This is a genomic window from Massilia sp. CFBP9026 (assembly GCF_034045165.1).
GTDB lineage: Bacteria > Pseudomonadota > Gammaproteobacteria > Burkholderiales > Burkholderiaceae_D > Telluria > Telluria arenae.
This window is the reverse complement of sequence record NZ_JAXCWH010000004.1, coordinates 287,049-341,049: the sequence shown is the minus strand read 5'-3', so window position 1 is coordinate 341,049 and position 54,001 is coordinate 287,049. Positions and strand designations below refer to the sequence as shown.

General features: G+C 64.7%; 57 protein-coding genes (2 of these 57 only partly in view). 37 read left to right on the top strand and 20 right to left on the bottom strand.

The features are described from left to right. Positions 1 to 504 carry the 5' portion of a 4-hydroxybenzoate octaprenyltransferase gene (gene ubiA, locus SOM28_RS12660; protein WP_320468329.1) on the bottom strand. 351 nt of this gene lie to the left of the window's left edge, so the window shows 504 of its 855 coding nt (coding positions 1-504); the start codon lies at positions 502 to 504; its stop codon lies beyond the left edge, outside the window. 310 nt (positions 505 to 814) lie between these two features. On the opposite strand from ubiA, the gene SOM28_RS12655 reads away from it, so the two are divergent. The 5 genes from SOM28_RS12655 to SOM28_RS12630 all read left to right on the top strand — a co-directional run bounded on the left by SOM28_RS12655 (position 815) and on the right by SOM28_RS12630 (position 7,482). Then, positions 815 to 2,317 carry a PhoX family protein gene (locus SOM28_RS12655; protein WP_320468328.1) on the top strand — a complete coding sequence of 501 codons (1,503 nt, stop codon included), beginning with the start codon at positions 815 to 817 and terminating at the stop codon, positions 2,315 to 2,317. 29 nt (positions 2,318 to 2,346) lie between these two features. Continuing rightward, positions 2,347 to 2,919: a PEP-CTERM sorting domain-containing protein gene (locus tag SOM28_RS12650; RefSeq protein WP_123069194.1), complete on the top strand. Its 573-nt coding sequence runs from the start codon at positions 2,347 to 2,349 to the stop codon at positions 2,917 to 2,919. A gap of 74 nt (positions 2,920 to 2,993) precedes the next feature. Then, entirely contained in the window at positions 2,994 to 3,605 is a 612-nt protein-coding gene (locus tag SOM28_RS12640) for a TetR/AcrR family transcriptional regulator (RefSeq protein ID WP_346433470.1), read from the top strand. A gap of 14 nt (positions 3,606 to 3,619) precedes the next feature. Beyond that, positions 3,620 to 5,665: a prolyl oligopeptidase family serine peptidase gene (locus SOM28_RS12635; protein WP_320468327.1), complete on the top strand. Its 2,046-nt coding sequence runs from the start codon at positions 3,620 to 3,622 to the stop codon at positions 5,663 to 5,665. Between the two features lie 146 nt (positions 5,666 to 5,811). Continuing rightward, complete coding sequence (locus tag SOM28_RS12630; protein WP_320468326.1) at positions 5,812 to 7,482, top strand: mechanosensitive ion channel family protein; 1,671 nt, start codon at positions 5,812 to 5,814, stop codon at positions 7,480 to 7,482. On the opposite strand, the gene SOM28_RS12625 is transcribed toward SOM28_RS12630, so the two are convergent. Further along, positions 7,460 to 8,407 carry a hydrogen peroxide-inducible genes activator gene (locus tag SOM28_RS12625; RefSeq protein WP_123069190.1) on the bottom strand — a complete coding sequence of 316 codons (948 nt, stop codon included), beginning with the start codon at positions 8,405 to 8,407 and terminating at the stop codon, positions 7,460 to 7,462. The genes SOM28_RS12630 and SOM28_RS12625 overlap by 23 nt on opposite strands. A 152-nt stretch (positions 8,408 to 8,559) precedes the next feature. On the opposite strand from SOM28_RS12625, the gene SOM28_RS12620 reads away from it, so the two are divergent. The 3 genes from SOM28_RS12620 to SOM28_RS12610 are packed head-to-tail and all read left to right on the top strand — an operon-like array spanning position 8,560 to position 11,423. Continuing rightward, a complete protein-coding gene (locus SOM28_RS12620) occupies positions 8,560 to 9,744 on the top strand; it encodes a PilT/PilU family type 4a pilus ATPase (protein WP_320468325.1) in 1,185 nt (394 codons plus the stop codon). A 21-nt stretch (positions 9,745 to 9,765) separates the two neighbouring features. Next, a complete protein-coding gene (locus SOM28_RS12615; RefSeq protein WP_147933663.1) occupies positions 9,766 to 10,239 on the top strand; it encodes an adenylyltransferase/cytidyltransferase family protein in 474 nt (157 codons plus the stop codon). A 5-nt stretch (positions 10,240 to 10,244) separates the two neighbouring features. After that, positions 10,245 to 11,423 (top strand): aminotransferase class V-fold PLP-dependent enzyme, encoded by a 1,179-nt coding sequence (locus SOM28_RS12610; protein WP_320468324.1) that lies wholly within the window; start codon positions 10,245 to 10,247, stop codon positions 11,421 to 11,423. Between the two features lie 12 nt (positions 11,424 to 11,435). Here SOM28_RS12610 and SOM28_RS12605 read toward each other — a convergent pair whose 3' ends face one another. Next, entirely contained in the window at positions 11,436 to 11,801 is a 366-nt protein-coding gene (locus tag SOM28_RS12605) for a hypothetical protein (RefSeq protein ID WP_320468323.1), read from the bottom strand. Between the two features lie 196 nt (positions 11,802 to 11,997). Next, positions 11,998 to 13,533: a hypothetical protein gene (locus SOM28_RS12600; protein ID WP_320468322.1), complete on the bottom strand. Its 1,536-nt coding sequence runs from the start codon at positions 13,531 to 13,533 to the stop codon at positions 11,998 to 12,000. Positions 13,534 to 13,640: 107 nt separating this feature from the next. Here SOM28_RS12600 and SOM28_RS12595 point away from each other — a divergent pair, with 107 nt between their 5' ends. From SOM28_RS12595 to SOM28_RS12585, 3 genes are all read left to right on the top strand, one after another. Beyond that, positions 13,641 to 14,822, top strand: coding sequence for an SGNH/GDSL hydrolase family protein (locus SOM28_RS12595; protein WP_320468321.1), 1,182 nt, complete (start codon positions 13,641 to 13,643; stop codon positions 14,820 to 14,822). A 69-nt stretch (positions 14,823 to 14,891) separates the two neighbouring features. Continuing rightward, a complete protein-coding gene (locus tag SOM28_RS12590) occupies positions 14,892 to 15,389 on the top strand; it encodes a cupin domain-containing protein (protein ID WP_123069210.1) in 498 nt (165 codons plus the stop codon). Positions 15,390 to 15,402: 13 nt separating this feature from the next. Continuing rightward, entirely contained in the window at positions 15,403 to 15,960 is a 558-nt protein-coding gene (locus SOM28_RS12585; protein ID WP_320468320.1) for a dihydrofolate reductase family protein, read from the top strand. A gap of 3 nt (positions 15,961 to 15,963) precedes the next feature. On the opposite strand, the gene trmL is transcribed toward SOM28_RS12585, so the two are convergent. Further along, positions 15,964 to 16,434 (bottom strand): tRNA (uridine(34)/cytosine(34)/5-carboxymethylaminomethyluridine(34)-2'-O)-methyltransferase TrmL, encoded by a 471-nt coding sequence (gene trmL, locus SOM28_RS12580; RefSeq protein WP_123069183.1) that lies wholly within the window; start codon positions 16,432 to 16,434, stop codon positions 15,964 to 15,966. A 31-nt stretch (positions 16,435 to 16,465) separates the two neighbouring features. Further along, positions 16,466 to 17,185 (bottom strand): ComF family protein, encoded by a 720-nt coding sequence (locus SOM28_RS12575; protein ID WP_320468319.1) that lies wholly within the window; start codon positions 17,183 to 17,185, stop codon positions 16,466 to 16,468. Positions 17,186 to 17,245: 60 nt separating this feature from the next. On the opposite strand from SOM28_RS12575, the gene SOM28_RS12570 reads away from it, so the two are divergent. The 6 genes from SOM28_RS12570 to SOM28_RS12545 all read left to right on the top strand — a co-directional run bounded on the left by SOM28_RS12570 (position 17,246) and on the right by SOM28_RS12545 (position 23,183). Beyond that, the gene (locus tag SOM28_RS12570; RefSeq protein WP_320468318.1) at positions 17,246 to 18,163 is read left to right on the top strand and encodes a methyltransferase domain-containing protein; all 918 of its coding nucleotides are present in this window, start codon (positions 17,246 to 17,248) and stop codon (positions 18,161 to 18,163) included. Positions 18,164 to 18,513: 350 nt separating this feature from the next. After that, positions 18,514 to 19,710: a cytochrome c oxidase subunit II gene (gene coxB, locus SOM28_RS12565; RefSeq protein WP_123069181.1), complete on the top strand. Its 1,197-nt coding sequence runs from the start codon at positions 18,514 to 18,516 to the stop codon at positions 19,708 to 19,710. Between the two features lie 15 nt (positions 19,711 to 19,725). Continuing rightward, a complete protein-coding gene (gene ctaD / locus SOM28_RS12560) occupies positions 19,726 to 21,339 on the top strand; it encodes a cytochrome c oxidase subunit I (RefSeq protein WP_147933671.1) in 1,614 nt (537 codons plus the stop codon). Between the two features lie 112 nt (positions 21,340 to 21,451). Further along, positions 21,452 to 22,027: a cytochrome c oxidase assembly protein gene (locus SOM28_RS12555; protein ID WP_320468317.1), complete on the top strand. Its 576-nt coding sequence runs from the start codon at positions 21,452 to 21,454 to the stop codon at positions 22,025 to 22,027. Further along, complete coding sequence (locus SOM28_RS12550) at positions 22,020 to 22,229, top strand: DUF2970 domain-containing protein (protein WP_320468316.1); 210 nt, start codon at positions 22,020 to 22,022, stop codon at positions 22,227 to 22,229. Before SOM28_RS12555 ends, SOM28_RS12550 begins: the two co-directional genes overlap by 8 nt. 81 nt (positions 22,230 to 22,310) lie before the next feature. After that, complete coding sequence (locus SOM28_RS12545; RefSeq protein WP_147933674.1) at positions 22,311 to 23,183, top strand: cytochrome c oxidase subunit 3; 873 nt, start codon at positions 22,311 to 22,313, stop codon at positions 23,181 to 23,183. 3 nt (positions 23,184 to 23,186) lie between these two features. On the opposite strand, the gene SOM28_RS12540 is transcribed toward SOM28_RS12545, so the two are convergent. Then, complete coding sequence (locus SOM28_RS12540) at positions 23,187 to 23,387, bottom strand: twin transmembrane helix small protein (protein ID WP_123069972.1); 201 nt, start codon at positions 23,385 to 23,387, stop codon at positions 23,187 to 23,189. Positions 23,388 to 23,420: 33 nt separating this feature from the next. Here SOM28_RS12540 and SOM28_RS12535 point away from each other — a divergent pair, with 33 nt between their 5' ends. The 8 genes from SOM28_RS12535 (at position 23,421) to SOM28_RS12500 (ending at position 30,443) form a co-directional block, all read left to right on the top strand. Next, the gene (locus SOM28_RS12535; protein WP_320468315.1) at positions 23,421 to 24,152 is read left to right on the top strand and encodes an SURF1 family protein; all 732 of its coding nucleotides are present in this window, start codon (positions 23,421 to 23,423) and stop codon (positions 24,150 to 24,152) included. A gap of 46 nt (positions 24,153 to 24,198) precedes the next feature. Continuing rightward, positions 24,199 to 24,756: an SCO family protein gene (locus SOM28_RS12530; RefSeq protein ID WP_123069970.1), complete on the top strand. Its 558-nt coding sequence runs from the start codon at positions 24,199 to 24,201 to the stop codon at positions 24,754 to 24,756. A 42-nt stretch (positions 24,757 to 24,798) separates the two neighbouring features. After that, on the top strand, positions 24,799 to 25,959 hold the full coding sequence (locus SOM28_RS12525) for a COX15/CtaA family protein (protein ID WP_320468314.1): 1,161 nt from the start codon (positions 24,799 to 24,801) through the stop codon (positions 25,957 to 25,959). Then, entirely contained in the window at positions 25,956 to 26,849 is an 894-nt protein-coding gene (gene cyoE / locus SOM28_RS12520) for a heme o synthase (protein WP_320468313.1), read from the top strand. Before SOM28_RS12525 ends, cyoE begins: the two co-directional genes overlap by 4 nt. A gap of 16 nt (positions 26,850 to 26,865) precedes the next feature. Continuing rightward, a complete protein-coding gene (locus tag SOM28_RS12515) occupies positions 26,866 to 27,456 on the top strand; it encodes an SCO family protein (RefSeq protein ID WP_320468312.1) in 591 nt (196 codons plus the stop codon). Positions 27,457 to 27,485: 29 nt separating this feature from the next. Next, positions 27,486 to 28,571, top strand: coding sequence for an AI-2E family transporter (locus SOM28_RS12510; RefSeq protein ID WP_320468311.1), 1,086 nt, complete (start codon positions 27,486 to 27,488; stop codon positions 28,569 to 28,571). A 121-nt stretch (positions 28,572 to 28,692) separates the two neighbouring features. Next, positions 28,693 to 29,124, top strand: coding sequence for a hypothetical protein (locus tag SOM28_RS12505; RefSeq protein WP_320468310.1), 432 nt, complete (start codon positions 28,693 to 28,695; stop codon positions 29,122 to 29,124). Continuing rightward, positions 29,106 to 30,443: an ImmA/IrrE family metallo-endopeptidase gene (locus tag SOM28_RS12500; protein WP_320468309.1), complete on the top strand. Its 1,338-nt coding sequence runs from the start codon at positions 29,106 to 29,108 to the stop codon at positions 30,441 to 30,443. Before SOM28_RS12505 ends, SOM28_RS12500 begins: the two co-directional genes overlap by 19 nt. Positions 30,444 to 30,512: 69 nt before the next feature. Here the strand turns inward: SOM28_RS12500 and SOM28_RS12495 are convergent, their stop codons facing one another. The 5 genes from SOM28_RS12495 to nhaR all read right to left on the bottom strand — a co-directional run bounded on the left by SOM28_RS12495 (position 30,513) and on the right by nhaR (position 35,686). After that, complete coding sequence (locus SOM28_RS12495) at positions 30,513 to 30,872, bottom strand: hypothetical protein (RefSeq protein ID WP_320468308.1); 360 nt, start codon at positions 30,870 to 30,872, stop codon at positions 30,513 to 30,515. 26 nt (positions 30,873 to 30,898) lie between these two features. After that, the gene (locus SOM28_RS12490) at positions 30,899 to 32,455 is read right to left on the bottom strand and encodes a hybrid sensor histidine kinase/response regulator (protein ID WP_320468307.1); all 1,557 of its coding nucleotides are present in this window, start codon (positions 32,453 to 32,455) and stop codon (positions 30,899 to 30,901) included. A 6-nt stretch (positions 32,456 to 32,461) separates the two neighbouring features. Further along, positions 32,462 to 33,265 (bottom strand): alpha/beta fold hydrolase, encoded by an 804-nt coding sequence (locus tag SOM28_RS12485; RefSeq protein WP_320468306.1) that lies wholly within the window; start codon positions 33,263 to 33,265, stop codon positions 32,462 to 32,464. A gap of 101 nt (positions 33,266 to 33,366) precedes the next feature. Beyond that, positions 33,367 to 34,719: a hemolysin family protein gene (locus tag SOM28_RS12480; protein ID WP_320468305.1), complete on the bottom strand. Its 1,353-nt coding sequence runs from the start codon at positions 34,717 to 34,719 to the stop codon at positions 33,367 to 33,369. Positions 34,720 to 34,777: 58 nt separating this feature from the next. Beyond that, positions 34,778 to 35,686: a transcriptional activator NhaR gene (nhaR, locus tag SOM28_RS12475; RefSeq protein ID WP_320468304.1), complete on the bottom strand. Its 909-nt coding sequence runs from the start codon at positions 35,684 to 35,686 to the stop codon at positions 34,778 to 34,780. A 116-nt stretch (positions 35,687 to 35,802) separates the two neighbouring features. On the opposite strand from nhaR, the gene SOM28_RS12470 reads away from it, so the two are divergent. From SOM28_RS12470 to SOM28_RS12455, 4 genes are all read left to right on the top strand, one after another. Further along, positions 35,803 to 36,852, top strand: coding sequence for a DUF475 domain-containing protein (locus tag SOM28_RS12470; RefSeq protein ID WP_320468303.1), 1,050 nt, complete (start codon positions 35,803 to 35,805; stop codon positions 36,850 to 36,852). A gap of 104 nt (positions 36,853 to 36,956) precedes the next feature. Continuing rightward, a complete protein-coding gene (locus SOM28_RS12465) occupies positions 36,957 to 37,532 on the top strand; it encodes a TerD family protein (protein WP_147933687.1) in 576 nt (191 codons plus the stop codon). 48 nt (positions 37,533 to 37,580) lie between these two features. Then, a complete protein-coding gene (locus SOM28_RS12460; RefSeq protein ID WP_123069958.1) occupies positions 37,581 to 38,276 on the top strand; it encodes a TIGR00266 family protein in 696 nt (231 codons plus the stop codon). 12 nt (positions 38,277 to 38,288) lie between these two features. Continuing rightward, complete coding sequence (locus SOM28_RS12455) at positions 38,289 to 38,873, top strand: TerD family protein (protein WP_147933689.1); 585 nt, start codon at positions 38,289 to 38,291, stop codon at positions 38,871 to 38,873. Between the two features lie 67 nt (positions 38,874 to 38,940). On the opposite strand, the gene SOM28_RS12450 is transcribed toward SOM28_RS12455, so the two are convergent. The 3 genes from SOM28_RS12450 to SOM28_RS12440 are packed head-to-tail and all read right to left on the bottom strand — an operon-like array spanning position 38,941 to position 41,400. Beyond that, positions 38,941 to 39,222 carry a hypothetical protein gene (locus SOM28_RS12450; protein WP_320468302.1) on the bottom strand — a complete coding sequence of 94 codons (282 nt, stop codon included), beginning with the start codon at positions 39,220 to 39,222 and terminating at the stop codon, positions 38,941 to 38,943. 16 nt (positions 39,223 to 39,238) lie between these two features. Next, on the bottom strand, positions 39,239 to 40,240 hold the full coding sequence (locus tag SOM28_RS12445) for a TonB-dependent receptor domain-containing protein (protein ID WP_320468301.1): 1,002 nt from the start codon (positions 40,238 to 40,240) through the stop codon (positions 39,239 to 39,241). After that, on the bottom strand, positions 40,237 to 41,400 hold the full coding sequence (locus SOM28_RS12440) for a TonB-dependent receptor plug domain-containing protein (RefSeq protein WP_320468300.1): 1,164 nt from the start codon (positions 41,398 to 41,400) through the stop codon (positions 40,237 to 40,239). Before SOM28_RS12440 ends, SOM28_RS12445 begins: the two co-directional genes overlap by 4 nt. Positions 41,401 to 41,550: 150 nt before the next feature. On the opposite strand from SOM28_RS12440, the gene SOM28_RS12435 reads away from it, so the two are divergent. The 4 genes from SOM28_RS12435 to SOM28_RS12420 all read left to right on the top strand — a co-directional run bounded on the left by SOM28_RS12435 (position 41,551) and on the right by SOM28_RS12420 (position 45,943). Then, positions 41,551 to 41,958: a GntR family transcriptional regulator gene (locus tag SOM28_RS12435; protein ID WP_147933692.1), complete on the top strand. Its 408-nt coding sequence runs from the start codon at positions 41,551 to 41,553 to the stop codon at positions 41,956 to 41,958. Continuing rightward, positions 41,955 to 42,704 carry an ABC transporter ATP-binding protein gene (locus tag SOM28_RS12430; protein WP_320468299.1) on the top strand — a complete coding sequence of 250 codons (750 nt, stop codon included), beginning with the start codon at positions 41,955 to 41,957 and terminating at the stop codon, positions 42,702 to 42,704. Before SOM28_RS12435 ends, SOM28_RS12430 begins: the two co-directional genes overlap by 4 nt. Next, positions 42,701 to 44,110 (top strand): hypothetical protein, encoded by a 1,410-nt coding sequence (locus SOM28_RS12425; protein WP_320468298.1) that lies wholly within the window; start codon positions 42,701 to 42,703, stop codon positions 44,108 to 44,110. Before SOM28_RS12430 ends, SOM28_RS12425 begins: the two co-directional genes overlap by 4 nt. Positions 44,111 to 44,320: 210 nt before the next feature. Continuing rightward, the gene (locus tag SOM28_RS12420) at positions 44,321 to 45,943 is read left to right on the top strand and encodes a methyl-accepting chemotaxis protein (RefSeq protein WP_320468297.1); all 1,623 of its coding nucleotides are present in this window, start codon (positions 44,321 to 44,323) and stop codon (positions 45,941 to 45,943) included. Positions 45,944 to 46,139: 196 nt separating this feature from the next. Here SOM28_RS12420 and SOM28_RS12415 read toward each other — a convergent pair whose 3' ends face one another. Together SOM28_RS12415 and SOM28_RS12410 are read right to left on the bottom strand one after the other, a co-directional pair. Further along, entirely contained in the window at positions 46,140 to 47,027 is an 888-nt protein-coding gene (locus tag SOM28_RS12415; RefSeq protein ID WP_320468296.1) for a bile acid:sodium symporter family protein, read from the bottom strand. Between the two features lie 23 nt (positions 47,028 to 47,050). Further along, on the bottom strand, positions 47,051 to 47,236 hold the full coding sequence (locus tag SOM28_RS12410; RefSeq protein ID WP_320468295.1) for a hypothetical protein: 186 nt from the start codon (positions 47,234 to 47,236) through the stop codon (positions 47,051 to 47,053). Between SOM28_RS12410 and SOM28_RS12405 the strand changes: the two genes are divergently transcribed. After that, the gene (locus SOM28_RS12405; protein ID WP_320468294.1) at positions 47,235 to 49,739 is read left to right on the top strand and encodes a PAS domain-containing protein; all 2,505 of its coding nucleotides are present in this window, start codon (positions 47,235 to 47,237) and stop codon (positions 49,737 to 49,739) included. The genes SOM28_RS12410 and SOM28_RS12405 overlap by 2 nt on opposite strands. Here SOM28_RS12405 and SOM28_RS12400 read toward each other — a convergent pair. After that, positions 49,736 to 50,326: a TetR/AcrR family transcriptional regulator gene (locus tag SOM28_RS12400; protein WP_320468293.1), complete on the bottom strand. Its 591-nt coding sequence runs from the start codon at positions 50,324 to 50,326 to the stop codon at positions 49,736 to 49,738. The two genes, SOM28_RS12405 and SOM28_RS12400, sit on opposite strands and share 4 nt — an antisense overlap. A gap of 124 nt (positions 50,327 to 50,450) precedes the next feature. Between SOM28_RS12400 and SOM28_RS12395 the strand changes: the two genes are divergently transcribed. Together SOM28_RS12395 and SOM28_RS12390 are read left to right on the top strand one after the other, a co-directional pair. Next, positions 50,451 to 51,212, top strand: a complete 762-nt coding sequence (locus SOM28_RS12395; RefSeq protein WP_123070120.1) for an SDR family NAD(P)-dependent oxidoreductase — start codon at positions 50,451 to 50,453, stop codon at positions 51,210 to 51,212. Between the two features lie 18 nt (positions 51,213 to 51,230). After that, the gene (locus SOM28_RS12390) at positions 51,231 to 52,199 is read left to right on the top strand and encodes an SDR family NAD(P)-dependent oxidoreductase (protein WP_320468292.1); all 969 of its coding nucleotides are present in this window, start codon (positions 51,231 to 51,233) and stop codon (positions 52,197 to 52,199) included. Positions 52,200 to 52,275: 76 nt separating this feature from the next. Here the strand turns inward: SOM28_RS12390 and SOM28_RS12385 are convergent, their stop codons facing one another. Beyond that, on the bottom strand, positions 52,276 to 52,632 hold the full coding sequence (locus SOM28_RS12385) for a winged helix-turn-helix transcriptional regulator (protein WP_123070118.1): 357 nt from the start codon (positions 52,630 to 52,632) through the stop codon (positions 52,276 to 52,278). Between the two features lie 108 nt (positions 52,633 to 52,740). Between SOM28_RS12385 and SOM28_RS12380 the strand changes: the two genes are divergently transcribed. After that, the gene (locus tag SOM28_RS12380; RefSeq protein WP_320468291.1) at positions 52,741 to 53,838 is read left to right on the top strand and encodes an alkene reductase; all 1,098 of its coding nucleotides are present in this window, start codon (positions 52,741 to 52,743) and stop codon (positions 53,836 to 53,838) included. Here the strand turns inward: SOM28_RS12380 and ggt are convergent. Next, a protein-coding gene (gene ggt / locus SOM28_RS12375) for a gamma-glutamyltransferase (protein WP_320468290.1) crosses the window boundary here: on the bottom strand, positions 53,835 to 54,001 show its final stretch. Its footprint extends 1,606 nt past the window's final position; the window shows 167 of its 1,773 coding nt (coding positions 1,607-1,773); its start codon lies off the right edge, out of view; it ends in the stop codon at positions 53,835 to 53,837. The genes SOM28_RS12380 and ggt overlap by 4 nt on opposite strands.

Below are 54,001 nucleotides of genomic sequence, written 5' to 3'. Positions count from 1 at the left end.
CACCAGCAGCCACCAGGCCACGACCGGCACCTGGTCCTGCACCGCGGCGAAGGCCATCGGGATGCCGAAGCCGAAGGCGATGCCGAGATAGGCCTGGGGAATCGCGAAGAAGCGCTTGAAATAGGGATAGGTGCCGGCCACGATCACCGCCACCACTGACAACTGCTTGGTCAGCGCGTTGAGCGGCAGGATCAGCAGGAACGACACGATGGCGAGCACCGCCGCCACCATCACCGCTTCCTTGCCGCTGATCTTGCCGCTGGTGAGCGGACGGTCGACGGTGCGCTTGACGTGGCGGTCGAAGTCGCGGTCGGCGTAGTCGTTGATGGCGCAGCCGGCGGAACGCATCAGCGCCGTGCCGATGACGAAGATCGCCAGCACCTGCAGGTCGGGCACGCCGCCGGACGCCATCCACAGCGCCCACAGGGTAGGCCACAGCAAAAGAAGAATGCCGATCGGCTTGTCGGCCCGGACCAGGCGGAAATAGAGCGCCAGCTTGTTCATGGTGAATCGCGTCTTGTCAGAGAAGCACTGTTGAGCAGGAAGCAGCGATTCTAGCCCCTTTGGCGGCATGGCGGCTATGTCGCCTTGTGCATACGGGCGCTATCGGTTTTGCATGACACGACCGCGTCTTTACTGCATGGCGAATGCATCATTGTTGTCATTTTATCGTCATGGATTTGACATTTTTGTTTGTTTTAATGCATCAGTCCTACCGGGGGTGGTAGGGACAGGACGGGCCTGATGCACGGGCGCCGCCAACGACACCAGACGCCGGACCACCGGCTCGATTCCTATTCTTTGGAGCATCTCGATGAACGAACACGATATGTCGCCTTCGCGGCGCAACCTGCTCAAGGGCATGGCCGGCGCATCCGCGCTGCCTTTCGTCGGTGCCTTTGCCGCGCTGCACGCCCGCGAAGCGCTGGCGGCCAATGGCGCTACCGCCCTGGTCGACAGCCCCTACGGTCCGATCGCCCCGGTCAACGACCTGGCCACCGGCCTGCCGCTGCTGCAACTGCCGCCGGGCTTCAGCTACAAGAGCTATGGCTGGCGCGGCGACACGATGAGCGACGGCCGTCCCTGCCCGGGCGGCCACGACGGCATGGGCGTGATCGTCACGCGCAAGGTCGGTCGCAGTACGGAACAAGTGTTGGTGCGCAATCATGAAATCAGCGGCAGTGCCGCTGTCAATTTCATCAATGCCTATGGCCTGTACGACACCGGCAATGTGAGCGGTAGCTCGAGCAACCGTTCCTGCGGCGGCACGACCAACCTGGTGTTCCGCGACGGCGACTGGGTCAGCATGACCCCGAGCCTGGGCGGCACCCAGCAGAACTGCGCCGGCGGCATCACCCCCTGGGGCACCTGGCTGACCTGCGAAGAGATCGGTTCGGACACGGTCAGCGCCGGCGGCAAGAAGCACGGCTATGTGTTCGAGGTGACGGCCGATCCGCAGCAGGTCAGCGGCCAGGCTATCGTCAATATGGGCCGCTTCGCGCACGAAGCCGCCGCCGTCGACCCGAACAACAGCAACGTCTACCTGACCGAGGATTCCTCCGGCAAGTCGGGCTTCTACCGCTACATCCCCGACGTCAAGACCGGTGCGCCCGGTTCGCTGGCGATGGGCGGCGTGCTCGAGATGGCCAAGGTCAGGGGCCGCAACAACGTCAACCTGGCGGTGGCTTCGGTCGACGACACCTATGAGCTGGAGTGGGTGCCGATCGCCAATCCGGACGCCAACCGCGGCAGCGGCGTCGGCCTCAACGGCGAGACCATCAACAGCGCCGCCGGCCCCTTCGTGCAGGGCTGGATGAAAGGTGCGCTGCGCATGAACCGCGGCGAAGGCATCTGGTATGCCCAGGGCAAGATGTACGTGATGGACACCTCGGGCGGCCACGTCAACCGCGGCGCGATCTGGGAACTCGACCTGGCGCGCCAGACCCTGAAATGCATCTATTCGAGCCCGAGCCAGCTGGTGGGCAATATGGGCGACAACCTGACGGTCAGCCCGCGCAACGCGATCCTGATCTGCGAAGACTCGTCGAGCGCCATCACCGACCACTTCGGCTACGGCCAGCGCCTGATGGGCCTGACGGGCGCCGGCGACGCCTACATCTTCGCCAAGAACAACATCAACCTGACGGCCGCCCAGTTGCAGGGCGCCGGCAAGCTGCCTTCGCTCGCCGGAGATCAGCGCGGCAATGAATTCGCCGGCGCCTGCTTCGACCCGACCGGCCGCTACCTGTTCGTGAACATCCAGACCCCGGGCGTGACCTTCGCGATCTCGGGCCCGTGGGCCAAGGGCCCGCTGTAATCGTCATTTCTTATAAAAGGAAAACGAACATGAGCATGAACAAATTCGTCGCCGCCACCGCCGTCGCCCTGAGCGCGCTGGCCTTTTCGCACTCCGCCAGCGCCGTCGTCCTGACCAGCAGCAGCGGCGCCAATATCGTGACCGACTACAGCGAAGCCGGTGTCGTGTCCTTCGACCTCGACCTGGTCGACTTCAGCACCACCACACTCAACTTCGTGCTGGAAGAGGCCGACCTGGCCGGCCCGCTCAGCTTCAGCGCCATCATCCGCAACCTGGTGGGCCTGTCGATGCACCAGTTCAACTTCGGCCTGCAGGGCATCGGCTATGCGGCCGCAGGCAGCGTGTCTTCGTTCTCGGGCGCCCAGGCCAGCTATTCGAGCAACTACGCCGTCATCAAGTTCGCCAACGGCGAGACGGCCGATACGCTGTTCGGCAATCCGACCATGCTCGACGGCCGCAGCGACTGGCTGCTCGATACCACCGGCCTGTCGGCGGGCGACACCTTCTCGATCGTGGCGCAGGTGCCGGAACCGTCGACCGTGGCCATGGTGCTGCCGCTGATGGCGGGCCTGCTGCTGGCGCGCCGCCGCAAGCGCGATTGAGTTCTTAGGCAAGGCGTTTGACATGCCTGTCACTTGGTGACATAGTAAACGTCACTAAGTGACAGGCGTGGAGCATGATGGGAGTGCAGGACGAAGCAAGAATGGCGGTATCGCGCCACGCGGCAAGGCTGTTCGTGGAACGCGGCGTGGCCGCGACCAGCGGCGACGACATCGCCGCCGCGGCCGGCTTGTCGAAGCGCACGGTCTGGCGCTACTTCCGCAACAAGGAAAGCTGCGTCGAGCCACTGTTCGATGCGACCTCGCTGCGCTTCATCGCCATGCTGCGCAACTGGCCGCGCGACGCATCGATCGAGTCCTGGCTGCAGGCCTGTCTCGGGAGTGAGCGTGCCCCCGCCGACCTGGCCGACGACGTGCTGGCCGTGCGCCTGCTGGCCATGCTGCCGGACGAGCCGGACCTGCGCGCGTCCTGGCTGATGGCGACCCAGCGCGCCGAAGACGCGCTTGCCATGATCGTCGCCGACCGCCTGGAACGCTCACCCAGGGAGCTCGAGGTGCGGCTGTGCGCCGCGACCGTCATGGCCGCCATCCGCGTGGTCGACGAAACCATCAGCATCGCCGCCGTGAGGCACCGGCAAACCTTCACCAACCAGGACGTGATCGACCGCCTGGCGCACGCCATCCGCGTGGCCAGCACCCTGCCGATCTGCGATCCCGTCCTTGCCTGATAAGGAGATCCGTCATGCACCCAACCGCCTATCCCATCACCCGCCGCACCGACGCCGTCGACATCCTGCACGGACAGCGGATCGATGATCCTTACCGCTGGCTGGAAGGCGATGCGCGCAGCGACGCCGAGGTCGCGGCCTGGATCGCTGCGCAGAACGTCGTGACGAACGCCTGCCTGGCCGAGCTGCCGGGCCGCGCGGTCTTTCGCGCGCGGCTCGAAGCGCTGCAGAATCACGAGAAATTCACGATCCCGCGGGAGCAGGGCGGGCGCTATTTCTATACCCGCAATCCTGGCCTCGAGAACCAGGCGACCCTGTTGGTTCGCGACAGCGTCGATGGCCCGGACCGCGTGCTGATCGACCCCAATACATGGTCGGACCACGGCACCCGAGCCCTGGCCGAATGGGCGCCGTCGAAAGACGGCGCGCTGCTCGCCTACGCCGTGCAGGAAGACGGCGCCGACTGGCGCACCATCAAGGTGATCGAGGTCGCCACCGGAAAAATCCTCGACGACGCCCTGGCTTGGGCCCGCTTCACCACCATCGCCTGGGCGTCCGATGGCGCCGGCTTTTTCTACACCCGCTATCCCGAAGCGACGGCGGGCGACGCTGCGCTTGCCAACCACGCGGTCTATTTCCATGCGCTGAACACGCCGCAGTCGAGCGACCGGCTCCTGTATGCGACGCCCGAGCGGCCCGAGCTGCTGCACTTCGTCGAGGTGACCGACAGCGGACGCTATGCGGTGATCACATCCACGCCCGGCACCCAGACCAATAACCTCGTCGTCATCGACCTGCACGACGAACGCTGGCAGCCGCGCACCGTGGTCAAAGGCTTCGACGCCGAATGGTCGCCAGTGGGCGACGCCGGCAGCACCTTGTACCTGCTGACCAGCGGGCGCGCCGAACGGCGCCGGATCGCGACCCTCGACCTGGCCGACCCCGGCGCCGCGCCGCGGGACCTGATTGCCGAGGACAGCGCCGTGCTGGGCGATGCGCGCCTGGTTGGCGGCCGCCTGATCGGCACCTACCTGGTCGACGTGAAAACCCAGCTGCGGCGCTTCACGCTCGACGGCCGGCCGGATGGCGTCGTGGCGCTGCCCGGCATCGGCAGCGCGGGCGGCTTCCAGGGCCATCAGGCCGACAACGAAGCCTTCTTCGTGTTCACCAGTTTTAACGCGCCGACGACGATCTACCGCTATGACGTGGCCGCGAACACGGCCAGCGTGTGGGCGGCGCCAACGGTCGACGCCGACCTGGACAACATCGTGGTCGAGCAGCGTTTTTATGCGGCGCGCGACGGCGCCCGTGTGCCGCTGTTCCTCGTCCGGCGCAGCGACATCGCAGGGCCGGCGCCGACCCTGCTGCACGGTTACGGCGGCTTCGGCATCAGCATGATCTCGTACTACGAGCCAAACCTGCTGGCCTGGATCGAGCACGGAGGCATCGTGGCGATCGCCAATATCCGCGGCGGCGGAGAGTACGGCAAGGCCTGGCACGAGGCGGCCCGCCTTGACAGAAAGCAGACCAGCTACGACGACTTCATCGCCGCCGCCGAGTACCTGCACGCGCAAGGCATCGTGACGCGGGACGGCCTGGCCGTGCATGGCGAATCCGGCGGCGGCCTGCTGGTAGGCGCGGTCGTCAACCAGAGACCAGAGCTGTTCGCGGCGGCCTTGCCCGGTGTCGGCGTGATGGACATGCTGCGCTTTCACCGCTTCACGGGCGGGCGCCTGTGGATGGGCGAGTTCGGCGACCCGGACGATGCGGCGCAGTTCCGTACGTTGCTGTCCTATTCTCCCTACCATAACGTGGCGGCCGGCAAACCCTATCCGGCCATCCTGGTGACGACGGCGGACACCGACGACCGGGTCGTCCCGGCGCACAGCTTCAAATACGTCGCGGCGCTCCAGAACATCGATGCCGGGCCGCGTCCGCATCTGGTGCGTATCGAGACCCAGGCCGGCCATGGCGCCGGCAAGCCCACCGCCAAGGCCATCGCCGAAATGGCCGACAAATGGGCGTTCGCCGCGGTTTGGACGGGGTTGCGGGTGGAATAAGGGTAGAAGCCGGGCAATAGTGCGAGGGGCGGACTCGGCCGGATGCTAGACTTGCCTGAAAGCGGACATAGGATGTCCGTTTTCATTTTGAGCCCTGTTTTTGTTCCGCATCAGCCAGATGCCCAGTCAGAGGAGTCGACTTGCTTATGCGTGCTTCGTTCAGTTTCCTGTTCCTGTTATTGATCGCCCTGGCGGCGCCACTGTCACCGACCGTCTTCGCCGCCGGCCAGGCCGAAGAAGCGGCGCCCGCCGAGGAAGTCATTCCCGATGCGCTCAAGCGCGAGACGCCGCGCTCGATGGTGTCGGGCCTGATCTCCGCCCTGGCCGAGCCCGATTACGATCGCGCCGCCCAATACCTCGATACGCCGGCCACGAGCAACCGCCAGCGCACCAACGCCATCACCCAGGCGCGCAACTTCCATGCGCTGCTGGACAACGGCGGTTCGCTGTCGCCATTCGTCCAGCTGTCGAACGACGCCATCGGCAAGATCGACGACGACTTGCCGGCCGAGCAGGAAAATGTCGGCGTCCTGACGATTCAGGACCGTAAGGTGCCGATCCTGCTGGTGCGCGGCCAGGACGGCGACCACCAGGTCTGGCGCGTGTCACGCGAGACCATCGACCAGGTCGCGCAGGCGGCGCGCCAGGAGCCGGTGGTGCAGGAGCCCGACAAGAATGAATTCGTCGTCGCCGGCGCGCCGCTGAAGGACTGGGCGATGCTGGTCGGGCTCGGGGTGCTGCTCTTCGGCGGACTGTGGACGGTGGCGGCCCTGATCGTCGCCGCCATGCGCAAGCTGGTGGCCGATTCGGAGGCCAACGGCCTGGTGCGCTTCATGGAGGCGGCGCTCCCGCCGGCCAGCCTCTTGATCGCAGTTGGCCTGTTCTACAACTGGGCCGAAGAGCTGCCGGTGTCGATCGTCGCGCGCACGACCCTGCTGCGCTATACCGACATCGTGTCCGTCATCGCACTGGTGTGGTTCGGCCTGCGCCTGATCGACGCGGTGGCCGAGCTGGCCACCGCGCGCATGCAGCGCAGCCAGCGGCGCCAGGTGGTGGCCGTCATCACGCTGGCGCGCCGCGCCGCCAAGATCCTGCTGCTGGCGTTCTCCGGCATCGCCATCCTCGGCACCTTCGGCATCGACGTCACGACCGGTATCGCGGCGCTGGGTATCGGCGGTATCGCGCTGGCGCTGGGCGCCCAGAAGACGGTGGAAAACCTGGTCGGCAGCGTCACCGTGATCGCCGACAAGCCGCTGCAGGTGGGCGACTTCGTCAAGGTGGGCGACGTGGTCGGCACCGTGGAGGACGTGGGCATTCGCTCGACCCGCATCCGCACCGGCGAGCGCACCGTCGTCACCATCCCCAATGGCGACCTGTCGGCGCGCCAGATCGAGAACTTCGCGGCGCGCGACCGCTTCCTGTTCAACCCGACCATCGCGGTGCCGCTCGGCACCCCGTCGGCCAAGCTGAAGGAGGCGATCACCATCGTCCAGCAGGTGCTGACGGAAGAGAAGAACATGGCGGAGGGCCATCGCGCGCGGCTGGGCAGCATCAACGACCGGGCCTTCAACATCGATGTCTGGTCGTACATCAACGTCGGCGAGTTCGACACCCAAGTCATCATCCGCGAGACGCTGCTGCTGAAGATCCACGAGCGGCTGGAAGCGGCCGGCATCTCCTTCGCCTTCCCAACCCAGAAGATCGTGTTGTCGCGGGAGCAGACCGGCGCCCGGGAACAGCCGGATGGTCCTGGCGAGGGGGAAGAGGATGCAGGCCTGGTGACGCTGGATAAGACTATGCCGCCGCCTCGAGCGTGACCATCTCGACGCCCGGCAGATGGCATTCGCCCACCGCGCGCACCACCGCATCGATCGCGGCGCGGCGGGTGAAGCTCTTGCGCCAGGCGATTACCACGCGGCGCGACGGCGCCGGCGGCAGGAAGGGCACATAGGTCAAGAGGCCGTTCGGGTCGCGCATGTCGGCCACCGAGGCGCGCGGCAGCACGGTCAGGCCGATGCCGCTGGCGACCATGTGGCGGATCGTCTCGAGCGACGAGCCTTCGAAGGTGCGCTGCATGCCGTTGCCGGCCACCGGCGCCGAGAAGCGCGCCATTTCCGGGCACACCTCGAGCACCTGGTCGCGGAAGCAGTGGCCGGCGCCCAGCAGCAGCATGGTTTCGCTTTTCAGGTCTTCGGCCGAGATTTCCTTGCGGCCCGCCCACGGATGACTGCGCGGCATGGCCACGATGAAGGGCTCGTCGTACAGCGGCTGCACCGACATGCCGTGGTCGGGCAGCGGCAGCGCCATGATGGCGGCGTCCAGCTCGCCCTGGCGCAGCAGCTCCAGCAGTTTATGCGTGTAGTTCTCTTGCAGCACCAGCGGCATTTGCGGCACGGTGTCGATCAGGTTCTTCACCAGCGGCGGCAGCAGGTAGGGCCCGATCGTATAAATCACGCCCAGGCGCAGCGGGCCGGCCAGCGGATCCTTGTTCTGCTTGGCCAGCTCCTTGATGGCGGCGGTCTGTTCCAGCACCCGCTCGGCCTGGGCCACGATCTGGGCGCCCAGCGGCGTTACGGAGACTTCGGAGCCGCCACGCTCGAACAGGGTCACGCCCAGCTCATCCTCGAGCTTCTTGATGGCGACGGACAGGGTGGGCTGGGCCACGAAACAGGCTTCGGCGGCATGGCCGAAGTGTTTGGCGCGCGCAACGGCGACAATGTATTTCAGCTCGGTCAGTGTCATGTTTATATGTTTCGGATAGCGCACCATGGCCGGCGCCGGGGCGACGGACCGGGGGGCAGACCCGTTTTAGCCATGAAATAATAGTTTAACGAGAATCATAGTCGATATAATTGCCAAGCAGGCTACAAGGCCGCAATTTTTGAAAGGCCCGCATGTCTTCGACGTTCGGCCCGGCGGAAGCCCAGGCCTATATCCACAAGCTCCTGACGGTGATGCACCACCAGGGCGGCTCCGACCTCTTCATCTCGGCTGACTTTCCTCCAAGCATCAAACACCAGGGGGCGATGAAGGCGCTCAGCCAGCAGCGCCTGACGGGCGAAGTCACGCGCGCACTGGCGCTGTCGATCATGAACGAGCGCCAGCGCGCCGAGTTCGAGGCCGAGATGGAGTGCAATTTCGCGATCTCGCTGCCGGGCGTCTGCCGCTTCCGCGTCAACGTCTATGTGCAGCAGCAGAGCGTGGGCATGGTGGTGCGCACGATCGCGTCCGAAATCCCCAACTTCGAGAAGCTCGACTTGCCCGAGGTGCTCAAGGACGTGGTGATGACCAAGCGCGGCCTGGTGCTGGTCGTGGGCGGCACCGGTTCCGGCAAGTCGACCACGCTGGCGGCGATGATCGACTACCGCAACAGCAACTCGGCCGGCCACATCATCACGGTGGAAGACCCGGTGGAGTACGTCCACAAGAACAAGCAGTGCCTGGTGACGCACCGCGAAGTGGGCGTCGACACCCTGTCGTGGCATCATGCGTTGAAGAACACGCTGCGCCAGGCGCCGGACGTGATCCTGATCGGCGAGATCCGCGACACCGAGACGATGGAACATGCGATCGCCTTCGCCGAGACCGGCCACCTGTGCCTGGGCACCCTGCACGCCAATAACGCCAACCAGACGATGGACCGGATCATCAACTTCTTCCCGGAAGAGCGGCGGAATCAGTTATTGATGGATTTGTCGTCGAACCTGCGCGCCATCGTCTCGCAGCGCCTGGTGCGCACCGAGGATGGCAAGGGCCGCAAGGCGGCCATCGAGATCCTGCTGAACACGCCGACCATCGGCGAGATGATCCTCAAGGGGAACTTCCAGAACATCAAGGAGATCATGCACAAGTCGCGCGAACTGGGCATGTGCACCTTCGACCAGGCCTTGTTCGAGCTGTACAACAAGGGCCTGATCGGCTACGACGAGGCGATCCGCAATGCCGACTCGGCCAATGGCCTGCGCCTGCAGATCAAGCTGTCGGGCGAGCGCCGGGAACCGGGTGGCGGCGCAGCGCGGCCGGCCGAGCTGTCGATGGCAATCGACGAAGAACCTGACGACGAACCTCCGAAACACTGACATTCGCTTTATCGTTACCTTATGCCTTCATTCGAAAACAAGATCTGCACGCGCGCCGAGCTGGCTGCGCGTATCGCTGCATTGCCAAAACCCGTGGTGCTGACCAACGGCGTGTTCGACATCCTGCACCGCGGCCACGTGACCTACCTCGCGCAAGCGCGCGAACTGGGAGGGTCGCTGGTGGTGGCAGCGAACACCGATGCCTCGGTCAAGCGCCTGGGCAAGGGCGACGACCGCCCGCACAACACGCTGGCCGACCGCATGGCGGTGCTGGCGGCGCTCGAATCGGTGAGCTTGGTGGTCGAGTTCGACGAGGACACCGCGCTGGAAGTGGTGCAGGAAGGCCGGCCCGACATCTACGCCAAGGGCGGCGATTACGTGATGGACCAGATCCCCGAAGGCAAGGCCGTGCTGGCCTACGGCGGCCGGGCGGTGGCGATCGACTTCGAGCATGACCGCTCGACCACCAAGCTGGTGGCGCGCATTCGCGGCTGACCGGCATGTCGGCGCTTCCTGCCCTGCCTGCCGATCTCGACGCGCTGTATCCGCGCGCGCCGGACGCCATCGTCAATCTCGAGCATGGCTATTTCGGGGCGATGGCGCTGCCGGTGCAGCAGGCGCTGGAGGAGGCGATCCGGTATACCAACGCGCACCTGAGTCCTTTCCTGCGCGGCGAGTTCGGGTACAAGCATGCCGAAACCCTGCGCGCGCGGCTGGCGCAGCTGATCAACGCCGAGCCGCACGAGATCCTGCTCACGCGCAGCGCCAGCGAATCGATGCAAGTGCTGATCGGGCAGTATCGTGCGCTGGAGGCGGGCGATGCGGTGCTGTGGTCGAACCTGGACTATCCGGCCATGCGCTACGCGATGGCCTGGCTCGAAGGGCGGCGCGGCGCGCGTCCGGTCGAACTGCAACTCACCTTGCCGCTGAGCCGTGCCGCACTGCTCGACCGTTATGCGGCGGCGATCCGCGACACGCCGGGTCTGAAGCTGATGCTGCTGTCCCAGGTCCATCCGGCGACCGGCCAGCAAGTGCCGGTGCGCGAGATCGTGGCGCTGGCGCGCGAGCGCGGCATCGACGTGCTGGTCGATAGCGCGCATGCGCTGGGGCAGGTGGCGGTGGACGTGCAGGCGCTGGGCATCGACTTCGCCGGCTTCAACCTGCATAAATGGATCGGCGCGCCGCCGGGACTGGGCTTCGTCTATATCCGCGCCTCGCAGCTGGACAAGATCGAGCCGCATTTCGGCGACCGCGACTACGCCGAGGACGACATTCGCGGCCGCCTGCATGCAGGCATGCCGCCGGTGAGCGCCATCATGGCGGCCCCAAGCGCGCTCGACGTTCATGAGATGCTCGGCGGAGTGACGGCGAAGGAAGCGCGCCTGAACTGGCTGCGCAGTTACTGGATGCGGCGTGTGGCCGAGTTGCCGGGACTGCGCCTGCTGACGCCGCTCGACGGCGGCACGGCGCTGGCGGCGTTCACGATCGATGGCATGACGGCGCGCGAGGTGCATGGGGCGCTGCTGGAGCGCTTCGGCATCTTCACGGTCGAGCGCCACGTGGGAGACATGAGCGTCGTGCGCGTTACCGTGGCGCTGACCACGACCACGGGGGAGCTGGACCGCCTGGTCGACGCCTTGGGCGTCCTGGCGCGTGAAGCCGCCGGGCGGTCCGCCTAGCGTTGCCCTTGCTCAGCCTGCCGTGGCGGGCGTGCGGTCGTATTGCACCACGCCGCCCTCCGACAGCGTGAACACCAGGTCGCACTGCGCGAAGATGTCGGCGCTCACGCCATCATGGACCGAGTCGTAGAGCCATGCGGCCATCGCGGCATTCGTCGCCTGCATCTCGATTTCCTGGCCGGGTTTGCCCGCTTGCAGCGCATCGACCAGTTCCTGGACGAAGAAGGGGATGGCGCCCGCGGTCCATTCGGCGCCACGTTCGCGCGCCTCGGCTGCGCGCGGTTGCGCCATCGCCATCAGCGCTGCGGCGTCGACCTGCGTTTTCATGGCCAGGGTGGGTTCGGATTGGTCATCGGTCGTGAAAACACGTATCAGCATGGTGTTGGCTTTCGTTTCATTGGTTGGATCAACCCATATGGTACGCGTAGTACGCGTCCCGCAGCTTGTTGCGGAACCTGTATGCGCTCGACATTCACCGGGTTCAGCTGCGTCGCGTCGTTCACCACCGGCTGGCGGGCCGCGGCGGGCACGCACAGCGCGGCCAGCGCGAGCGCCAGCCGGCGCCGCGCAGGGTTCAGGTGCGGTTCTTGCGCGGATTGCATCCTGCCACTGGACGCCATTCGTAGCCTTCCACCTTCCTGGAAGAGCCGATCTCGGTCATTGTGAGCGCGACCCGGGTCAGGCAAGGGCCGAAGGCGTCTGACGGCGGCACGATCGTCTTGCTGCCTTCGATGACCGATGCCCTGAACTCGTCCACCGCCGGCTGGCCCAGCTCGCGCAGCAGCATGGTTTCCCACGCCGCCTCGTCGAGGCGGATGCCCTTGCTGCGATCGACGAACATTGGTATCAGGACGTCGATCACATTGCGGCGCCCCTGCGATTTGGCCAGCAGCTGTGAATTGACCAGGCCGAAGTAGAGCAGGCCGCGGCCATACGGAACGCGGCGCGTGTTTTCGTCGCCGCTGCCGATGCCGTCGATCCGTTCCAGGCTCCAGTTGCGCGCCGGGCTGCGGTAGTAGTCGCCGCCGAAGCCATTCACGCCGAGGGCGCAGAAGGGGGCGTCGGCCAGGCCTTGCTCGCAGGGCAGGGTCGCGCTCAGGTAAGTGGTGAGGCCCTCGACGAACCAGCCGCCGGCGCCCGACAGATCGCCCACCCAATGGTGCGCCATCTCATGGAAGACCGTGTTCTTGAACTTGTCGAGCGACTGCCCGCCCAGCGTCGTTCCCGTGCTCAGCAAGGCGCCGCCGCCGGCCGTGCGCCCGGTGCCGGTGGCATACGACGGCACGTCGAGCGACCGGATGAACAGACGGTACTCCGGTGTACCGAGATACTTGAGCGAACTGGCCAGTATGGCGTGGCTGCGGGTGGCAAAGTCCAGTATATCCGCCCGATCGAATGGCTGCTGTCCCAGGAAATAGACGTGCAGGCCAGGCGAACTGGCCGGATCGTGCACCTGCACTGGACCTGCCAGCATCCACTGGGAGTCGAGTTCGGACGGGCCGCCTGCGAGGAGCGTGGCGCCGGCGCCGGCCGTCATGGCGCCGATCGAACCGCGCGGCAGTTCCGACAGGTCCCAGTCGAAGCGGGTGGCGGTCGAGGTAGTGTTGGCGGGCAGTAGCAAGAACCCCAAGCCGCTGCCGGACACGCCCTGGCCGCTTGCTTTCATGCCGTATGGCGGGCCGCCGCCTTCGGTCGCGGGCTGGGTCGGGATGCGGTAGCTGACCGTGACCGGCGCCACGGTTTTCCTGGCCGCCTGCCAGTAGCGGAAACCGGTAGCAGGGCCGACCTGCCCTGGTTTGTTCTCGATCGTGAGCGGGACCGGGCCGTTGGCATCGAGGACGCTCAAGCCGGTGATCTTGTCGGCAATCGTTTTGACACCGAACAGGCCGAGCGGCGCGCGAAAACGCAGGGGCGTATCGCCGGCAGGCAGATCCTTGGTCAGGATCTGGCGCACTTCGAGGGCCTCGACCTTGCCGTTCGTGACCAGCGGTTTGACGACCACCGACAGCCCCGGCGTGGGCGCCGCAGCACTGGCCCAGGGCGCGGCGGCGAATAAAGTGAGCGACAGCAGGCCGCACAGGCGGCGCGGGACGGTGGACAGGCTGGACATGGTGTAACTCTCGGTAAGTGTTTTTAAGTTATCGACCTTAGCATGGGTACAGGCAACAAGTACAATCACTGTTGCATATGCCACACCATCACTCAAGGACCTCCGCCATGCCGAACGTCTCTCTCTCCTTCAGCCTGCCGATCACGCCCGACCTCATCCATGGAGCGGTCGAGCTCGAGCGCACGGAAGTGGGCCTGCTGCCGCACCGCCTGCCCGCCTGGGCGCGTGCGCAGTATCCGGACGCGCAACTGGCGCTGGCCGAGGCGCAGCCATCGGGCGTGCGCCTGGTGTTCCGCACAAGGGCGAGCACGGTCGAACTGGACACCTTGCCGACCAAGCGCCGCTATGGCGCCATGGCGCCACGCCCGGACGGCATCTATGACCTGCTCGTCGATGGCGAGCTGACGCAGCAGGCCAGCGCGCCGGGCGGCAAGATCATGGACATCGACGTGTTGTCAGGAGCGGCCAAGGTGCAGCCGGGCGACGTGCAGCGGCTGCGCTTTGCCGGCCTGCCGCCGGGCGACAAGACGATCGAGATATGGCTGCCGCATGACGAGACGACCGAGCTAGTGGCGCTGCATGCCGATGCACCGGTCGCTCCGCTGGCGGCCCTGGGCCAGCGCCGCTGGCTGCACCATGGCAGTTCCATCAGCCAGGGCTCCAATGCGACCAATCCGACCGGCATCTGGCCGGCAGTCGCCGCCCGGCTGGCCGGCGTCGACCTGCTCAATCTGGGCTTCGGCGGCAATGCATTATTGGACCCGTTCACGGCGCGCACGATTCGCAACTTGCCGGCCGACGTGATCAGCCTCAAGCTCGGGATTAACCTCGTCAACACTGATGCGATGCGGCTGCGCGCCTTCGGGCCGGCCGTGCACGGTTTTCTCGATACGATCAGGGAAGGGCATCCGACCACGCCGCTGCTGGTGATTTCGCCGACTTGGTGTCCGATCCACGAGACGACGCCCGGTCCGACCATGTTCGATGGCAAGGCGCTGGAAAAGGGGACCTTGCTGTTCCGCGCATTGGGCAACGACGCCGAGCGCCGGCAGGGCAAGCTGACCCTGGGCGTGATTCGCGAGCAGTTGCAGAAGATCGTCCAGCAGAGGGCGCCGGCGGATGCGAATATCCATTACCTCGACGGCAGCGCGCTTTACGGCGCCGAGGGCAATGCGCGTTATCCGCTGCCCGATGAGCTGCATCCCGAGGCGGAGGCGCACCGCTTGATCGGCGAACGCTTTAGTGCGCTGGCGTTTCGTGCCGGTGCCTTTGGCAAAGGCGCGGCCTGAATTTGAATTTATCCTTTATTGGAATGTAAGCTTCCGAGAAACTGCTACCGCTTGATCTGCGAGACTTTTATGACGCTTGAATCCCGTTCGGACAATCTGATCTCCCTGCTGTCGCTCATGCCGCATCCGGAAGGAGGCCACTTCAGGGAGACCTACCGAAGTCAACACCGTGTGAACAGGGAGGAGGACGGTGTTAGCCGTTCTGCCTCGACCGCGATCTATTATCTTCTTCGCGGAAGGGAGAGGTCGACCTGGCATCGGATTCGGTCGGACGAGATGTGGCATTTCTATGATGGGGTGCCAATTCGAATCTACGTCCTGGAGCCGGATGGAGGGCTCAGCGTTCTCAGGCTCGGTAATCCATTGCGGCATGAGGGTGCGCAGTTCCAGGCACTGGTTCCTGCCGGGCGCTGGTTCGCCGCGGAATGCGAGGAACAGGAGAGCTACAGTCTGGTGGGTTGTACGGTAGCCCCGGGCTTCGAGTTCGAAGAATTCGAGATCGGGGATGCGAGCGTCCTCAGGCGGGATTGGCCCGCGCATGCGGAGTCGATCGCGCGCCTGGCGTAATGCGGAGGGTGTTATGGGACTCTTAACCTTCAGTATCAATATCACCCTGGACGGCTGCGTCGACCACCAGGAAGGAATCGCCGACGACGAGACGCATGCGTTCTTCACCCGCCTCATGGACGAGAGCGGGGCGATGCTGTGGGGCCGCGTCACCTACGAGATGATGGAAGGCTACTGGCCAGCGGTCGCCACGGGCGCTATGGAAGCGCCGCCGGCGATGCGCGAGTGGGCGCTCAAGCTGGAAGCCAAGCCGAAGTACGTGGTGTCCTCGACACGCACCGACTTCCCCTGGGCCAACAGTCACCATATTGCCGGCGACCTGCGTGCGGGCGTACAGCAGCTCAAGGATGCGACGCCGAACGGCGTGCTCCTCGGTAGCGGCAAGCTCGCGGCCGAGCTGGACCGGCTGGACCTGATCGACGATTACAAGCTACTGGTCCACCCAAGGATCGCCGGCCACGGCCCGACCCTGTACGAGAGCGGACTACCGAGCACGCGACGGCTTGAATTCATCTCGGCGAAACCACTCATCAGCGGTGCGGTCGCGATGCATTACCGACGCGCGCGCTGACATTTAGGCTCCGCCCTGGTAACCGTTCTGCCGCCAGGCCTCGTACACCACGATCGCCACGGTGTTCGACAAATTCAGGCTGCGGTTATCGGGCCGCATCGGCAGCCGGATGCGCTGGGCCGGCGGGAAGGTCTCACGAAACGCCGGCGCCAGGCCGCGCGACTCCGGCCCGAACACGAACACGTCGCCTGCCTGGAAGCTGGCCTCGGCGAATGGCGACGAGCCATGCGTGGTGAGCGCGAACATGCGCGACTGGTCGGGCTTGACTGCCTCCAGGAAGGCATCCCAGTCCTTGTGCACCTTCATATTGGCGTACTCGTGATAATCCAGCCCGGCGCGGCGCATCTTGGCGTCGTCCAGCGGGAACCCGAGCGGCTCGATCAGGTGCAGCTGGGCGCCGGCGTTGGCGCACAGGCGGATCACATTGCCGGTATTCGGCGGGATTTCTGGTTCGACCAGGACGACGTGAAACAAGGTACTTCTCCTCAGTGATCTCAGTGATAGTTCATGCATGCGGCGGCGTGCGCGCAAACACGAAGTTCGTGACGCGCGCGGCCCCGGCCCGTTTCAGGACGGCGGCAACTTCGTCGAGCGTATGCCCACTCGACATGACGTCGTCGACCACGCCCACATGGCGTCCGCGTACGTCGCACATGGCGTCCACCCCAAACGCCCCGCGCACATTCTTCTTGCGTTCTCCCGGCGCGGCATTCGACTGCGCCTGTGTTTCCCGCACCCGTTGCAAGAGCCGCGGCGCTACGGCCACGCGCAAGGCGCGGGCCAGCGGCCGCGCCACCTCGAGCGCCTGGTTGTAGCCACGCTCGACCAGGCGGGCGGGCCCCAGCGGCACCGGGCACAGCACGTCGGGCACCGCTGGCGCTGCAAGTGCGACGGCGCCCTGCAGCACGCGCGCCATCCACGGCGCCAGCGCCAGCTGGGCCCCGAATTTCAGCTGCAGCACCAGGCTGTCGAGCGGCGCCGCGTAATCGCAGGCGGCCACCGTGGCGTCGAAGGAGGGCCTGTCGGCCAGGCAGGCGCCGCAATGCCGGCCGAGATCGGGCGCGCCGATCGGATTGGCGCAGCACGGGCAGCGCGTCACGGGCAGGACGTAGGCCTGCTCGCAGGCCGCGCACACGGCTTGACCCGAGTAGCCTCCGCACAAGGCGCAGGCGGACGGCAGCATGGCGCCCAGCAGGCGGCCGGGCAGTGCGCGAAGGTCCAGCATCGGCTTGACTTCCCACAACCGGTTAAACTGCCAACATTATCTCATCTCGACTTGCATCCCATGGCTTCTCCTCAATCCTCGTCCACGCTGAGCGCCCCGATCGACCTGTCCCGCGTGCGCGAGCTGTTTGCGCGTCCCGAACGCATCGCCCCGTCGGATTTCCTGCGCCGCGAGATCGCCGAACGGATGCATGAGCGCCTGAGTCTCGTCAAACTCGTCCCGAAGCAGGTGCTGGACGCCGGTTGCGGCGCCGGGGCCGACCTGGCCTTGCTGCAGAAAACCTACCCGGCCGCCCAGATCCTGGGCCTCGATGGGGCAGGGGCCATGGCGCGCGCGGCCAAGGGGCCGGTAGCGCAGGGCGGCGCGCTGAACCAGCTGCTGACGCGCCTGATGCCGGCCAAGGCCGGTGTCGACGTGCTGTGCGGCGACTATGGCAACCTGCCGTTCGGACCGAACTCGCTCGACCTGCTGTGGTCGAACCTGGCGCTGCACTGGCACCCGCTGCCCGACCGCGTGTTCGCCGAATGGCGCCGCGTGCTGCGGGTGGAGGGGCTGCTGATGTTTTCCTGCTTCGGTCCGGACACCTTCACCGAGGTGCGCAGCGCTTTTGCCGCGCTCGATGCCTACCCGCACACCTTGCCCTTCGTCGACATGCATGACTTCGGCGACCAGCTGGTCGCGGCCGGCTTCTCGACGCCTGTCATGGACATGGAACGCATCACCGTCACCTACGACACACCGCAGGCGCTACTGGCGGACGTGCGGGCGCTGGGCGGCAATCCGCTGGAATCTCGCCGCCGTAGCCTGATCGGCCGCGCGGCCTGGCGCCGCATGCTCGACGCCCTGGAGGCGCAACGCCGCCCGGACGGCAAGCTCAGCCTGACTTTCGAAGTCATCTACGGCCACGCCTTCCGCCCGGCGCCGCGCACCACGGCCACCGGCGAATCGATCGTGCGCTTCCAGCCCCGCAAGCCCTGATATCCACCTTGCATGGCTGATATGGCAATAAGCCCGATTTTCCTTGAATAAAAATTAGTGCTTTAGATATAATCAATTGCTATTTTTTTCGTCCGGCCAACAGAATCGCTTAAAAAAGCGGCAGATTCGGGCGAAAAGTAGAAAAAAGAATTGCAGCAGTCGTAGAGTCGCCCACCCTGGCAGCAACGTATTGCCAGGTGGGCGAGATGGTTTCCCACCATTCCGCAGCGCAATTTTGCGGGACGACCCGGCAAGCCCTCTGCGATCAGTAGGAGCGGGCACGGTTCGTTCACGAAATTGCTGGGCCCGTTTAAAAATATTCTTATTTTTAGGGTGGTTGGGGACAATACATGACATATGCAACGCGACTTCAGGCCGTGCTGTACGGCCTTGCCGTACTCGCAGTAGCCGGCGCCACGCCAGCCCTGGCGCAGCAACAGCCGATCACAGGCCGGCCTCTCGAGCACCAGCTCAATATGCAGGCCCCCGTCACCGCCGTCGGCGCCGACATCTATAGTTTGCACAACTGGATGATGATCGTTTGCCTGGTGATCTTCGTCGCTGTATTCGGCGTCATGTTCTATTCGGTGTTCAAGCACCGCAAATCGCTGGGCCACAAGCCCGCCACCTTCCACGAATCCACTGCCGTCGAGATCGCCTGGACCGTGGTGCCGTTCCTGATCGTCATCGGCATGGCGCTGCCCGCGACCAAGACCGTGGTCGCGCTGAAGGACACCTCGAACGCCGATCTGACCATCAAGGCCACCGGCATGCAGTGGAAGTGGGGCTACGATTACCTGAAAGGCGAGGGCGAAGGCATTTCCTTCCTGTCGAACCTGTCCACCCCGCGCTCCCAGATCGGTGAGCCGGGCGTCAAGCCCACCGAGGCGCGCACCGAGAACTACCTGCTCGAAGTCGATAACGAGATGGTGGTCCCGGTGAACAAGAAGATCCGCATGGTGTTCACCGCCAACGACGTGATCCACGCCTGGACAGTTCCGGCATTCGCGATCAAGCAGGATGCCATCCCCGGTTTCGTGCGCGACGGCTGGTTCCGCGCCGAGAAGACCGGCGTCTACCGCGGCAACTGCGTCGAGCTGTGCGGCAAGGACCACGCCTTCATGCCGATCGTGGTGCGCGTCGTGACCGACGCCGAATACACCGCCTGGGTCGAGGGCAAGCAGAAGGAAATGGCGGCCCTGGCCGACGATCCGACCAAGACCTGGACCATCGACGAACTCAAGGTCCGCGGCGAGCAGGTCTACGCCGCCAACTGCGTGGCCTGCCACCAGGCCAACGGCAAGGGTGTGCCGGCTGCGTTCGCGGCGCTGGACGGTTCACCGAACGTGCTGGGCGAGAAGGCGCACCAGATCGACATCCTGCTCAACGGCCAGAAGTCCGGCAAGTTCCCGACCGAAATGCCGGCGTGGAAACAGTTGTCCGATACCGAGATCGCCGCCGTGATCACTTATACCCGCAATACCTGGTCGAACAAGGCTGCGGAAAATATCGTTCAACCGGCCGAAGTCCTGGCCGCACGCAAATAATGCAGGGGTAACGACATGAGCACCACGACGATCGACCACGGCCACGATCACGAACACGGCCACGACCACGCCCACGACGAGCACCACGACCATCCACACGGCTGGCGCCGCTGGCTGTTCGCCACCAATCACAAGGACATCGGCACGTTATACCTCTGGTTCTCGTTCATCATGCTGCTCTCGGGCGGCGTGCTGGCGCTGATGATCCGCGCCGAGCTGTTCCAGCCCGGCCTGCAATTCGTGCGTCCCGAATTCTTCAACCAGCTCACCACCATGCACGGCCTGGTGATGGTGTTCGGCGCGATCATGCCGGCCTTCGTCGGCTTCGCCAACTGGATGCTGCCGCTGCAGGTGGGCGCCTCGGACATGGCGTTCGCGCGCATGAACAACTTCTCGTTCTGGCTGCTGCCGCCGGCCGCGCTGCTGCTGGCCGGTTCCTTCCTGGTGCCGGGCGGCGCCACCGCGGCGGGTTGGACTTTATATGCGCCACTGTCGACCCAGATGGGCGTCGGCATGGACATGGCGATTTTTGCCATGCACATCATGGGCGCCTCGTCGATCATGGGCTCCATTAACATCATCGTCACCATCCTGAACATGCGCGCGCCGGGCATGACCCTGATGAAGATGCCGATGTTCTGCTGGACCTGGCTGATCACCGCCTACCTGCTCATCGCCGTGATGCCGGTGCTGGCCGGGGCCATCACCATGACCCTGACCGACCGCCACTTCGGCACCTCGTTCTTCAACGCCGCCGGCGGCGGCGATCCGGTGATGTACCAGCACATCTTCTGGTTCTTCGGCCACCCCGAGGTCTACATCATGATCTTGCCGGCCTTCGGCATCGTCTCGCAGATCATCCCGGCCTTCGCACGCAAGCCCCTGTTCGGCTATGCCTCGATGGTGTACGCCACCGCCTCGATCGCGATCCTGTCGTTCGTCGTCTGGGCCCACCACATGTTCACTACCGGCATGCCGGTGACCTCGCAGCTGTTCTTCATGTACGCCACCATGCTGATCTCGGTGCCGACCGGCGTGAAGGTGTTCAACTGGGTCGCCACCATGTGGAAGGGCTCGATGACCTTCGAGACCCCGATGCTGTTCGCGGTCGGCTTCATCTTCGTGTTCACCATGGGCGGCTTCACCGGCCTGATCCTGGCCGTGACCCCGATCGACATCCAGGTGCATGACACCTATTACGTGGTGGCCCACTTCCACTACGTGCTGGTGGCCGGCTCGCTGTTCGCACTGTTCGCCGGCTTCTATTACTGGGCGCCGAAATGGACCGGCCATATGTATCCCGAAGGCCGCGGCAAGATCCACTTCTGGCTGTCGCTCATCACCTTCAACATCACCTTCTTCCCGATGCACTTCCTGGGACTGGCCGGCATGCCGCGCCGTTACGCCGACTACGCGGTGCAGTTCACCGACTTCAATATGATCGTGTCGATCGGCGCCTTCGGCTTCGGTTTCAGCCAGGTGTACTTCCTGTTCGCGGTGGTGCTGCCGACCATCCGCGGCGGCGCCAAGGCCCCGGCCAAGCCGTGGGAAGGCGCGGAAGGCCTGGAGTGGACCGTGCCGAGCCCGGCGCCATTCCACACCTTCGAGCATCCACCGCTGGTGAAATGATGAGCGCGCGCAAACCAAATAACCTGCGGACCGCCCTGCTGGTGGGCGGCCTGGCGCTGTTCTTCTTCGTCAGCGTGTTCGTCAAGTTCACCTTGTTGAGCTGAGGCCTGCCATGAGCAGCAAGTTGCTACGCTTGAATCGCACGATGCTCGGCAAGCTGGTGGTGGTGGCGATCGGGATGTTCGGCTTCGGCTATGCGCTGATCCCGGTGTACCGCCAGGTCTGCGAGGTGCTTGGTATTAATGTGCTGACCCAGAAGGGCGAGTTCGTGGCGGCGCCGACCAATACCCAGGTCGACAAATCGCGCACCATCACGATCGAGCTGGACGGCAATTCGCAGGGGCCGTGGCGCTTCCGCCCGACCACGCGCAGCATCGACGTGCATCCGGGGGAGTTGGCCACCGTCATGTACGAGGTGGTCAATACCCAGGGCAGGGCGGTCAAGGCCCAGGCGATCCCGAGCTATGCGCCGCAATCGGCCACGCCGCACTTCATGAAGGTGGATTGCTTCTGCTTCCAGGAGCAGACCATGGGGCCGAACGAGGCGCGCCAGATGCCGGTGGTGTTCTTCATCGACCCCAAATTGCCGCGCGAAGTGAAGAACATCACGCTGTCGTACACCTTCTTCGAGATCGGCGGCGCGTTCAAGGCGGCGGCAGCGCCACCCGGATCGGGAAAGAATGGATAGGCCACACCAGCGCAAGGCGAATTTTCTCGCCACCATGAAGGCCGTGTTCTGGTCCTTCTTCGGCGTACGCAAGCGCAAGGATTACGAGAACGATGCCGCCAACCTGAACCCGGTGCACGTCGTTATCGCCGGGCTGATCGGGGTAGCGATTTTCATCGGACTGATCATGCTGGCAGTAAGGTTCGCTGTTTCATCGGTATAGTTTGCACGTCGTCCCCGCGAAGGCGGGGACCCAAGTTAATCAGCACAGACGCACAATAATAGAATCACAGAGGAGATAGACATGAGTTCGTCACCAGTGAGTTCCCCAGGCACCGCGCCTTACTATTACGTCCCCGGCCCATCGCGCTGGCCCCTGCTGGCCGGCATCTCGATGCTGGTGACGATGGCTGGCGCGTCCGGCTGGGTCAACAGCATGTCATGGGCGCCGGCCGTGTGCCTGGCCGGCATCGCCGCCATGCTGGTGGTGCTGTATTTCTGGTTCGGCGACGCGATCCGCGAATCCGAAGCCGGGCTCTACGGTAAACGCATCGACCTGTCCTACCGCTGGTCGATGAGCTGGTTTATTTTCTCCGAGGTGATGTTCTTCGGCGCCTTCTTCGGCGCGCTGTTCTATGCGCGTGCGATCTCGATGCCCTGGCTGGCCGACCTCGATCACCAGATCCTGTGGCCCGACTTCTCGGCCCAGTGGGGTAACACCGGCCCGGCCAATATCGTCGACGGCTTCCGCACCATGGGACCGTTCCCGATCCCGACCATCAATACCGCGCTGCTGCTGACCTCGGGCGTGACGCTCACCATCGCCCACCACGCGCTGCGCGCCGGACATCGCAACAAGACCGCGATCTGGCTGGCGGCGACGATCCTGCTGGGCGCCGTGTTCATGGGCTTCCAGGCTTACGAATACATCCACGCCTACCGCGACCTGAACCTCAAGATGACCTCGGGCATCTACGGCTCGACCTTCTTCATGCTGACCGGTTTCCACGGTTTCCACGTGACCATGGGTGCGATCATGCTGGCGGTGATCCTGTATCGTGTCATGAAAGGGCACTTTACGGCAGATAACCACTTCGGCTTCGAAGGCGCCGCATGGTATTGGCACTTCGTCGACGTGGTGTGGCTGGGACTGTACGTCGTTATCTACTGGTTGTAAGGTTCAACGCAAGCCGGTTGGGGCGATCCACCCCAACTGGTAGGCTGCCAGCAAACACAGAAACAGGACGATCGACAAACCGACCCGCATCGCCAGCGCATTGACGGTGCGGTTGCTGCGCCCCTTGTCGCGCATCAGGAAGAACAGGGCCGAACCGAGGCTGGCCAGGATCAGGACGAAGGCGATGGCGACGAAGATTTTCATGGTGGACCTGCGAAAGGTTGAGGCTTCATTGTAATGCGGTTCGGCTTTCGTTTTCGCCCCATCGCCTTTGCCGCGGCCGTGGTCGTGGCCATCATCGGCATCCTGCTCGGCAACTGGCAACAGGGCCGGGCCGCCTATAAAACCGAGCTGCAGGCGCGCCAACTGGCGCGCGCCGCCGAACCGCCGCTCGATCTCGCTCCCTCCACCCGGGTCGGCCCTGACGCCGAATTCCGCAGCGTGCGCGTGCAGGGCGAGTTCGTCGCCGGCTGGCCGGTCTTCCTCGCCAATCGGCCCATGGGAAGCCAGTCCGGGTTCTATCTCGCAATGCCGTTTAGAATAGCGGGTTCGGACACGCACGTGCTGGTGCTGCGTGGCTGGCTGCCGCGGCCCGCCGGGGCCGAATATGGCAAGCTGCCCGCGTTCGCTACGCCCGCCGGCCCGCTCCTGCTCAAGGGCCGGATCGTGTCGGGCGCCGGGAAGGTGATGGACCTGGGTGAGGGGGCCCCGCTGGCGCCCGGCGCCATGGTCCAGAACCTGACGCCCGAGGTGCTCGCCGCGGCCAGCGGCCTGAAGCTGCAGCCCTTCGTGGTGCAGCAGACCCAGTCCGCCGGCCGCCGCGACGCGCTCGCCCGCAACTGGCCCGCGCCCGATGCGGGCATCGACAAACATCGCGGCTACGCCTTCCAGTGGTATGCACTGGCGGCGCTGGCCCTACTTTTTTATGTGATAACGGGATTCCGACGTGGCTCAAGAACAAATCGCTGACCCAAAACCTCCGAGCGACCCCAACGCAGCGCGCCGTCGCGGCCGCATGAAGCTGATGATCGTGCTCCTGATCTGCGCGCTGCCGATCATCGTGTCGTACATCACCTTCTATATCGTCAAGCCGGATGGCCGCACCAATTACGGCACCATCCTCGACGCGCGCAGCCTGCCAATCCCCGAGATGGCCACCACCACGCTCGACGGCAAACCGCGCACCCTGGCCGACCTGAAAGGCAAGTGGGTCATGCTACGCGTCGGTGGCGGCGTCTGCGAAGACGAATGCCAGCGCCAGCTGTACGCGATGCGCCAGTGGCGCACCATGCAGGGCAAGAATATGGACCGCATGGAGCGGGTCTGGCTGATCACCGACAACGAGCCGCTCGATACCGTGCTGATGCGCGAGTACGACGGCATGGAACTGCTGCGTGCGCCCGCCGCGACGGTGGCGCAATGGCTGCCGGTCGAATCCGGCCAAAAGATGGGCGACCACATTTACCTGATCGACCCGCTCGGCAACCTCATGATGCGCTTCCCCTACCAGCCGGAACCGGGCCGCGTGTACAAGGACATCGCCAAGCTGCTCAAGGCCTCGTCCATCGGTTGAGCCTCCAAGGTTGAGCTTCATAGTCACAGTTAAAAGAAATACATGGATCTGTCTTCACTGCTTCACCTGCTCCTGATGGGCCTGCTCGTCGCCAGCCTGCCGCTGGCGATCGTCTGGATGTCGACCGACCCCAATAAATACCGCAAGCTGGTGTGGGTGATGGTGTTCCTTACCTTCGACCTGATCGTGTTCGGCGGCTTCACCCGCCTGACCGACTCGGGCCTCGGTTGCCCGGACTGGCCTGGCTGCTACGGCGAAGCCAATCCCTTCCTGGCCCACGAACACATCGCCGCCGCCGAGGCCGCGATGCCGACTGGCCCGGTAACGGTCGCCAAAGCCTGGATCGAGATGATCCACCGCTACCTGGCGATGGGCATCGGCGCCCTGATCCTGGCGCTGCTGTTCACGTCGGTCAAGCAATGGCGCCGCACCCACAACGAGGTCTTCAAGCCGGGCATGCCGCTGGCGCTGCTGGTGTCGGTGCTGGTGCAGGGCGCCTTCGGCGCCTGGACCGTCACGCTCAAGTTGCAGCCGGTGATCGTCACCATCCACCTGTTGCTGGGCATGATGCTGCTGGCGATGCTGGTCTGGATGGGCTGCCGCGAAGACTATCTGCTGAAACCGCCGTTGCTGGCGCGTGGGCTTGACCTGGTGCGCCGCCTGCGCGGCCTGCGCATCCTGTCGCTGCTGGCCGCCGTCGTCCTGACGGCGCAGATCGCGCTTGGCGGGTGGGTGAGCACCAACTACGCGACCATGGCTTGCGACACCTTCCCGCTGTGCCAGGGCGCGCTGGTGCCGGATCTCGACTTCGAGCACGGCTTCCACCTGTGGCGCGAGCTGGGCATGACCAAGGAAGGGCATTACCTGCCGTTCTCGGCCCTGGTGGCGATCCACTGGGTGCACCGGGCGTTCGCGCTGGCGGTGGTGCTGGTGCTCGGCCTGGCGGCCTGGCGCGCCTGGCATCTGCCGGAAGTCGGCAAGACCGCGCGCCGCCTGCTGCTGGTGATGGTCGTGCAGCTGTTCACCGGCATCGCCACCGTGTATTTCGACTTCCCGCTGGCGATCGCGGTGATGCATAACGCCGGGGCGGCCCTGCTTGTCATTCTGGTGACCATGTTAAACTACCGGGTGAAGTTCCAACTCGACGCGGCCCGCGCCACCCCGGCGCCAGAAGTTGCCGCGTCTGCTAGCGCCCCCAGATGACGATCCAGACAGCCATCCCCAAAACCTCGAGCCGGTTCTCGCAATACTGGACCCTGACCAAGCCGCGCGTGACGCAGCTGGCGGTGTTCTGCGCCGTGATCGGGATGTTCCTCGCCACCGACGGCTTCCCCGGCTGGCAGACGCTGGTCGCCGGCACGGTCGGCATCTGGCTGCTGGCCGCCGCCGCCTTCGCGGTGAACTGCCTGGTCGAGGCCGAGGTCGATGCGCGCATGGCGCGCACCGCGCGCCGCGCCACCGCATCGGGCGAACTGAGCCAGTCGCAGACGATCACCTTTTCGCTCGTGCTGGGCGGCCTGGGCATGTACATCCTGTACGCCTTCGTCAATCCGCTGACCATGTGGCTGACCTTCGTCACCTTCGTCGGCTATGCCTTCATCTATACCTTATTGCTCAAGCCGAACACCTCGCAGAACATCGTGATCGGCGGCCTGTCGGGCGCGATGCCGCCGGCGCTGGGCTGGGCCGCAGTGGCCAACGAAGTGCCGATGGAAGCCTGGCTGCTGGTGCTGATCATCTTCATGTGGACCCCGCCGCATTTCTGGGTGCTGGCCATGTACCGTCGCGACGACTACGCCCGTTCGGGCCTGCCGATGTTGCCGATCACCCATGGCATGAAATTCACCGGCCTGCAGGTGTGGCTGTACACGATCGGCCTGGCCGCGACCACCTTGCTGCCGTTCGCGGTCGGCATGAGCGGCCTGATCTACCTGGCGGCGGCGGTGCCGCTCAATGCCATCTTCCTGCGCCATGCGTGGCGGGTGCACCGCAACTACAGCGATATGGCGGCGCGCAAGACCTTCACCTGGTCGATCGTCTACCTGTCGCTGCTGTTTGCGGCTTTGCTGATCGATCATTACTTCAAGTTCTGACAGGACGGGTTCAACGATGAAGAAACTCTTGGGCGTACTGGGATTCACGGCCGTCGCGCTGCTGGCAAGCGGTTGCGACAAACTCGGCGACAAGCCGCCGGCCTTCCACAATACCGACGTCACCGGCGTCGACTACGCCAAGGGTTTTTCCCTGACCGACCACACCGGCAAGCCGCGCACCCTGGAGGATTACAAGGGCAAGGTGGTGGTGATCTTCTTCGGCTACACCCAGTGCCCCGACGTCTGCCCGACCACGATGGCCGAGATGGCCACCGTGATGAAGGAACTGGGCCCGTCTGCCGCCGACGTGCAGGTGCTGTTCATCACCGTCGACCCCGAGCGCGACACCCAGGAACTGCTGTCGCACTACGTGCCGGCCTTCGACCAGCGCTTCGTCGGCCTGTACGGCGACGCCGCCGCGACAGCCAAGGTGGCCAAGGAATTCAAGGTGTTCTACGCCAAGGTGCCGGGCGCCGATCCCGGCAGCTACACGGTGGACCACACGGCCGGCAGCTTCGTGTTCGACAAAGAGGGCCGGCTGCGCCTGTTCGTGCGCCACGGCCAGGGCCCGGCACTGATCGCCCACGACCTGCGCCAACTGCTATGATGGTGTAAACACCATCGGCACAGGACGGCATGGAAGCGCGACCAGGAAGAAACTACACCCGCATCGCCATCGTCGTCCTGCTGACGCTGGGCTGCCTCTACGTCCTGCGTCCCTTCCTGCCGGCCATCCTGTTCGCCGCCGCGGTCGCCATCTCGACCTGGCCACTGTACCTGCGCCTGCTGCGCGAGCTGCGCGGCCAGCGCACGATCGCGGCGCTGACGATGACGCTCACCCTGACCCTGCTGTTCATCATTCCGCTGTCGATGGTGGCCTACAACCTGGGCGACGACGTCGCGCGCGGCTTCGGTCAACTGCGCGTCCTGGTCGAGCACCGCGAACTGGCGCCGCCGGCCTGGATCCGCGATATCCCTCTCGTCGGCGGCACACTCGACACCTACTTGCACGACCTGATCGCCAGCCGCGAGCAGATGCTGGCGCTGGCCCAGCGCATGATCGAGCCGGCCCGTACCTGGCTGGTCAAGGGCGGGATCATGCTCGGCACCGGCGTCGTGCAGATGAGCCTGGCGGCCTTCGTCAGCTTCTTCCTGTACCGCGACGGCAATGCGCTGCTGGCCGTCATCGCGGTGACGATGCGCAAGGTGATGGGCGAGGGCGCCGAATCGATCCAGCATACGGTCAGCCAGACCGTGCGCGGCGTGATGTATGGCTTGCTCGGCACGGCGCTGGCCCAGGCGCTGGTGGCGGCGGTCGGGTTTGCGATTGCCGGCGTGCCGGCGGTGCCGCTGCTGTCGGTGCTGGTGTTCCTGACGTCCCTGATCCCGCTCGGCCCGCCGCTGGTGTGGGGCGGCGCCACGGTGTGGCTGTTCGCCCATGGCGAGACGGGCTGGGCGATCTTCATGGCGATCTGGGGCACGGTGTTGATCAGCGGCGTCGACAACGTCGTGCGGCCGATGTTGATCAGCCGCGGCAGCAGCCTGCCGTTCCTGCTCACCCTGCTCGGGGTGCTGGGCGGCGTGATCGCCTTCGGCTTCGTCGGGATGTTCATCGGGCCGGTGCTGCTGGCGGTGGGCTACTCCCTGATGAGCGAATGGACGGGTACCGAGGATCCCATCGTCAAGCACGATGAAGGTCAGGGCAAAGAGCTGGCCAAATGATGGACAAAGGAGCCCGTTATGGCGACCTCAGATGTGCTTGATTCAGTCGATATCGCCCTGCCCGTATGTTGATAACGTCTAAAATGATATCATTACCGCGAAAATACGTTCCCTTTCGGAAATGAAAAGACGGAACAATAAATTCAATCCAAAGCGCGCATTGGCGGAGCTTACGCCGGAAAATTTGCAGCTTTGCGCCAGCTTGGCAAAAAAAGTCAAGTACGGAGGCAATCCGGAACATAAGAGAAATCCGGGTGACTTCGGACTTTCTCCTCCGAGCGATCCTCGTCCCGGTAAGTCGCTCTGCGACGGCGTCGCTGTTTTTACCCGTGCTGAAGCTGTTCGTTACCTGCGCGCTGGATTAAAAAGAGGATTGATCAGCGACCGCTTTATTTCAGGGTGGCCAAAAAATATCTGGTCAGTCACCGAAAGTGGCGTGGCGCTTGAAGCTCAAATTGAGAATGTTCTTCTCGGGGTTTATCACGGTTATCCCATGCCGGATTCCGACCCTTTCGTTGAGGACGTATTAAAACGTTGGAACTCGAAGCAATGAATATATTCCATTTGCGTCATCGGTGGGAAACTGCAGGCAACGATGAGCCAGACCTGAGGCAAACCATGTGCCGGCTTGAGTTGCAGATTGGTGACGTCTTGCTTACCGAGAATGAAGATATATTTTCGCAGACGATATCACCTTCGGTGTTGGTATCTGCTTATCCTTTGGCGCAGTGGTTTGCAGCGAATTGGTGGCGATTGACGTCGGAACCACTGCCTCCTACGATTCGCCCTTTGACGAGCTGGCGCATGGCGCACGAGATTGGCGCCGCAAACTCCGGCTACGTCTGGCCTCAGATATTATTTGCGACCGATAGGGAGGTCATGCAAGTCTGGGCAGCTCCTTCTCGCGGCAACCGTGAGCAATCGGTAAGATATTTAAATGGGTTGACCGCGCCGGTGGCACTGTCGATGCTCGAATTTGAAAAAAACGTCGAACTTTTCATACAATCAGTCATTGCTCGGTTGGCTGCGACTGGATTGCATGATACGAGCTTAAAATTGCTGTGGGATGAGGTATTGGAAGAGCGACGGGATGCGGAAACCTCTTCCGCGCGGCGTTGTGAAGCCGAGCTTGGGTATGACCCGGACGAATGTCCTGACGATATTCTGTCAACTGCAATTCGGCTGAAGAGTCAAATGGGCGAAGCGACGCTCTCCGAATTGACGCCTGTGTATGGAAAGTCCGAGATTTCGACGTCCATATATGATCTCGACACCTTGATCAAGAGCGAAGGTATTCCGGGATCGCCTGCCTTGCCAAAGATCCGTGCACGTGAATCCAAATCCATGGCACCGTGGGAGAGGGCGGTGGAAGATGCCCGTCTGCTTCGAAAAGAGCTGCACAATACAGGTGATCGCGTCTCGACCGAAGATCTGTATTCGCTGTTAGGGATCAGAAAGCAGGACGCTGAACACTACAATGGCAAGACCGGCAGCAAGGTCGCGATAGCCGTTCCCGGCAAGGGGCGTCAGATCGCATTCATGCCACGTAGACGCCATCCTCGCTCCAAGCGATTTGAGCTTGCGAGATTTATTGGAGATATCGTCTATACACACTCCGCTGGCGGTGAGTGGCTTGCTTCAACTGACTTGAGCACCTCTCGGCAAAAATATCAACGCGCGTTTGCCGCGGAATTTTTATGTCCAATCGAAAATTTGACTGGTTTTTTGGAGGACGATTTTTCGGAGGATAGGCTCGAAGATGCGGCCGAACACTTTGAAATCAGCCCAGAGACAGTGAATTCGCTCTTGGCAAATAATGCACTTATATATCGGACACATGGCTTGAGTGGCCTTCCATATACGATAGCTTGACGCGAAGATTCGAATGCGCCATCACCTCATTGCTGGCGGAACGCCATCCGACATCCGTTTTCGAGCAGCTCAGCAGCTGCCCAGCTTCCACACCAGCTTGTCCCTGCCTTTTTCCAGCAGCTGCACCTCGACGCCATCCTTTACTGAGCGCGTGATCGTTACCGCGCGCCCGAAGTAGCCATATTCCGTCTTGAGCGCGTCCTTGCTCTCGGTCTGTTTAACCTCGGCGCGGTCGATCTGCAGCCGCAGGTTCTGCAGGATCTGCGCGTCCGGCCAACGGGCCGACAGGGCGATGTGGCGGGTGCGGTCGTCCTTGTTTGTTTCGGGATAGCGCCGCTCGCAGGCGGCGACCGAGCTGACGTGCGCCAGCGAAGCCAGGCACAACAGGCCTGCCGCCAGCCTGGGAAGCATGGAAAACTGGATGGTCATGGATCGTGCCGGAAGTTCACAAGCGCTCATCGTAGCAGCAAGCGCAGCTGTTCGAAATCGATCGGCTTGGTCAAATGATGATCGAAGCCAGCATCCAGCGCCAGCGTGCGGTCCTTGTCCTGGCCCCAGCCGGTGGCGGCGATCAGCGTCGTGTCCAGCCCGCGGGGCAGGGCGCGCAGGCGCCGCGCGAGTTCGTAGCCGTTGTAGTCGGGTAGCCCGATATCGAGCAGGGCGACGTCGGGTGCGAATTCGGCTGCCACTTCCAGCGCGGCGGCCGCGGTGTGCGCCATGCGCGTCTCGCAGCCGAACAGTTCCAGCGCCAGCGCCATGGTCTCGGCGGTATCGAAGTTGTCGTCCACCACCAGCACCCGCCTGGGCGAGATCAGCGCGCTCGAGGCCGCCGTCGCTTCCGGCGCGGCGCAGCCGGCGACCAGCGGCAGGCGCAGCGTGAATTCGCTGCCCAGGCCGGATCCGGCGCTCTCGACCAGGATCGCGCCGCCATGCAGGTCGACGATGCCGCGCGCCAGCGCCAGCCCGATGCCGAGCCCGCCGCGGGCCCGGTCGAGGGCGGGTTCAAGCTGGGCAAACATATTGAAGACCGCGCCCAGCGCGTCCGCCGGTATGCCGATGCCGTTGTCGCGCACGCGCAGCTCGGCGTGGCCGTCCGCGCAGGCGAGTTCGACGTCGATCATTCCGCCATCCGGCGTGTACTTGGCGGCATTGGCCAGCAGGTTGATGACGACTTGCGCCAGGCGCGTGGCGTCGCCGTCGACCACCAGCGCCGCATCCGGCACGGACAAGCGCAGCGTATGGCGCGCCGCCGCCATGGCCGGCGCCATGTCCTGGGCCGCGCCGCGCACCAGCGGCGCCAGGTCGATCGGGGTGCGCCGCAGCCGCATGCGGTTCTGGGTGATGCGCGAAACGTCCATCAGGTCGTCCACCAGCCGCGTCAGGTGGCGCAGCTGGCGGTCGAAGGCCTGCAGCAGGCGCTCGTCGGTCGTGCTGCCGTACTTGAGCTTGAAGACGTCGACCGCGCTGCGCATCGGCGCCAGCGGGTTGCGCAGCTCGTGCGACAGGGTGGCCAGGAATTCGTCCTTGCGGCGGTCGGCCGCCGTCAGTTGCAGGTTCAGCGCCTGCAGCTGCAGGTCGGTCGCACGCTGCGCCTCGAGCGCTTCCTCGGCCACCTTGCGCGCGCCGAGCAGGGCGTGTTCATAGGCGTGGCGTCCGGTCGACCGGAACACGGCCCAGTGGTCGAGCCAGCCGCCATCGGCGCCGGGTTGGCGTACGATATTGAGCAGGATGGGCAGCTGCCGGCCGTCCAGTGTGTGCAGGTCGACCTGGACCTCGTTCACCGCGCCTTCGAGCTCCAGCAGCGGCACGCAGCGGGTGTGGTGGAACAGGCGGGCGCCGACCGACAGCAGGTCGCAGAAACGCAGCTTGCCGGTCAGGGCATCGGCCTGCGCGCCGAGCCAGGCGTGGATGGTGGCGTTGGCGCGCACGATCATGCCAGCTGCATCGGTCGCCAGCAGCCCGCACGCCGCCTGTTCGTAGAAGGCATCGACGGCGGGCAGGGCGGCGTTCATTGGCGGCTAGCGCAGCGTCTGCGCGAGGAAGACGTCGATCGCGCGCGAACTGGCAGTCGGCGCGCTCATGTGCGGGCAGTGGCCGACGTTGTCGATCACGGCCAGGCTGCTGCTGGGCAGGTTGCGGTGCAGCCATTCGCCGACCGTGCGCGGCGCGATCAGGTCGTCGCTGCACTGCAGCACCAGGGCCGGCACGGTCGACCTGGCCACGTCGGTCCGGTGGTCGGACAGGAAGGTGACGCAGGCGAAATGGCGCGCGATCTCGGGATCGTTGCGGCAGAAGCTGTTGGTCAGTTCCTCGCGCAGGTCGGGACGGTTGGGCGCGCCCATGATGGCCGGCGCCAGGCTTTGCGACCAGCCCAGGTAGTTCGCTTCCATGGTGTCGAGCAGCTCGCCGATGTCTTCGCGGCTGAAGCCGCCGACATAGTCGCCATCGTTGATGTAGCAGGGGGAAGGGCCGATCATGGCCTGGGCCGCGAAGCGCCCGGGGGCCGCGATGGTGGCCAGCATGCCGATCATGGCGCTGACCGAGTGGCCCACCAGCACGGTCGGCCCGGTGGCGAATTCCTCCACGATCTCGAGCAGGTCGTCGGCGTGGCCGTGCAGCGACGCGTATTTGGCGCGGTCGTAGGCCGCCAGGTCGGAGCCACCGCAGCCCGTCAGGTCATAGGTGATGACGCGGAACCGGTCGTGGTAGGCGGGCGCGAGGAAGCGCCACATGGTCTGGTCGCAGCCGAAACCGTGGGCAAACACCATCGTGGCGGCGCCCTGGCCGGCCACGTGGACGTTGTTGCGAGTCTTGACGGACATTTAATGCCTTCTAATCGGTATCTGGCACCCCATGCACTGAAAATAACATTTTTCAGCTACGAAGTCAGCAAAAGCGGTCATGCAATAAGGGTGGAAAAGCGTCAGTCGCGCTCGTCGTTCTCATTTGTGCGGGTCAATTGCGGTATGACTTTGACCAGCAAGATGCGTGGCCCGTTCATTTTCTTGACGACCACGTCGAAATGGGGGAACCCGATGCGCTGGCCCTGTTTCGGGATGTCGCCCAGTTTTTCCATCAGCAGGCCGCCGACCGATTCCACGTCTTCCAGTCCCATCTGCTCGTTGTCGATGTCGATGCCCAGCAGGCGTTCGAGCGAGAAGATCGGCAGGCTGGCCTTGCCGATATAGGTGCCGTCGGTCTGCTTGAGCCAGTCGTTTTCGTTCATCCGGAACTCGTCGCGGATCTCGCCCACCATCGCCCCCAGCAGATTGTCCAGGGTGACGAAGCCGACCGGGCGCTTGCCCTTCTCTCCGATCAGGGCGAAGTGCGGCGCGCCGCCGCGGAAGCGCCGGAAGATGTCCTGGGCCGGGGTGCGCGCCGAGATCGACTCGACCGGGCGCAGGAACTGCGTCAGGTCGGTGACCGGGCGGCCCGCCTGCAGCGCGAAATACAGGTCCTTCAGGTGGATGATGCCCAGCACCTCTTCACCTTCTTCATCGAAATACGGGTAGCGCGAAAAACGGTTGCGGCGCACCGTTTCCAGGTTTTCTTCCAGCGAGCGGCTGGCGTACAGGGCGCTGACCTCGTTGATCGGCCGCATCAGCTCGGACACCTGCAGCGTGCTGAAGTCGAGCGACTGGGCCAGGATGTTGCGGTCGTCCTGGGTGATCTTCTCGCCCGGCGTGGTGGTGTTGGTATTGGTGCGCAGGATGAGCTTGAGCTCGTCGAGCGAGTAATGGGTGTCGTGGCCGCCGGCGCCGGCCAGGCCGGCCATGCGCAGCACGGTGTTGGCGCTGGCGTTCAGGACGTAGATCGCCGGGTACATCGCCCAGTAGAAGGCGTACAGCGGCATGGCGCACCACAGGGCCACCGATTCCGGCAGCCGGATCGCCAGCGACTTGGGCGCCAGCTCGCCGACCACGATGTGCAGGAACGAGATCACCGAGAAGGCGACGACGAAGGACACGCCGTGGATCAGTTCCTCTGAGGTGACGCCGAGGAAGGCGAACACCGGCTCGAGCAGGCTGGCGAAGGCCGGTTCGCCGACCCAGCCCAGGCCCAGCGAGGCCAGGGTGATGCCGAGCTGGCAGGCCGACAGGTAGGCATCGAGCTGGCCGTGGACCTTGGTCAGGATGCGTCCACGCAGGCCGGTGGTCTTGGCGATCGCGCGCACGCGAGTCTTGCGCAGCGTGACGATACTGAACTCGGCCGCCACGAAGAAGCCGTTCAGCGCCACCAGGAAGAAGGCGAGAACGAGGAATAAAATGTTTTCCATACTGGTTTTGTATTAACAAAAGGCAAAGCCAAGGGGCATTGTACAACCTGGCCCGTCTTTACTCCGCGCTGAGGGATTCCCTATGCACGGCGGCCAGGATGGCCTCGACTGCCGGATGCTTGATCTTGCGTTCGTTCGAGATCGCATAGAAGTGCTCGCGCACCTCGGGCACCCGGCCCACCAGCTCGGCGCCGAGCTGGATCTTGATGTCGGCCACCGGCGCCGCCGGGGTGAAGAACAGGCCCAGCCCGCGCCGGCCGAAGGTGTTCAGAAGGGCGTTGTCCTCGAACTCGCCGACCACGTCGGGCCGGATCGCGTGGCGCTCGAACCAGTCGTCGATCTTGCCGCGCAGGGCATTGTTGCGGGTCGGGAGCAGGATCGGGGCGCCGTGCAGCGAGGCCGGGAAATCCTTGCGGTAGTTCCTGGCCAGGGCCGGGGCGCCGACCACGAACATCTCGTTCTCGGACAGCAGGTGGCTGAACACGCGCAGGGTGGTTCCGGTCGGCACCGCGCGGTCGGTCAGCACCACGTCCAGCTTGTGCAGGGCCAGGTCGCCCAGCAGCGCTTCGTACTCGTCCTCATGGCAGACCAGGCGCACCGGGATGGCGAGCTGGGTCGTCACCTCGAGCAGGCGGTAGGCGGTGAACTTGGGCAGCGAATCCGAGATGCCCACCGCGAGCCGGATGCGGGCGCTGTCCGAGGCGTCCAGCGCTTCCTGCATCTGCTCACCGAGCAGGAAGATCTGGTCGGCATAGGACAGCGCGAGGCGGCCAGCCTCGGTCAGGTTCAGGCGCCGGCCTTGCTGATTGAACAGTGCCTTGCCAAAAGCCTGCTCAAGCAGGGTAAGCTGCGTACTGACAGTCTGGATCGCCAGGCCAAGGCGCTCGGCGGCGCGCGTGATGCTGCCTTCCTTGGCGACCACCCAGAAGTAATACAGGTGACGGAAATTGGGTGGCGAGTGATTCATATCTTCTGTTTTTCGGAAGTAATCTTCCGATTATCTTCGCTTTTTCAATATATTGCCAGCGGCTACAATGCATCGGCCGACACCATTGGCATACAACTTATAAGAGGGAAAAACTAATGAAGTACTTTACCTGGTCATTCATCGTGACCGCAGTCTGCCTGACACTGGCCGCCTGGTGGGGCTACGAACATGGCGGCATGGCTGGCGCGATCACCGCGCTGGGCGTGGCCGCCATCCTGTCGGTGATGGAAGTCTCGCTGTCCTTCGACAACGCCGTGGTCAACGCCTCGGTGCTCAAGGGCTGGGACGAGTTCTGGATCAAGCTGTTCCTGGGCGTCGGCATCATCATCGCCGTGTTCGGCATGCGCCTGGTATTCCCGCTGGTGATCGTGGCCGTGGCTGCGGACCTGGGCGCCATGGAAGTGTGGAACCTGGCGCTGTCCGATCCGAAGGCGTTCTCGACCCACCTGACCAACCACCACGCTGAAGTGGCGGCCTTCGGCGGCATGTTCCTGCTGCTGGTCTTCCTGAACTTCATGCTGGACGACGAGAAGGAAACCCACTGGCTGGGCAACTTCGAAGCCAAGATCGGCGCGCTGGGCAAGGTGTCCTCGATCGCCGTGATGATCGCGATCGCCGCGCTGCTGTTCAGCATGACCTATGTTGACGAAGCGCAGAAGATGGTCGTCCTGATCGCAGGCATGTGGGGCATCTTGGTCTATGTGGGTGTCGATATGCTCAGCAGCATGCTGGAAAAGAGCGAGTCGGACGGCGGCAGCGTCGGCGATGCGGTCAAGAAGGGCGGTATCGGCGGCTTCCTGTACCTCGAAGTGCTGGATGCCTCGTTCTCGTTCGACGGCGTGATCGGCGCCTTCGCGATCACCAGCGACGTCGTGATCATCATGCTGGGCCTGGCGATCGGCGCGATGTTCGTGCGTTCGATGACCGTGTTCCTGGTGCGCAAGGGCACGCTGGACGAATACGTCTACCTGGAGCATGGCGCGCACTACGCGATCGGCATCCTGGCCGTGATCATGCTGGCGAGCATGAAGTGGCACGTGCCGGAGCTGATCACCGGCGGCGTCGGCGTGGCCTTCATCCTGGCTTCGCTGTGGAGTTCGCTGCAGTACAAGAAAAAGCACGCGGCGCTGGAAAGCGGTGTGTGATGAATAGCCGCTCCCGCCGGGAGCGGTGCAGGATCCGCGGCGAGCGGCAGAACACCAGCTCGCTGCGTTTGCAACCGGTGTTCATTTATTAGGAGATTTTCATCATGGCAATCAGTCTGCAAAAAGGCGGTAACGTCAACCTGTCGAAAGAAGCGCCAGGCTTGACTTCGCTGAAAGTCGGCCTCGGCTGGGACACTCGCGCCACCGACGGCGCAGCCTTCGACCTCGACGGCGCCGTGTTCCTGCTGAACACGTCCGGCAAGGTGCGTTCGGACAGCGACTTCATCTTCTACAACAACCTGAAATCGGCCGACGGCTCGATCGTCCACTCGGGCGACAACACCACCGGCGCCGGCGAAGGCGACGACGAATTCGTCACCATCGACCTGGCCAAGGTGCCGGCCGACATCGACAAGGTCGTGCTGGGCGTGACCATCCACGACGCCGAAGCGCGCCGCCAGAACTTCGGCATGGTCGGCAAGGCCTTCATCCGCTGCGTCAACAACACCACCAACCAGGAAGTCGCCCGCTACGACCTGTCGGAAGACAGCTCGACCGAAGCGGCGATGATCTTCGGCGAGATCTACCGCAACGGCGCCGACTGGAAGTTCCGCGCCATCGGCCAGGGCTTCAACGGCGGCCTGGGGCCACTCGCCCGCAACTACGGCGTGAACGTTTAAGGTAATGTAGGGGCGGTCCATAAAAACCGCCTCATGAAAGGGAGCCAAATGCCAGTATTTACCGTGACCGGGGACGTCGATCCCTTCCTGCATGTGTCGATGAAACAGGGCGAGACCATCTATTGCGAATCCGACGCGATGGTGATGATGGAATCGACCCTCGATCTCAAGGGCAAGATGAAGGGTGGACTCGGTAGCGCGCTGATGCGCACCTTCGCCAACGGCGAGTCGTTCTTCCAGCAGCACATCGAAGCGACCCGCGGCGAAGGCGACTGCCTGCTGTCGCCGACGCTGCCGGGTGCGATGCAGGTGGTCGACGTCGGTCCGAACAACTACATCATCAGCGATGGCGCCTTTGTCGCGGCCACGTCCGGCGTGGACCTGCGGGTGCGCACGCAAAGCCTGGGCAACGCCCTGTTCGCGCAGAGCGGCGGCTTCTTCGTCACCGAGACGAGCGGCCAGGGCCAGGTGGTGGTGTCGGGCTTCGGGTCCATGTCGGTACTCGATGTGGAACCGGGCAAGGATGCGATCATCGACAACTCGCACGTGGTGTGCTGGGACAGCACCCTGCGCTACGAGATATCGATCACGACCGGCACCAGCGGCGGCTTCCTGGGTAACCTGATCAACAGCCAGACTAGCGGCGAGGGCATGGTCCTGCGCTTCTCGGGTCGTGGCAAGGTCTATGTCTGTTCGCGTAACCGTACTGCATTCAAGGCCTGGATGCAGGCGCCCGCAAAATAAGGAGCTATAACGATGTCAGTCAATCTGCAAAAGGGACAGAAGATTTCCCTGGACAAGGAAGGCGGCGGTGGTCTCTCCCGCGTCACCATGGGTCTCGGCTGGGATGCGATCAAGTCGAAGGGCTTCTTCGGTTTCGGCGGCGGCAAGTCCGAAGCCGTCGACCTGGACGCCTCGGTGGTGATGTTCGACGAATCGAACAATGCGATCGATACGGTCTGGTTCCGCCAGCTCAAGAGCCGTGACGGCAGCATCGTCCACACGGGCGACAACCGCACCGGCGCCGGCGATGGCGACGACGAGCAGATCAGCGTCGACCTGAACGCCGTGCCGGCCAACGTCAAGGCGCTGGTGTTCACGGTGAACAGCTTCACCGGCCAGAATTTCTCGACCGTCGAGAACGCGTACTGCCGCCTGATCAATGCAGCGAACCAGCAAGAGGTGGCGCGCTTCAACCTGTCGGTGACCGGCACGCACTCGGCTCAGATCATGGCCAAGCTGTACCGCCACAACGGCGAGTGGAAGATGCATGCGATCGGCGAGAACGGCAATGGCCGTACCTTCGACGATCTGATGCCGCAGATTACGGTGCACCTGTAATCGGCTGTATTGCGTGATACGAGAAACCGGGGCTGCGTGCCCCGGTTTTTTTCATCCCGGCCTGGCGCTATTCCTCGCAAATGTGGCTGCAGAACTGCTCGCCCTTGTCCTCGAGATCTGCAAGCAGGTCCTCTTCTTCTTCAGTTAGCCGTTTCAATGCTTTCGGATCGGTTTCCTGGCTTTTCTTCTGGCGCAGCTCGGCCATCTTTTGATCGAACCACGCCTTGTGCTCGGGTATCGGGCTGACCTCCGCGCAGCGCCGCATGCATTCCTTGGCGACGAATGGACCGGACGCCGAAGCGCCCGACATCGCGCTGGCCAGCAGGCAGAGGACGAGTATCTTTTTCATGTGCTTCCTTTTTGGGTCATAGACTGGTTTCGAAACGCACCACGATGCGCGCGTGGTTCGCGTTCCAGGCCGAGAGCCGGACGATGCTGTCCTGCTCCAGGTATTCGTCGATGCGGGCCTTGCGCCTGGCCAGCAGGTTGTCGAGGTTGAGCCGCAAGACCGTGGTCTTGCTGACGTTCCAGCTCGCATTCAGGTTCAGCGTGCAGCGGCTCGATTCGTAGACGCGCTGGTTGACGCTGCTGCGGACCCAGTCCTCGGGCAGGTAGCTGGCATCGAAGCCCAGCTTTACCGGCAGCGACTGCAGCGCGTAGCTGCCGCCCAGCTTGGCGCGCCAGGGCGACTGCCCGGCAATGCGGTTGTCGGGACCGGGCAGGTCGCTGAGGGTCGAATCGGCCAGGCCGATGCTGCCGGAGAGTTCCAGGTTCGCCAGCGTGGGCGAGAAATCCTTGCCCGCCAGGCGTGCTTCCAGGTCCAGCCCGCGTATCCGCGCCTGGCCCAGGTTGGCCTGACGGATCACGTAGCGCGGCGTGCTGGCCCAGGGTACGTCCACCAGCGCGACCTCCTGGCCGTTCTTGTCGCTGATATCGCGTGCGTAGAATTCCACGGTGAGTTCGCTGTCGCGGCCGAACCCGTGCGCGTACGACAGGTTCAGGCCGAGCGCGCGTTCCGGCCGCAGGGCGGGATTGCCGCTGCTGTCGGCCAGGTCGATGCCATTGGGTCCGCACAGCCCCTGTGCCGGGCAGGGGGCATACGGATTGATCGTGGGACGCAGCAGCATGTCATCGAAGAAGGGCGTCTGGTAGCTGCGCGCCAGCGAAGCCCTGAGCTGGCGCTTGCGATTGCCCTTGACGCGGTGCGAAACATGCGCCGACGGCGACCACAGGTCGAATCGCGGACGGTTGCTGGCCGGGCCCTCGACCAGCTGGTAGCGGCGCCGTTCGCCTGACGCGCCCAGGTTGACGGCCCAGCGCCGGTTGATCCGCCATTCGTCCTGGATGAACAGCCGGGCGCTCGTCACGCGAGATGCCGTATCGGGCCCCAGCACGGCCACGCTGGGGTCTGGACGGCCGTCGACCAGGTCGGTATGGCTGCTACGCTCTCATTGCGCGCGAACTTGGCGCCGGCGCTGACCCGGTGGCCATCTTCGGTCTCGATAACATAGTCGAGGTCAAGGAAGTAGTTGCGCGTGCTTCGGTCCTGGTCATTGACACGCTGGCGCGGGCCGCCCGGCGACCAGACCTCGTCCCTGCGCTGGCGGCTGTCCGAACGCGAGCCGCTGGCGACCAGCTTGACGGCCAGGCTGCTGTCCGGGTCGATCTTCCAGTTCCACAGCAAGGGCAGGTGCAGATTGTTCGTGGGGCTCGTCCCGGTCTGGTTCGCCAACGAGGTCGGGCCGGACAGCCAGCGCCGTTGTTCCTGGCTGTCGTTGTCGGAGTTGGCGCGCGCGATTTCCGGGCTGAAGGTGAGCGTGTGATTGGCGTCCAGGGTCCAGGCCAGCACGCTGCTGGCAATGAGCGACTCGTACAGGCCCGGGGCATGGATCTCGCCTTCGTATCCACGGACCAGTCCCGCACCTGGCCGTTCACTGGTCTGGACATATTCGCTATGCGTAGTGGACAGCCTGCGCCAGCGCGACAGCATGAAGGTATGGCTGAAGCCATCGCTCACGCCCGTACCCGACCAGGTCAGGTCCATGCCCTTCCTGCCACCCTCGGTGCGCACATTGCCGTTCAATTTGGACGAAGCCTTGCGCTGCGCCTTGCGCAGCACGATGTTGATGGGGCCCGCGATGCCGAACGGTCCGGTGGCGGCAGTGGTGGTCTTGGCGATCTCGATGCGCTCGACGCGCATCAGGTCGATGTTCATGTAGTCGCCGGTCTGCGCCTGGCCATCGACCAGCACCTGGGTGTAGCCGGGCAGGCCGAGCAGGCCGATGCGGCCGCTCTTGTCGACGCTGATGGCGGGCTCGCGCCGGAGCAGCTCGCCGGTGTTCTGCAGGCCGCTGTCGGCGATCTTCTTCTGGCCGATGATGATTTTTCCGGCGACGAAATCCTGGCCCGCCTCGATGTCGGTCTGGGCGCCGCTGATGACGACTTGCTGGGGCGGTGCGCTTGCCCCGGTCTGGGCGTGGGCGTACGTGCTACAGATGGCTAACAGGCAGGCGAGACGACGGTGCATCCGATGGAATCCAATACCAAACCGGTCGATCCTATCAACTAAAGTTCGCTGAAAATGCGCCAAATGTCACTATGGCTCCTACACGTTTCCATGCTTGACAAAGACGGTGGATGGCCTTAGTGTATTAATCAACTAATACACTAATACGCCATGGCGCCCCAACCATCTCAACTGTTCTCGATCGTCCCCGGATCGACCGAGCCGATCTACCGGCAACTGGTCGACCAGGTGCGCCGGCTGGTGGCCGGCGGCCAGCTGGCGCCGGGCGATGCGCTGCCATCGGTGCGCGAGGTCGCGCTGCAGCTCGCCGTCAATCCGATGACCGTGTCCAAGGCCTATGGCCTGCTCGAGCTCGAAAGCCTGCTCGAGCGGCGGCGCGGCATCGGCATGATCGTCGCCGACCGGCCGGCCGGCAGCGGCGGGGCGAGCGCCGCCGGCGAGCGTCTGGCGCTGCTGCGTCCGACCCTGGAACGCGCGGCACGCGAGGCGCGCGAACTTGAGCTCGATCCCGACACCGTCCTCTCTCTCTTTAAAACCATCTTGAAGGAATCACCGTGACCGCACTCCCGATCCAGATGCGCGGCGTCGCCAGGCGCTTCGGCAGCAAGACCGTACTCGACGGCCTCGACTGGGAAGTCGGGCCGGGCCAGGTGATTGGGCTCCTGGGGCGTAACGGCGCCGGCAAGTCGACCTTGATGGAATGCATGCTGGGCCTGCGCGAGATCGACGGCGGCAGCATCGCGCTGTTCGGCGAATCGCCCGACGCGCTGTCGGACGCGACCCGCGCCCGCATCGGCTACGTGCCGCAGAAGTCCGACCTGTTCGACTGGATGACGCCGCTGCAGATGCTGGACTACTTCAAGGCGCTGTATCCGCGCTGGAACGACGCCAAGGTCGAAGGCCTGCTGGGCCGCTGGGGCATCGATCTCGCCATGCGCAACAAGCCGATCCGGCGTTTGTCGGGCGGCGAGCAGCAGCGCCTGTCGATCGTCCGCGCGCTGGCCCACGATCCCGAGCTGCTGGTGCTCGATGAACCGGTGTCGGCGCTGGACCCGGCCGGCCGGCGCGACTTTCTCACCGAGCTGATCGACGGCGTCATCGAGCGCGGCACCACGGTGGTGTTCTCGACCCATATTCTCACCGACCTGGAGCGGGTGGCGTTGGACGTCGCCTTCCTCAAGAACGGCCGCATCGTGCTCGAAGGCGACCTGGACGACCTGCTCGATGGCGCCGCCAGCCACGTGCCGCCCGGTGCGCGCGTGCCGTCGAACCTGGAAGACCTGTTCATCGAGGTGACGCGGTGAGCGCGCGCTTGGCCTTGTATGGCCTGCTGTGGCGGGCGGCGCTGGCGCAGACGCATCCGTATGCGCACCGGGTCGTCATCTGGCTGACGCCAGTCCTGTCGCTGGCGGCGGCGGTCCTCGCCTGGAAGGTGTATGGCCTTGCCACTGCGGCAAGCTGGGGCGTGAATGCGCTGTGCAGCATGGTCCTTCTCACCTGGACCTGGGGCTTTCTGCCCGGCGCCTTCAAGCTCAATTCCCCCGCCAACGCCCAACTGACACCGGTGATGCGTGGCCGCCTGCTGGAACTGGCCATGGCAGTGTGGTTGCCCTGCATCGCCGGCCTGGCGCTGGCCAACGCAGGCAGCGCGTCGGACGTCGTGCTGCGCGTGGTCTGGTGGATGGTGGCATCGCTGGGACTGGCGCTGGCGGCTACCGGCAACGGCGCCGGCTCGGTACTGTTCATCGCGATCTGGCCCCTGATGGGATTGCCATCCTTCATACCAGACCGGGTGCACGCCATGATGGCCCATCCAGCCTTCCTGCCGCTGCTGGCGCTGCTGCTGGTGGCGCCGGGCCTGGCGACCATCAGGACGATCTTTCCGCGCGCGGGCGACCGCCATTGGCGCCAGCTGGAAAAGCGCAATATATGGCGTGACAAGGATGCGCTGCGCAATCGCGAGGATGGCCGCTTCATGCGCTGGTGGCATGCCCGCTCGTTGCGCCGGGCGAGCGACCGCCGCGACCTGGGCGCCATGCTCCTGCACGGCAGCGGCCCCGGCCTGCAGGCAGGCGGCATCGTGCTCGGCATCGCAGGCGTCGGTCTGCTTGGCCTGGTGCTGGTGGGTCTCATGCACCTGGGGGGCTATCGCCATGCGGCCGAACTGGCGCTGAAGATGGGCTGGATGTGGAGCCTGATGCCGCTGGTCCTGTTCCAGATGCACGCGCTGCTGCTTGCGAGCCTGGCGGAGGCGCCCGCCGGCCAGTCCCTGCTCAGGCTGGCGCCAGCCATGCCCGCCACCGCGCCGCGCTTCAATCGCCTGCTGGCATCGAAGGTGTTGCGCAGCAGCATGGTGGCCTGGGCAATGGCGGCGGCCACGGCGCTCGCGTGCAGCGCGCTCACCGGCGCCGGCGTGGACGAGTTGCTGATGGTGGCTTGCCTGAGCGGTCTGGCCCTGCCGACCCTGATCATGCCGCTGCGCGACCATGCGCGCAGGTCGCGCTGGAATTCGGTCCTGCAATGGCTGCTCGTGCTGGTGATCGCCGGGGCATGCTTGCTGGTGGGCGTGTTCGGGCGCGCCATCCTGGGATTGCCGGTTTTTTCGACTGCTGCGGTATTTGCGGTATTGCTGACCGTCGTCCTGGCGGCGCGCCGCTACCGCGCCATGCTTCGGTCCCCATTCGCACTTCCGGCAGGACGGCTGGATTGACGGTCGAAAGGTCATGGCGCGTAACGTGATCTGTTCATTAAGCGAGTTGTCTAAGAGGATAGATCGGTCGTTCTTTTTGTTGCTGCGCAACAACCGGTATCCTGCAATTCCGATACCAAACTTCGGTTTTTGCTGAAAAATTGTCGCACTGGAGATAAGGTTTCGTTGTTGTGCGTTCTCACGAAAAAAACCTTCATCTTCAGGGCAACCATGCTTTTCAAATTGACACTGCGAATCCGGCTCATCGCCACGATGGCCATGCTCGGCTTCCTCATCACCGCCGTCGGCCTGCTCGGCATCTATGGCATGCGTGAAGACCACGGCACGCTCGAGCAGGTGTACTCGAACCAGCTGGCGTCCAGCATCGCGATCAATAATTCCAAGAACTTCCTGAACCGCGCCCGCTTCGGCCTGGACCGCGCCGTGTTTCATCCGGACGCGGCCGACGTCGGCAAGACCCTGAGCCGCGCCAAGGGCTTCATCGACGATTCGAACAAGGAATGGCAGCGCTACCTGGCCCTGCCGCGCGACGGCGAGGAAGCGGAACTGGCCAAGACCCTGGAAGTCGAACGCAACCGTTACATCAACGACGGCATGCTGGCGCTGGCCACCGCCGTCGAGCAAATGAACGTCGAGCGCATCGAAGCGCTGTCGATGAAGGAAATGACGGCCTTGTACGGCACCTTCGACAAGGCATCGGTCGCGCTGGACGATTACCAGCTGAGCACCGCCAAGGCAGGTTACGACGAGAGCGGCCGCCTGTTCGACATGCTGATGTGGGTGTCGGGTGCCAGCGTGGTGCTGGGCGTGCTGCTGGCGGCGGTGTCGTCGTGGCTGCTGCTGCGCGCCATCATGCGTCCGCTCGACCATGCGCTCGGCCACTTCGACGCGATGGCCCATGGCGACCTGTCCACCCGCGTTGAGGTCGACCGTGACGACGAAATGGGCGCACTGCTCAAGGGCCTGGCCACCATGCAGCAGCAGCTGGCCACCACCGTGCGCAGCGTGCGCGACAGCAGCATATCGATCGCCAGCGCCAGCAGCGAGATCGCGGCCGGCAATATGAACCTGTCGGCGCGTACCGAGCAGCAGGCCAGCGGCCTGGAAGAAACCGCTTCCTCGCTCGAGGAACTGACCACCACCGTCCAGCACAACGCGGACAATGTGCGCCAGGCCAATAACGTGGCGCGTTCGGCGTCCGAGGTCGCGCTGCGGGGCGGCCAGCTGGTGTCGGAAGTGGTGCAAACCATGGGCGCCATCGACGCCTCGTCCAAGCGCATCGTCGACATCATCTCGACCATCGACGGCATCGCCTTCCAGACCAATATCCTGGCACTGAACGCGGCCGTCGAAGCGGCCCGTGCCGGCGAGCAGGGCCGCGGTTTCGCGGTCGTGGCGGGTGAGGTGCGCAACCTGGCGCAGCGCTCGGCGGCGGCGGCCAAGGAAATCAAGGAGTTGATCAGCACCTCGGTCAGCAATGTCGAGGCGGGCACCGCCCTGGTCGACAGCGCCGGCACCACCATGGACGAGATTGTTGCCAGCGTGACCCGCGTCAGCGACATCATGGCCGAGATCCTGGCCGCCGGCGAAGAACAGACCGCCGGCATCCAGCAGATCAACGAAGCAGTCAGCCATATGGACCAGGCGACCCAGCAGAACGCCGCCCTGGTCGAGGAAGCGGCCGCCGCCACCGGCGCGCTGCAGGACCAGGCGCATGCGCTGCAGCAGATGGTGGGCGTGTTCAAGGTCGATGCGCAGGCTGGCGTGGCGAACCAGGCGCAGGCGCCGTTGCGTTCGCGTGCAGGCCACGAACGCATGGCCCTGGCCGCGTAACCAAGCACGTCGTTCCCGCGTAACCAAGCACGTCGTTCCCGCGTAACCAAGCACGTCGTTCCCGCGGAGGCGGGAACCCAAGTCCTTCGCGCTAACGTCGCCTTCAAACGCAGGCACTGAGCGAGCAAGCTTAGGTTCCCGGCTTCGCGGGAACGACGTGCTTGAGCTAACGATTCCAACGTGAGCTCAGCTTAGCTCAGCCTGCCGCCGCCACCTTCACCCCGGCCCCCTGCCTCCGCAGCACCAGCACCCCGAACGCCGTCGCCAGCACATACATGCTGATCGAATAAATCGCCGCCGGCACCATCAGCTGGAAGTCGCCCAGCACCGACACCGCCACGAAAATCGCCAGCGTCGAGTTATGGATCCCGATCTCGTAGCCGATCGCCACCGCGTTCGGCTTGTCGAGGCCGGCGATGCGTGGCACGTAGTAGCCCAGGCCCAGGCTCGCCGCATTGAACAGCACCACCGCCAGCCCGACCGTGGCGAACGAGCCGGTCAGCGCATCCCATTCCTTGGCGAAGGCGATCAGCGCCAGCGCCGCCAGCACCGCCATCGAGAAAATCTTCATCGGCTTGTCGGTACGCGCCGCGAAGCCCGGCGCGACCCTTTTGACCGCCATCCCGATCGCCACCGGCACCAGCACGATGCCGATCACTTCCATCACCTTGGCGGTCTGCATCGGCACCACCTGGCCGCTCTGCGAAAAGCTGGCGATGGCGAAGTTGGCGATCAACGGGAGCGTGACGATCGACAGCAGCGTGTTGATCGCGGTGAGCGAGATATTCATCGCCACATTGCCCCCGAACAGATGGCTGAACAGGTTCGCGGAGACGCCGCCGGGCGAGGCGGCCAGCAGCATCAGGCCGATCGCGAACACGGACGGCACGTCCAGCAGCACGATCAGGCCGTAGCACAGCGCCGGCAATGCCAGCGCCTGCAGCGCCAGCGCCAGCACTACCGCCTTCGGATGACCGAGCAGGCGCCGGAAGTCGCCGATGGTCAGGGACAGGCCCAGGCCGAACATGATCAGGGCCAGCGCCGCGATCAGGAGGGTCGGGAGTAGAGTAATAAAATCGGTCATTGCGCGTCTCCTTCGTGGTGTTCTTATGGGATGTCGGCGCGCCGGACTGCGCATGCGCGCTGCCCTGCCAGTGTAGTCGAGTGCGTGGCAAAAAAATCGTCCGGCGGCGCCGATATCGCGGCGCGGTGGCGTTGCAGAGCGTGCAATAATGCCGGATGAATGCGCGCAACCACGTCCTGGAACCCCATCAGGCACACGATCGATTCCATGGGTAATCCAGCAGCGTTTCCCGCTTCCGGCGCCGCCATGGCCGCGGCAATCCGCGGCCACGACTGGGCCGCCTCGCCGCTGGGCCCGATCGCAACCTGGCCCGCCACGCTGCGCACCAGCATCAATATCGTGCTGGACTCGGCCTTTCCGGGCTTTATCGTCTGGGGACCGGAGCAGATCCTGCTCTACAACGACGCCTACGCCGAGATCCTGTGCAACAAGCATCCGGCCGCGCTGGGGCAGCCGTTCCAGGCCGTCTGGCACGAAATCTGGGACGTGCTCGCGCCGCTGGTCGAGCGCACCCTGGTGGGCGGCGAATCGCACAAGATGAACGACATCCCGCTCGTCATGCAGCGCAAGGGCTACGCCGAGCATACCTGGTTCACCTATTCCTACGGTCCCGTGCGCGACGACGCCGGCCGCATCCTCGGCCTGCTGTGCACCTGCATCGAAACCACCGAGGCGGTGCTCAGGCAGCGGCGCCAGGCGGCCGACGAAGCCGTGCTGCGCGAGCACGAATCGGCGTCGCGCGTCGACGCCGAGCGGGTCCAGCTGGCGCTGGAGGCTGGCGCCATCATCGGCACCTGGTTCTGGCACCTGCCGACCGACCGCTTCACCGTCGACGAAGCCTTCGCGCGCGCCTTCGGCCTCGACCCGGCCATCGGGCGCACCGGCCTGTCCCTGGCCCAGGTGGTGGCCACCGTGCACCCCGACGACCAGGCCGGGCTGGCCCAGGCCATCAACACGGTGATCGCACGCGGCGGCCATTATGCCCACCAGTACCGGGTGCGGCGCGCCGACGGCCAGTATTACTGGATCGAAGCCAATGGCCGGGTCGACCTGGCGCCGGACGGCACCGGCCTGCGCTTCCCGGGCGTGCTGATCGACGTCGAGGGCCGGCGCGCGGTGGAGGCCGAGCGCGACGGGGCGATCCTCAAGCTGCGCGCGCTGAACGAGCAGCTGGAACAGAAGGTGCTGGCCCAGGCGCTGGCGCGCGGGCGCACCTGGCAGCTCAGTCCCGACATCCTCGGGGTGCTCAATGCCGACGGATTCATGGAGAGTTCGAACCCGGCCTGGCAGGCCGCGCTGGGTTGGAGCGAGGAAGAGGTCGCCGGCACGCCCTTCCTCGACTTTATCCACCCCGACGACCGCGCCCGCACCGAGGCGGTCTGGCGCGACGCGCTGGAGCGCGGCATTCCCGCGCTGCGCTTCGAGAACCGCTATTGCCACAAGGCCGGCGGCTGGCGCTGGCTGTCGTGGGTGGCGGTGGCGGACGAGCGCAAGGTGTACTGCTCGGCGCGCGACATCAGCGTCGAGCGCGAACGCCAGGCCGAGCTGGAGCGGGCGCACGAACAGCTGCGCCATTCGCAGAAGATGGAGGCGGTGGGCCAGCTTACCGGCGGGCTCGCGCATGACTTCAACAACCTGCTGGCCGGCGTCGCGGGCAGCCTGGACCTGGTCAAGCTGCGCCTGAAGCAGGGCCGCGTGGACGAGATCGAGCGCTACGTCGCGGTGGCGCAAGGTGCGACCAGGCGGGCGGCGGCGCTCACCCACCGGCTGCTGGCATTCTCGCGGCGCCAGACGCTGGCGCCGCGCGCCATCTGCGTCAACACCATGGTCGACGGCTTGTTGGACATGATCCGGCGCACGGTGGGCCCCGGCGTGCGGGTCGAGCCGGACTACAGCGGCGTCCCGTGGACGGCGCTGGTCGACCAGTCGCAGCTCGAGAACGCGCTGCTGAACCTGTGCATCAATGCGCGCGACGCCATGCCGGAAGGCGGCCGCATCGCGATCGCGACCGCCAACCGCGCGCTCGACGCCGACGCCGCGCGCGGCCACGAGCTGCCGCCCGGCGACTATCTCGTGCTGTCGGTTGCCGACAGCGGCACCGGCATGGCACCTAGCGTGCTGGCCAAGGCCTTCGAACCCTTCTTCACCACCAAGCCGCTGGGCCAGGGCACGGGGCTGGGACTATCGATGATCTACGGCTTTGCCAAGCAATCTGGCGGGCAGGTGGCGATCGATTCGCAGCTGGGGCAGGGCACCACGGTCAGCATCTTCCTGCCGCGCCATCGCGGTGCGGCCGACGAACGCGATGCGGCGCCGGCCGCCGATGCCACGCCACCGGCCGGCCAGGGCGAGACGATCCTGGTGGTGGACGACGAACCGAGCGTACGCATGCTGGTGGTCGACGTGCTCGAGGAACTCGGCTACACGGTGCTCGAAGCCGAGGACGGCGCCGGCGGCCTGGCGCTGCTGCAATCGGACGCGCGCATCGACCTCGTGGTCTCGGACGTCGGCCTGCCGGGCATGATGAATGGACGCCAGATGGCGGACGCGGCGCGTATCAAGCGTCCCCTGCTGAAGGTCTTGTTCATCACCGGCTATGCCGAAACCGCCTTGCTCGACCACGGGCAGCTCGCGCCCGGCATGTCGGTGCTGACCAAGCCGTTCTCGATCGACGCGATGGCGCAGCGGGTGCGCGAACTGGTCGCAGACTAGGAATCCGCGCCGGGCCAGGTCGACAGCGCCTGGTCGACCACCGCATCGAGCATCTCGCGCTCGAAGCCGGCCTTGGCCTGGATCGCCATGCCATGCAGCAGCGCCATCACATAGGCCGCCAGGGCGGCGGGCCGGGCCGAGGCGGGCAGGTCGCCTTCGGCCTGGGCGCGCTCGAAGCGCTCGCGCAACTGTTGTTCGCCGATCGCACGGAAACCGATCAGCGCCTGGCGCACCGGTTCCGACTCGTCCGAACCGGCCACGGCCCCATTGATGCCGAGGCAGCCGGTGCGGTCGGGGAAGCGGGTATTCAGCTCGACCGAGCTGTACAGCATGTGGGCGGCCACTTCGCGCGACGTCGGCTTGGCCAGCGCTTCTGGGATGTGGGTCATGAAGCGCTCGTGATAGCGCTCCAGCACGCGCTTGAACAGCGCTTCCTTGTTGCCGAAGGCCGAGTACAGGGCCGGCCGCTCGACGCCGGCGGCTTCGGTCAGGTCGGCATACGAGGCGCCCTCGTAGCCCTTGCGCCAGAACACGCACAGTGCGGCATCCAGCACCTTGTCGGCGTCGTATTCGCGATGGCGACCCATCAGCATACCTCCGCTTTTTCAATAACGGCCATTACAAAAAATGCTTGACAGTCCATCCGCGGATTATACACTCATCGTTATCGTAACGATCGTTACGAAATAAACGTTGAGTTGGAGAGACAGTATGTCGAATGGTTTGAAAGGCAAGGTCGCGCTGGTGACCGGGGGCTCGCGCGGGCTGGGTGCGGTAATCGCCGAGGCGCTCGCGGCGGAAGGCGCCGACGTGGCGATCACCTATGTGGCCTCGGGCGGCAAGGCCGAGGCGGTGGTGGAGAAACTGAGGGCGAAGGGTGCGCGCGCGCTGGCCATCCGGAGCGACCAGGCCGACCTGGCGGCGGCCAGGCCGCTGGTCGACGCGGTGGTGGAGCATTTCGGCCGGCTCGACATTCTCGTCAACAATGCCGCGGTGGTGGCCAAGGGCCAGCATGTCGACGATCCCGCGCTCGACACCGCCAAACTGGACCATCAATGGCAGGTCAATGTCATGGGAACGATCGCGACCACGCGGGCGGCGGCGGCGGCCCTGTCCGATGGCGGCCGGATCATCTTCATCGGCTCGCTCAACGGCACCCTGGCCCTGATCCCCGGCGTGGCCGACTACGCCGGCACCAAGGCCGCCCTGATCGGCTACGCCAAGGGCGTGGCGCGCGACCTGGGGCCGCGCAACATCACCGTCAACGTGGTCCAGCCCGGCGCGATGCCGACCGACATGATGGTCGAGGCCCTGGGCAGCACGACGGCGCCCGACGCCTTCCTCGACATGCACCCGATCCGCCGCATCGCGACGCTCGAGGAGGTGGCGGCGCTGGTCAACTTCCTGGCCGGCCAGAACGGCGGCTACATCACCGGCGGCGTCATCGACGTGGCGGGTGGGCTCGGCATCTGACATTCGACAGGAAAAGACATGAGCACACGATTTGGAGCACAAACGACCGCCGATGAGGTATTGGCCGGGGTCGACCTGAAGGGCAAGCGTTTCCTGGTCACCGGCGCAGCGTCGGGCATCGGACTGGAAACGGCGCGTGCGCTGGCGGCGCGTGGCGCCGACATCGTCGGCGCGGTCCGGGACGTTGGCCGCGCCGAGGCTGCGACCGTTCCCGTACGGAACGCGGCGGCGCAGGCGGGCGGCAGCCTGACGCTGGTCGCACTCGACCTGGCCTCGCTGCAGAGCGTGCGCGCCGCCGGGTTCAACCTGCTGGCCGACGGCCGCCGCTTCGATGCGATCGTCGCCAATGCCGGCGTCATGGCCACGCCGTTCGGGACCACGGTGGATGGTGTCGAGACACAACTGGCGACCAACCACCTGGGCCACTTCGCGCTGCTGACGCAGATCGCGCCGCTGCTGGTCGACGGCGGTCGCCTGGTGGTGCTGTCCTCGCAGGCGCACCGGGTGGCCGACGTCGACCTGGACGATCCGAACTTCGAACGCCAGCCCTACGATGCCTTCGTCGCCTATGGCCGCTCGAAGACGGCCAATGCGCTGTTCGCGGTGGAATTCGACCGTCGCTACCGCGCACGCGGCGTGCGCGCCACGGCGGTCATGCCGGGCAACAGCATGACCGACTTGCCGCGCCACCTGGCGCCCGAACTTCTGCAAGGCTTGTTCGAGACCGTCGGCAAGGCGCGCAGCGACGCCGGCCTGCCGCCGGCGATGCTGAAGTCGATTCCGCAAGTGGCGGCGACCTCGGTGTGGGCGGCGGCGGTGGCCGACAAGGACGCCATCGGCGGCCAGTACCTGGAAGACGTCGCGGTAGCGCCGGTCAATGACCTGCCGAATCCGTTCGCCGATGGCGTGCGTTCGTATGCGCTCGACCTGGAAAAGGCCGCTGCATTGTGGGCAAAGAGCGAAGAGTGGATTGCCGCCGCGTCCTGAATGATCAGTACAAAATGACCCATACTTATTTTTTGGTAAGTATGGGTTCTGACCTGACATCCAGGCCGCGCGCAGCTCAGGCCTTACGGATCGCCCGCGCGGACGAGATTGCCGCGATCTCTTCCATATTCTCGCTGCCCCATGCGCATAGCGGCTGGAAGGTCTTCGCCAGATTCTTCCCGAACGACGTCAGCGCGTATTCGACATGGGGCGGGACCGTGCGAAAGTCGATGCGGCGCACCAGGCCATCGCAGGTCATTTCCTTGAGCTGCTGGCTCAGCATTTTCTCGCTGACATTGCCGACCAATCTGCGCAATTCGCTGAAACGCAATTGCTCACCGTGCATCAGGTGATACACGATCAGGAGTTTCCACTTGCCGCCGATGAGGTCGAGCACGGCCTCCATGCCGCAGTTGAAAGGAACATCTTTCATCGAACCATCTCCGTTTTTTACACTTACAAAAAAGTACGTACTGGTGTAAATCCTATCATGGCGGCTACTATCCTGGAAATGCGCACTAGCGATTTCGAGGAGTAACGAATGCAATCCAGCGACATCCTGTTTCAGCCGGTCAAGGTCGGCGAAGTCGAACTTCCCAACCGCATCGTCATGGCGTCGATGTCCCGCGCCCGGACCGACAATCCGGAGCATATTCCCGTCGCGCTACAGGCCGAGTACTACCGCCAGCGCGCGTCCGCCGGCCTGATCCTGAGCGAAGGAACCTGGCCGAGCGAGGAGGCGGTCGGCGCGTTGCACGTGCCGGGCCTGTTCACCGAAAGGCAGGCCGAAGGCTGGAAGCAGGTGACGGATACGGTGCATGCCGCCGGCGGCCGGATCTTCGTCCAGCTTGGCCACTGCGGCGCGGCCTCGCATCCCGACCTGCACGGCGGGCGCCTGCCGCTGGCGCCTTCTGCAATCAGCCTCGAGCAGCCGGTGTTCACGCCGGACGGTTTCAAGACTTCGCCCATTCCGCAGGCCATGACGCTCGGCGATATCGAGCGCACGATCGGCGACTATGCGCGGGCGACGCGGCTGGCGCGCCAGGCGGGATTCGATGGCGTCGAGTTGCACGGTATCGTCGGCTACCTGATCCCGGAGTTCCTGCACGACAGGTTCAACCTGCGCGAGGACCGCTACGGCGGCAGTGTCGAGAACCGCGCGCGCTTTCCACTCGAGGTGCTCGAAGCGATGATCGGTGAATGGAGTGCGGGCCGCATCGGCCTCAAGCTCAGTCCCGGCGTCGGTCTCGGCAAGCTCCAGCCGACGGCGCAAACCTTGTCGACCTACGAATACCTGGTGTCGCGGGTAGCGGAGCTGAAGATCGCCTACCTGCAGCTATACCATCCTGCAGGCGAGCTGGGGGGCACGCCGGTCGCGGCGCTTGGAGAGGGAACGGCCCGCTATTTCCGCCGCTTCTACGACGGCACGATCATGGCCAACGGCGGCTTGACGCTGGAATCGGCGCGCGCCCTGCTCGATGCAGGGGATGCCGATCTCGTATCGTTTGGCGCGCCCTATATCGCCAATCCCGATCTGGTCGAGCGCTTCCGGCAAGGATTGCCGCTCGCGTCGGCCGACCCGGAGACATATTACCAGGGAGGCGAGCACGGCTATACCGATTACCCGCCTGCCAGCTAGTGCCCGCGGCGCTGCACCAGCGCCGTGCCGACGCCGTGGCGCTTGCCCTCGCTGACGGCGGTGACGGTGCCATCCGGATTGAACACCAGCGCATTGGCGGCGCCGATTTCTTCGGCTGGTGACTCCCAGCGCTGGCCGAAGCCCGCCAGGGCGCGCGCCTGCG

Bases quoted from the DNA above. Each gene is read 5' to 3' on its own strand.
- SOM28_RS12600 (WP_320468322.1), bottom strand. From the start codon at position 13,533: ATGTCCAGCCTGTCCACCGTCCCGCGCCGCCTGTGCGGCCTGCTGTCG.
- SOM28_RS12465 (WP_147933687.1), top strand. From the start codon at position 36,957: ATGGCAATCAGTCTGCAAAAAGGCGGTAACGTCAACCTGTCGAAAGAA.
- SOM28_RS12615 (WP_147933663.1), top strand. From the start codon at position 9,766: ATGCCTTCATTCGAAAACAAGATCTGCACGCGCGCCGAGCTGGCTGCG.
- SOM28_RS12490 (WP_320468307.1), bottom strand. From the start codon at position 32,455: ATGAACGCCGCCCTGCCCGCCGTCGATGCCTTCTACGAACAGGCGGCG.
- SOM28_RS12535 (WP_320468315.1), top strand. From the start codon at position 23,421: ATGCGGTTCGGCTTTCGTTTTCGCCCCATCGCCTTTGCCGCGGCCGTG.
- cyoE (WP_320468313.1), top strand. From the start codon at position 25,956: ATGACGATCCAGACAGCCATCCCCAAAACCTCGAGCCGGTTCTCGCAA.
- SOM28_RS12620 (WP_320468325.1), top strand. From the start codon at position 8,560: ATGTCTTCGACGTTCGGCCCGGCGGAAGCCCAGGCCTATATCCACAAG.
- SOM28_RS12610 (WP_320468324.1), top strand. From the start codon at position 10,245: ATGTCGGCGCTTCCTGCCCTGCCTGCCGATCTCGACGCGCTGTATCCG.
- SOM28_RS12590 (WP_123069210.1), top strand. From the start codon at position 14,892: ATGACGCTTGAATCCCGTTCGGACAATCTGATCTCCCTGCTGTCGCTC.
- SOM28_RS12635 (WP_320468327.1), top strand. From the start codon at position 3,620: ATGCACCCAACCGCCTATCCCATCACCCGCCGCACCGACGCCGTCGAC.
- SOM28_RS12405 (WP_320468294.1), top strand. From the start codon at position 47,235: ATGGGTAATCCAGCAGCGTTTCCCGCTTCCGGCGCCGCCATGGCCGCG.
- SOM28_RS12525 (WP_320468314.1), top strand. From the start codon at position 24,799: ATGGATCTGTCTTCACTGCTTCACCTGCTCCTGATGGGCCTGCTCGTC.
- SOM28_RS12480 (WP_320468305.1), bottom strand. From the start codon at position 34,719: ATGGAAAACATTTTATTCCTCGTTCTCGCCTTCTTCCTGGTGGCGCTG.
- SOM28_RS12605 (WP_320468323.1), bottom strand. From the start codon at position 11,801: ATGCTGATACGTGTTTTCACGACCGATGACCAATCCGAACCCACCCTG.
- SOM28_RS12640 (WP_346433470.1), top strand. From the start codon at position 2,994: ATGATGGGAGTGCAGGACGAAGCAAGAATGGCGGTATCGCGCCACGCG.
- SOM28_RS12540 (WP_123069972.1), bottom strand. From the start codon at position 23,387: ATGAAAATCTTCGTCGCCATCGCCTTCGTCCTGATCCTGGCCAGCCTC.
- SOM28_RS12485 (WP_320468306.1), bottom strand. From the start codon at position 33,265: ATGTCCGTCAAGACTCGCAACAACGTCCACGTGGCCGGCCAGGGCGCC.
- SOM28_RS12625 (WP_123069190.1), bottom strand. From the start codon at position 8,407: ATGACACTGACCGAGCTGAAATACATTGTCGCCGTTGCGCGCGCCAAA.
- SOM28_RS12410 (WP_320468295.1), bottom strand. From the start codon at position 47,236: ATGGAATCGATCGTGTGCCTGATGGGGTTCCAGGACGTGGTTGCGCGC.
- coxB (WP_123069181.1), top strand. From the start codon at position 18,514: ATGACATATGCAACGCGACTTCAGGCCGTGCTGTACGGCCTTGCCGTA.
- SOM28_RS12420 (WP_320468297.1), top strand. From the start codon at position 44,321: ATGCTTTTCAAATTGACACTGCGAATCCGGCTCATCGCCACGATGGCC.
- SOM28_RS12510 (WP_320468311.1), top strand. From the start codon at position 27,486: ATGGAAGCGCGACCAGGAAGAAACTACACCCGCATCGCCATCGTCGTC.
- SOM28_RS12505 (WP_320468310.1), top strand. From the start codon at position 28,693: ATGAAAAGACGGAACAATAAATTCAATCCAAAGCGCGCATTGGCGGAG.
- SOM28_RS12435 (WP_147933692.1), top strand. From the start codon at position 41,551: ATGGCGCCCCAACCATCTCAACTGTTCTCGATCGTCCCCGGATCGACC.
- SOM28_RS12470 (WP_320468303.1), top strand. From the start codon at position 35,803: ATGAAGTACTTTACCTGGTCATTCATCGTGACCGCAGTCTGCCTGACA.
- SOM28_RS12390 (WP_320468292.1), top strand. From the start codon at position 51,231: ATGAGCACACGATTTGGAGCACAAACGACCGCCGATGAGGTATTGGCC.
- SOM28_RS12400 (WP_320468293.1), bottom strand. From the start codon at position 50,326: ATGGGTCGCCATCGCGAATACGACGCCGACAAGGTGCTGGATGCCGCA.
- SOM28_RS12450 (WP_320468302.1), bottom strand. From the start codon at position 39,222: ATGAAAAAGATACTCGTCCTCTGCCTGCTGGCCAGCGCGATGTCGGGC.
- SOM28_RS12555 (WP_320468317.1), top strand. From the start codon at position 21,452: ATGAGCAGCAAGTTGCTACGCTTGAATCGCACGATGCTCGGCAAGCTG.
- SOM28_RS12380 (WP_320468291.1), top strand. From the start codon at position 52,741: ATGCAATCCAGCGACATCCTGTTTCAGCCGGTCAAGGTCGGCGAAGTC.
- nhaR (WP_320468304.1), bottom strand. From the start codon at position 35,686: ATGAATCACTCGCCACCCAATTTCCGTCACCTGTATTACTTCTGGGTG.
- SOM28_RS12570 (WP_320468318.1), top strand. From the start codon at position 17,246: ATGGCTTCTCCTCAATCCTCGTCCACGCTGAGCGCCCCGATCGACCTG.
- SOM28_RS12545 (WP_147933674.1), top strand. From the start codon at position 22,311: ATGAGTTCGTCACCAGTGAGTTCCCCAGGCACCGCGCCTTACTATTAC.
- SOM28_RS12495 (WP_320468308.1), bottom strand. From the start codon at position 30,872: ATGACCATCCAGTTTTCCATGCTTCCCAGGCTGGCGGCAGGCCTGTTG.
- SOM28_RS12385 (WP_123070118.1), bottom strand. From the start codon at position 52,632: ATGAAAGATGTTCCTTTCAACTGCGGCATGGAGGCCGTGCTCGACCTC.
- SOM28_RS12530 (WP_123069970.1), top strand. From the start codon at position 24,199: ATGAAGCTGATGATCGTGCTCCTGATCTGCGCGCTGCCGATCATCGTG.
- SOM28_RS12395 (WP_123070120.1), top strand. From the start codon at position 50,451: ATGTCGAATGGTTTGAAAGGCAAGGTCGCGCTGGTGACCGGGGGCTCG.
- SOM28_RS12515 (WP_320468312.1), top strand. From the start codon at position 26,866: ATGAAGAAACTCTTGGGCGTACTGGGATTCACGGCCGTCGCGCTGCTG.
- SOM28_RS12460 (WP_123069958.1), top strand. From the start codon at position 37,581: ATGCCAGTATTTACCGTGACCGGGGACGTCGATCCCTTCCTGCATGTG.
- ctaD (WP_147933671.1), top strand. From the start codon at position 19,726: ATGAGCACCACGACGATCGACCACGGCCACGATCACGAACACGGCCAC.
- SOM28_RS12440 (WP_320468300.1), bottom strand. From the start codon at position 41,400: ATGCACCGTCGTCTCGCCTGCCTGTTAGCCATCTGTAGCACGTACGCC.
- SOM28_RS12585 (WP_320468320.1), top strand. From the start codon at position 15,403: ATGGGACTCTTAACCTTCAGTATCAATATCACCCTGGACGGCTGCGTC.
- SOM28_RS12550 (WP_320468316.1), top strand. From the start codon at position 22,020: ATGGATAGGCCACACCAGCGCAAGGCGAATTTTCTCGCCACCATGAAG.
- SOM28_RS12630 (WP_320468326.1), top strand. From the start codon at position 5,812: ATGCGTGCTTCGTTCAGTTTCCTGTTCCTGTTATTGATCGCCCTGGCG.
- SOM28_RS12415 (WP_320468296.1), bottom strand. From the start codon at position 47,027: ATGACCGATTTTATTACTCTACTCCCGACCCTCCTGATCGCGGCGCTG.
- SOM28_RS12595 (WP_320468321.1), top strand. From the start codon at position 13,641: ATGCCGAACGTCTCTCTCTCCTTCAGCCTGCCGATCACGCCCGACCTC.
- SOM28_RS12655 (WP_320468328.1), top strand. From the start codon at position 815: ATGAACGAACACGATATGTCGCCTTCGCGGCGCAACCTGCTCAAGGGC.
- SOM28_RS12455 (WP_147933689.1), top strand. From the start codon at position 38,289: ATGTCAGTCAATCTGCAAAAGGGACAGAAGATTTCCCTGGACAAGGAA.
- SOM28_RS12650 (WP_123069194.1), top strand. From the start codon at position 2,347: ATGAGCATGAACAAATTCGTCGCCGCCACCGCCGTCGCCCTGAGCGCG.
- SOM28_RS12575 (WP_320468319.1), bottom strand. From the start codon at position 17,185: ATGCTGGACCTTCGCGCACTGCCCGGCCGCCTGCTGGGCGCCATGCTG.